The sequence below is a fragment of the Xanthomonas sp. JL1 genome (assembly GCF_038405005.1).
This window is the reverse complement of record NZ_JBBYGR010000042.1, coordinates 1-45039: the sequence shown is the minus strand read 5'-3', so window position 1 is coordinate 45039 and position 45039 is coordinate 1. Positions and strand designations below refer to the sequence as shown.

Here is a 45039-nt window from a genome sequence, read left to right as displayed (position 1 = left end):
CAACCGTGCGGCACATTTCTTCTCGATCAGTTCTCGCACGACCTGCCGCGTCCACAGACCGAAGGCGAAGCCATGCTGGCGAGGGTTCTTGCCATTGACCCAGCCGAACACCTGGCGCTCCTGCGCCGGCGTCAACGTCCGCGGGCGACCGCTGCCCTTACGCGTCATCAATGCGCCAGCGCCGCCCTCCTGTGCTCGCGCCAGCACTTTGTACGCCCAGCCGCGATGCAATCCGAACGACGCGGCCACTTCGGCCGGCGATTCGCCTTCGCCCATCCGTTGCAACGCCATCAGGCGCATTTCTTCCAGCGCCGCCCGCGATACCAAACGTCCGTCTCTCTTCTTCATGGATGGTTGGACAGCATGACGTCAACATCCGCTCCCTAATTTACTGACTTATTAGTAAGAGCGGCTAACAAAACGTAGCGAGCAGTCGTCAGGTGGGTGCGGACGGCGCACTCAGAACCGGAGTGTACGCGTGGTACATGCCGATTACGAGCACCGGCCGCGCCCGCCTGGCGGTGAGCGCAGTCGTTTTGTTCGCTGCTCTGAATCGACCGCAAATAGCGCCGGCACCGAGCCGGCCTATTGATCAAACGCGCTACGCCTGCGCAGCGCCCAGCATCACCGTGGCACGCCCTTCGGCAAGCAATTGCTCGCCATGCGTCAGGCGAAAACTGTATTGCTGGCTGTCCTCGCCCTGCATCAGCACCTGCGCTTCGCAGTCGATCGCCTCCGGCAGCGTTTCCAGATGGGTCACGTGCAACTCCACGCCACGCAGCGCCACCAGCATGCCCGGGCGTACCGGCTTGCCGGATGCGCGGCCCAGCAAACCGCCATGCACGGCCATGGCCTGCGCACCGTATTCGCACAGATGTAGTGCACGCAGGCGCCCGTTGGAACGTAACGGATGCGCATCGCTGCGATGCGCGTGACTACGCAGCACGATGCGCTGCGCATCCCACTCGATCACGTCTTCCCACAGGCACATGCTGCCCTGGTGTGGAATCAGCGTGGCAATCGCGTCACGTCCCTGCATGCGGCTCTCCATTCGCGGTGCGTTCCAGCGCCGGTTCGCGCGATACCAGCAAGGCCAGAATGAAATTGAACAACACGCCCAGCGCCACCGTGCTGCCGATCGCACGCAAGACCGGAATGCTGGACGCGGCCAACAACGCGAACACCAGCAGGGTCATCAGGCTGCACACGATCAATGCGTGCAGCGTGCGGAGCTGGTCGGCGTGATCGTCGCCGGCGTGATCGAAGAACAGCGCGTAATCCAGGCCCAGGCCGGCGGCCAGGATCAGCGCGATCAGATGGAACAAATTGAGCTCCACCCCGGTGCCGCGCAGGATCGCCAGGATCAGCACCGTGGTCAGCGCCATCGGCAGCAACACCCGCACGATGCGGCGCGGACTACGCAGTGCGATCGCCACGGTCACCGCCAGCAACAAGGCGGCCAATACCAGCGCACCGAGCACGCGTCCACGGTAGGCAGCCACCAACGATTCGGAGGCTTCCTTCAGATCCAGCAATTGCGCGCCACTGCCTTGCACGGCAGCCGCCAGGACCGCCGGATCGCGCAGGCCGGTCAACGACACCAGTGCGGTGCTGCGATCGCCACGGCCCAGCAACAAACCACCGACCGAGGTCGCCAGCGGCGAGCCGGTCAGATCCTTCGGCAGCAGCGGTGCGGCGCGCTTGGCGGCGTCCAGATCCTGCAGGAACGGCGCAAACGCATCGCTGCGGAACGGCGTGGTGGCGACAGCAGTCTCGGTGAACGCACGCGCCTGCGCGGCGTCGGGCAACGCCGCCTGCCGCGCATGCTGGGTCTTGGCGCTGGGCAGATAGCGCGCCGCCATGTCGTAACCGAGCAAGTCACCATTGCGCACCAATGCATCCAGGCGCGGGCGCAACTGCTCGCTGGCCTGCAGTGCCGCCTCATCGTTCGCGGCCGGTAGCGCCAGCACGTAACGCACATCCGGCGCACCCAGTTCCTGACGCAGGTGCATGTCCTGCGCCAATGCCTTGGGCGGCACCGGCGTCAGCTTCGACAGATCGTTCTGCCAGAACTGCCCCGGCGCAAGCACGATCACGGCAATGCTGAGCACGGCCATCACCGCCAGGCTGACGATGCGTGGCCGCGGCAAGCGTGCCACGCCACGCCACAGCACGGCCAGCAGGCGCGAATCGGCATAGTCGCGCGGAGCCGGATCGATCAAGGCCGGCAGCATCCAGCGCGTAGTGACCGCGGCGGTGGCAAGGCCGGCGATGGTGAACACCGCCAGCTGCCGCAAACCGTCCACACCGGAAAACAGGAAGGTCACATAGGCAATGCAGGTGGAAACCACGCCGGTGACCAACGTCGGCCACAGATGCCGTGCGTTTTCGCGCGGATCCAGACCGGGGCGCTGATGACTAAACAAGTGAATCGGATAATCCTGTACCACGCCGATCAGGGTGAACCCGAACGCCACGGTGATGCCGTGCACGCCGTCGAACAGCACTGCGACAGCGCCCAAGCCGGCCAGACCGGCGCTGGCCAGGGGCAACACGCCGAGCACCGGAATCTTCCAGCTGCGGTAGGCCACCAGCAGCAACAGCACCAGGCCCACCGTATCCAGCGTGCCGATCCATTGCGCCTCGCCTTGGGTGCGCGCGGTGATTTCCACCGCGAATGCACCCGGCCCGGTCAGCGTCAAGCGCGTGGACGTGCCCTTGCTGACTTTCGCGAAGGCCGCTTGCACGGCGTCGTAGGCCAGCTGCTGGCCGGTGGGGTCGAAGCCGGCCGCGCGCGTCTGCACGATCAACAGCGCCGACGTGCCGGCACGATCGAACCACACGTCATTGCGCGTCTGCGGCATCGCTGCCGGCTGCAGGGTTTCGGCCAGATGCAGGATTTCCATCGTGGGGTCGCGCGGCAGCAACGGCTCCACCATGGCTGCCGCCGGCGAGCCCAGATCCTGCACGCGCGCCTGCAACGCCGCTTCCAACGTGGGCGCATCCAGCGGAGTCTTGTCGAAGCTGTCGCTGAGCAGATAGCGATACGGCAGCAAGCGCTTGGGAATCGCCTCCAACCCGGCGTTACCACCGTTGCCGACCAGCTCGAACAGCTCCGGCTGTGCGGCCAGTGCTTTCTGCAGTTGCTGCGACTGCTCGGCCAAGGTGACGGGGTCGCTATTGGACAACGCCATCAGCAGCAGCCGCGATCCAGGGCCTTCGCCGAGTTCTTCGATCAACAGTTTTTGCGCCGGCGTGCGCGGGGCGGGCATGAATTTGCGTAGATCCCCGGTAACCTTGAGCGTCTCGCTCAACCAGAATCCGGCCACCGCCAGCAATGCCAGCCACAGCAGCGCCAGGCCGATGCGGCGGTTTGCGTTCAACTCAAGCGCCATGGTGTGCGTGTCCTGCTGCAGCGGCCGAACGCACGCCGGCCGCAGGCGCGGCATCGGTCGTTATCGGCAACGTGCGCGTTTCAGCTGCGAATGGTGCGATGTGTTTAGAGACGACCGGCGCACCCATCACGCGCGCGGTCACGCGCCAGAACCGTGGCAGAGCGTTGTCAGCGCGGTGGCATCGGTCACGCCGGCCGCTTCGCGCGCCGCACCGGCCAGCAGCGTGCGCTGCACGTCGCCCTTGGCCGGCACGCTTTCGATACACCGCAGTTCGTCCTTGCGTCCGTACAGACGCAATTGGCGCACCTGCTTGGCCACCGCGGCGTCCTTGGGCTGCAACGTCAGCAGCCAGGCCTGCGGCTGGCCCTGCCCACTGACGCTGTAGTGCTGCTCCAGCAGCGCGCGGTCGCCGGACAACAGCGCGCCGAAGCCGGACTTCAAGCCGGCCAGTTCGGGCACACGGCTCAACGAGAAACGACGCGGCGATTTGCCTTCGCGTTCCAGCACGCCTTCGTCGCCAGTCAGCGTGGTGGTTTCGTGGTACGGCGCGCTGACTTCGCGCACCAGCGTCTGCGCATCCGGGCGACGGTAGTGGCCCTCGACGCGCAACGGCGTCTTCAGCAAGGAAGAGCCCCGCAGTTCGACGAATTCGGTGCTGACCGGTGCGGGGCGCGCCAGGCGCTCCAGCACCTGCCCGACGTCGAGCGTCTCAGGCGGTGCGGCGCATAGCGGTGCGGCGCTGAACAGCAGTATCAGCATCCACGGCAGGGTGCGGCACATCGGCATGGTGGGTGTTCCAGAAATCGTAGAAGTTGAACCAGTTGTACGGCGCGTAGCAAGTGTAATGTTCCAGCCTGGCAGCGTAATCGCGCATGAGTACCGCAAGCATGGGGGCGCGCTGACGATGCGGCACGTCCAGGCCTTCGCTGAAGGTTTCGAACGCCAGCTCGTAATGATTACCACCGTGATACAGGCCGAATGCCAGCACCACCGGCACCTTGAGCGCAGCGGCGATCAGCCACGGCGAGGTCGGGAACATGGCATTGCGGCCGAGGAACATCGCCGGCAGCGCCGGGTCGCCTTCGCGCGGGCGATCGATCAGCAGCGCCACCAGCGCACCGGCGTCGGTGGCTTCCTTGATCGCCATGACGATCGAGGTCGCATCCATGCCGGCGTCGATGATGTTGGCGGCCAGCTGCGGGTTGAGCGCGCCCAGCAGGTCGGTCATGGCGCGGTTGTGCGCCTTGTCCAACACCACCTTGACCTGCACGTCCGGGCGCTCGGTGGCCAGCACGCGCAGCGCATCGAAGCTGCCTAGATGCGAGCCGAAGATCAGCACGCCGCGGCCACGATCCATTTGCGTATGCAGTTGATCCAGGCCGGAGATATCCACGCGGAAGCGCTGCATCTGCCCGCACAGCATGTACACCCGATCGAGGATGGTCGAGGCGAAGGTGTGAATGTGCCGCGCCACATCGCGCAGCGTGGCCGGGCGGCCGAGTACCCGCGCCAGATAGGCACGCGAGGCGGCGCGCTCAGGCGCGCGCACCAGCAGGAAGTACAGCGTGATCGGATATAGCAGCGCGCGTCCCACTACACGCCCGCCGTGCCGTGCGATGCCGCGGATCAGCCACAGCGCAAAGCGCCCACCGCCTTCCGGACGCTGTTTCCAGTGCTTGCTCATGTCCCCGCCTCCGCCACCAGTTCGCCGCTGACCAGCACTACATCGGCACGCTGCACACGGAAGCGCCAACGCGGGCCATCGCCTTCCAGTGTGACCGAGGCGGTCTGGCCGGGCAGCAACGGCTGCACGAACTTCACCTGCGGCAGGCGCGCGGCCGCGCGTGGACCATGCAGTGCTTCCACCGCCTGCAGCACATGGTCGAGCACGACCACGCCAGGCACCACGGGACGACCCGGGAAATGTCCGGGCAGGCAGGGATGATCATGCGGCACAACGAAATCCATAAGCGTGGAACTCAGATCCTGGGGTGAAGCATTGCAGCCACGGCCTTGTGTGCCTGCTCGGTCAATTGTTGGCGATCCGGCGCATCCGGCCCGGTCACAGCGATCGGCGTACCGATCCGCACGCGGATGATGCCGGGGCGCACCCTGAACAGGCCATCGACCGGCAACACCCTGCCGCAGCCGTCCAGCGCCACCGGAACCACCTGCACGCCAGCATCGATAGCAGCCTGCAGTAGCCCGACCTTGAATGGCAATAATGCGCCGGTGCGGCTGCGGGTGCCTTCGGGAAACAGACACAACTGTTTGCCCTGGCGCAACAACGCAGCCACCTGACGTCGCACCAGTGCCCCTGCCCTGCGGCTGTCGCGGTCCAGAAACAGCATGCCGGTAGCGCGCGCATACCAGTTCACGAACGGCACCTTGAGCATTTCTTCCTTGAGTAAGAAGCGCAGCGGCACCGGCAAGGCGTAGAACAGCGCGCAAATGTCGATGATCGACTGGTGGTTGCTCACGAACAGATAGTTCTTGGACCAATCCACCCGCTCGCGCCCTTCCACGATGACCGTGACTCCCGCGCCGCGGAACAGCACTGGCGCCCACATCCAGCTCCCCATGCGCAACATCCGGTCGGCATCGCGCGTGATCGCCATCAATGCCAATGCGTAGACGATCCCGCCAGCGGTAAAGGCCAGCGTGAATGCCAATTGCAACAGGTTGAACACAGCCCACGCCAGGCGCGACGGCATCCTTGCCAACGGCATCTTTGTCTTGTCCCCGAAAGTATGCACGTACGTCGCTACCCCTGGCCACGCACTCAGCGCAGCAGATCGCGCCAGAAGTCCGGCCCGAGCCGCGCCATCTGACGCAAGAAGTCTGGCAGATTACGATAGGGACGCTGTGGAAACCAGCGGCCGCGCAATAGATATTCCCCAATGAAGAAACCGCCAATCACGCCATAGCAGAGCAGATTGGCGAACAACGAGGCGCGCGCATCGCTGATCGGCAGCGGCGAGGCATAGCCCAACTGCGTCAGCACGCCGCTGGGTTCGGCGCACAGGCCGAGCACCAGATTGGCCAGGGTCAGGCCGCACAGCAGCAATGCCCAGGCCAGCGTGAGACGGCGCGTGTAGCGGCGTTGTTCGGGCGTGACCGGCATGCCGGCCTGGCCGTACAGGCCTTCCACAATGCGCGTGATCAGCGGCGTGCGGCCGTGGCGCAGGCTGCGCCCGAAGAACCAGGCGACCCAACCGGTAAACACCACCGGCGGCGCCGCCAGCACCACCATCGCGTACGGCGAATGCCACAGCACGCCCAATCCGGCGAGCAGCAGCAGTGCCAGCGCCCAGGCCCAGGCCCGGCGCGCAACCATCGGTTCGATCAAGACCATCAGCACCAGCAAACCACCGGCGATGGCGGCCACCTCCGGGCGGTGACTGGCATTGGCCCAATGCGCCAACGGCGAATACGCCACCGCCAGCAGAACGCCCATGCCCAGCACCCATGCAGGTGCGTCGGGGGATGGCGCAGTCGGCAGATCAGACGGTCTTGTTGGCTTCGACATGCGCCGACAATGCGCGCAGCGACGCGAAGATGCGACGGTTCTCGTCGTTGTCCGAACGCAGCTGGAAGCCGTAGCGCTTGCTGATCGCCAGCGCCAGTTCCAGCGCATCGATCGAGTCCAACCCCAGCCCGGTGTTGAACAACGGCGCCTCCGGATCGATGTCGGCGGGTTGGACGTCTTCCAGGTTCAGACTTTCGACCAGGAGTTCGGCCAGTTCACGTTCGGCAGCGGTTTGCGAGGACATCCAGGATTTCCACAGGTCAGGGTAGGGCGGCAAGAGTGGGAAGAAGCAACAGCAGCGCGGGCGACCATCGGAGTGCGTGGGCGTCGCGTCGGCCGTAGTGTACGTTGCCGTCACTGCCAATCCGAGCATCTGCCGCGCGGTCTGACCGACGCCTGCACGTGCTGCCGGCGTTGTTCACACATGGATCGGCGGCCCGCGGGCTGTCAGGGCGGCAGAGCAGGTTATCATGACTGCATGACGCTCGCCCGCTGCAGGTTCGTTCCAGGATGACTTCCAACGCTGTTCGCCACACCCCGACCGCCATGCCGGCAGCCGGGCCGGCTCCCGGACCGGAGTGTCCGGATGTCCTGATCGTCGGCGGCGGCCCGGCTGGCTGCACTGCGGCCATCGCGCTTGCCGAGCTCGGCTGGTCCGTTACCCTGCTCGAGAAGGAGCAGCATCCGCGCTTTCATATCGGCGAATCGTTGCTGCCGATGAACATGCCGATTCTCGAACGCCTGGGCGTGCTCGCCGATGTGCGCGCCATCGGCGTGCTCAAGCGTGGCGCGGATTTCCCGAACGACAGCGGCGGCTACAACACGTTTCGTTTTTCGCACGCGCTCGATGCCAAGGCCGATTTCGCCTTCCAGGTGCCGCGTGCGCAATTCGACCAGGTGTTGTTCCAGCGCGCGCGCGCGGCGGGCGTGGATGCACGCGAACAGGTCAGCGTGGAGCAGGTCGCGTTCGACGGCGAACAACCGCTGCTGCAGGCACGCACGGTCGACGGCGGCGTACAGCAGTTCCGCCCGCGCTATCTGCTCGATGCCAGCGGCCGCGATACCTTTCTGGGCACCCGCCTCAAGCTCAAACGCGCCAACGCCAAGCATCAATCGGCCGCGTTGTTCAGCCACTTCCGCGGCGTGACGCGGCGCCCGGGCGAGGATGCCGGCAACATCAGCATCTACCGGCATGCGCATGGCTGGATGTGGCTGATTCCGCTGCCGGAGGACATCATGAGCGTGGGCGCAGTCTGCTACCCCGAGTACATGAAAACCCGTAAGGGCGACAGCGAGGCCTTTTTGATGCGCACGCTGGCGCTCAATCCCGAACTCAACGCGCGCATGCTCGACGCCGAGCGCGTGGCACCGGTACATGCCACCGGCAATTACGCCTACGAATGCACGCGCATGGCAGGGCCGCGCTGGTTGATGCTGGGCGATGCCTACACCTTCGTCGACCCGATGTTTTCCTCCGGCGTGTTTCTGGCCATGCACGGCGCCGAACGCGGCGCAGCCATGGTGGATGCCGCACTACGCGCCCCGCAGTCGGAAGCGAAACTGCAGCGTGCCTTACAACGCGAATTGACCCGCGGCGTGGACGAATTCAAGTGGTTCATCTACCGCTTCACCTCACCCACCATGCGCACCTTGTTCGCGCAGCCGCAAAACACCTGGCAGGTGGAACAGGCGGTGGTGGCAATGTTGGCCGGCGACGTGTTCGACAGCCCCAAAGTCCGCATTCGCCTACGCGCCTTCCGTGCCCTGTACGCACTCACCACTTTGTCGATGCTACCGCGCGCCTGGCAGTCGTGGCGCCACCGCCGGCGCCAGGCCAAGCTCGGCTTCGAGGGCGACACCTTGCAACGCGACACGCAACAACGAGACGCTCAATGACCGCTTCCCAGGCCCAGACCACGCACGCCGTGCGCCATCCCCGCCTGCAGGTCGACTATGTTGACCAGACCGACCCCGGCGTGTTGCTGGCCGACCCGCAGGTGCTGGCCGTGTTCGGCTTCGGCGATGCGGCGCCGCGCCTGCACGACCCGCGCTATCTGCGCGTGCCGTTGCAGCCGTATCAGGCCAGCGTGCTGGAAGTTTGGCGCACCGCTGCGCCGGTGCGCAGCGGCCGCGAGGGCAATATCGCCTGGTCCAGCGACGGTCATTTGCATTTTGGCGTGATCGAGATCGACGAGCAGGACCTCGATATCGAAGAAGCCGCCGCCAAGGCGTATGCGGAAATCACCGCCTTTGTCAGCGGCAGCCAGACGCCGCGGTTGCTGCGTATCTGGAATTACCTGGACGCCATCACCCTGGGCAGCGGCGACCGCGAACGTTACCGCCAGTTTTGCGTGGGCCGTGCACGCGGACTGGGCGCATTCGACACGGCGCAATTGCCGGCCGCCACCGCCGTGGGCCGTTGCGATGACGAGCGCATCATCCAGATTTACTGGTTGGCGGCCGCCAATGCCGGTATGCCGCTGGAAAACCCGCGGCAGGTGAGCGCTTACAACTACCCGCGCCAGTACGGCCCGCAGCCGCCGAGTTTCGCGCGCGCCATGTTGCCGCCGGCCGGCAGCGACATGCCGCTGCTGTTGTCAGGCACCGCGGCCGTGGTGGGCCACGCCTCGATGCACACCGGCCAACTGCTGGCGCAGCTGGAAGAAACCTTCGCCAACTTCGACGCCCTGCTCGGCGCCGCGCGCCTGCACGCGTCGGCGTTACCCGCGCAGTTCGGTGCCGGCACCCGCCTGAAAGTCTATGTGCGCGAACGCGACGACCTGCCCAAGGTCGCCCAGGCACTGGACGCCCGCTTCGGCGACGCGGTGCCACGCCTGCTGCTGCACGCAGTGATCTGCCGCGATGAGCTGGCGGTGGAGATCGATGGGGTGCATGGCTGAAGGATGCTGTACGTGCGGATGCTGCCGCCCGGGACGACCCGCAGGCCGGCGATCCACTGACACGCGCATTGCGGAGTGCGGGACGCGGCATGCGCCAGGCAGAGACGACCATCATTCTGCGGATTTCATGATGGCCCGAGCACTCAATGCGCAACCCAAGGCCGTCTATACGACTGCAACCGATCCGCTTCGCCCATCGACGCTCACGCTGTGCGCTATTGCAATGGGAGTCCGTACATGAGTTGTTAGACTGCAGGCGACTCACCACCGAGCTTCGGCTGATTTGTGACGCCGAAGGGAATGTGAACCGAAGGGGCAACCGCGCTTGCCGACTCCAGATGGCCAGACTGGTCATCGAAGAAGATGTGCGGCTTCAGCACTCCGAGGACCTTGCCCTTCTCAATTCCGCCGAGAAAGAATGCATCGTTTGCCATGACGCCCCAACTTTTAAGAGTTTTAAGTGCGCGCTCGTGGGAGGGGGCATTACGTGCAGTTACGATAGAAACGCGGACTCGATTTTGGTAATCGGGATTCTGCTCCCGGTGCACCTCCTCAACGGACTGAATCTTTGACACCCGAACCAAGAACTCTTTAAGCGGCCCGGGATTGTGAGGCTGCATCACGTTCTTCACTTCGTGGTCGTGGAACGCCGAGAGACCGGAGGCTTGCATCACCGATTCTGATTCGTCCCCCGCGAGGACACCATCGAAGTCGAACGCTATGCGAAGAGTCTTATCATCTTCATCATCGTCAAACTCTGAATCGAGCACTTGCCCGGCGGGATGGCCAAGGCCAATTGCAGCCTCGACATCTGGCTTATGTCCAGACAGGAAGAGTGCGATGTTGAGAGCAGGAATGTACTCGTAGGGCGACCGCCCCTGCATGAAGATCGCTCTTGTCATCCCTAGGCCGTAGTGCTCAATAGTCTTCATCACCCGCAGGCCAGTATCTGGATCGTTGCGGGAGAGAAGCACGACCTCGACCAAAGGATCCGTGGGATCTGGGCTGAGGTCGTTGAGCGCAAGAAGGCGCTTTATGAAGGGGAAAGCTATTCCCTTAGGCAGCGGGGAGCCCAGGTTCTCTTCCTGATACTTCCGATACTGTTCCTCGCCTTGGCTCCTGAACACGGCATCCGAGTGCCGCAAATCGAACACAGCACTCGATGCAACCCCAATGACCAAGCGATCCTTTAGCTCGTATGGCATCAATCCCCCTCAAAGATCCGTCCTACCGCCTAACGCCTGAATTAAACCGAGTTGCAAAGCACTCTTCGGCTCGAAGAGTTGTCAGGCAGTGAGCGGCCGAAAAAGGTTGGATGGTGCAACCATGCTCCCCAGCACTGCCGCCTGGACCGAGTGTGCCACAGCTTGCCAGATGGAGCTTGCCCAACGATGCCCGGTGCGGGTTGCCAGCGAAGCCAAATGCAACACGCGCAGCGCGGCAATGACGTACAAGGGCGACGCAACGAAGTTGCCGCACCCAGCAACGGCGATGACGACTCCCGAAGCCGACCGCATGCAAGCGAACCGACCGAAGCCGGACCCACCAACAGACGTGCTCCCCACGGCCTAACTCTGCGCGCATCCAGCGCTTGACCAGTGAGCCGTCCGCTCTCATCTGGCCGGCGTGAGCGAGCTGCAGACGGGCTTACCCAGCCTCACTCACCCTTGAGCAAGCCCAGCACCACATCGCGCGGCAGTTTGCCGGTTTCGTTGCGTGGCAATGCGGCGACCTTGCGCAGACGGCGCGGCAGGAACACCGGGTCTACGCTGACGCGCAGTGCGGCCAGCACCTGGGCTTCGTCCAGGGAGGGAGCGACCACCAGCGCGGCGATGCGGCCGACCGCCTGGCCGGAGTCGGGCGCGAGTTGCACGATGGTGCCATCGACCACACCGGGAATGGCGAGCAGGCGCCGGGTGAGATCGGCCAGCGATGCGCGTTTTCCGGCAATTTCCAGCAGATCGGCTTGACGGCCGCGTACCTGAAAACGGCCGTCGTCGGCCACGTCCATCATGTCGGCCAGCAGCACCGGTGTGGCCAGATGCGGCGCATGCACCAGCGTGCCTGCGGCCTGCGTTTCCAGGCGCACACCGGGCAAAGGCGTCCATGCCGCTTCCAGCGCCGTGCGACGCACGGCGAACACGCAGGTTTCGGTGGAGCCGAACATCTCGCGCACTTCACCACCGAAACGCGCTTCGGCCGCAGCGGCGATTTCCGGCGCCATCGGTGCAGTGGCCGACACGATGCCGGCCAGCGGCGGCAGTGCCACGCCGGATTCGACCAACGCACGCAGATGCACGGGCGTGGTCACCAAGACACGCGGCGCGGGAATATCGGCCAGCGCACGCGCCACATCGTCCGGGAAGAACGGGCGCTCGGCGTGCACTGCCAGGGTGGTCACCATCGGCAGCAGCACCGACAACTCCATGCCATACATGTGCTGCGGCGGCACCGTGGCGACCACGTGCGGCACAGCGTCGGTGTGCGCCCACAGGCTTTCCAGCGCGACCAGATCCTGGCGCGTGCTGGTCAGGAAACTGCCCCAGGTCTTGGGATTGGGTTGCGGGCTGCCGGTGGTGCCCGAGGTGAAACCGATCGCCACCAGCGCGTCGTCGGCCAACTGTGGAATCGGGCCCGCAGCCTGCGGCAATTCGGCAGGCAGCTGCCAATACCGCGGCGGCGCGAGCTCCAGGTCCAGATCGCCCAGGCAGTACGCATCGGCGTGGCGCGCCTGCACTTCGCCCACTACCGCAGGTGCACGCGACGATGGCAGCAGCGATACCTGCCCGCGCAGCGCGCACGCGTAGAACGCCACCATGAAACGGTAGCGGTCCTCGCACAAATTCACTGCATGGCTACCTTCAGGCAGCTGCTGCGCCAGACCGTGCACATGCGCGATGAAGGTGGCCAGATCGACCGACTGCCCCGCGCGCCAGGCCAGCGGCCGGTCGAGCGCACCAACAGCCATCGGATGGGAAATAGGGGGAGCAGGCAGGCTGGACATGAAAACCGTCGGTCGCAAGAGCACGCTAGCTTGTCCGCCACCCGCGCTGCTGGCAAGTCGGGAAGTTCCCTCTGCGGCAAACCGCGGCGAGCGCGTCTTGTGTCGATGGCTTGCACATGTGTGTAGGCGGCGTGCGCGTTGTGCGGCACGGCAAATCATCTGCTCGCCGGTCGGAGATACTCCACCGGCGTGGCAGCGCCCAGGAAACCTCGGAACAACTGTTTCGCCAGCTTACGATCAGTCGCTGGGGCAGTCTCCATAACTCGCAAGTCATTGATTTGCAGCATGAGCGACCGCCGCGATCAAGCGGAATCCCAGGTTCGCTCGTAACGCCACGCGTTGTTCAGAGGTTCCGCTGCGATGCACCGGCTCGCTGTGGGTGTGATGGCTGTCGTGCGATGTCTCTGCACGGCTACGTTTTCCAGAGTCCTGCGAAATTTCCCCGGATGCGTCTGCGCTTGTGCCAGCCCGGCACGCGCACGCGTGGCTTCGCCAGCCCAGTAGCGTTGAAGAATTCATTTTTTCGCTGTCGCATCGCACCTCGCTGGTGCCACGCGCTGCGCTCGCCTGCACTGCACGCCTTGCACAGCGCTGGGTATGGTCGTGGCCACTAATCGCGAGCTGTTGGTTGTCGCCCGCACTGCACATCGCCACGTACGCATGACCTGTGGCCCAAGCCCGCTGCGGAGGCGAACTGCTAGGCTTGCGCGCTGTCCTTTGCGTCCCGCCGTGTCCGATGCCCAGATTGTTGCCGTTGACCCTTCTGCTGCTGGCCGCCGCTGCGCATGCGCAGTCTGCCGCCCCGCTCACCATCGAACAGGCGATGGCCGACCCGGACTGGATCGGGCCGTCTGTGGACCAGGCCTGGTGGCAATGGGACGGCAAACAGGTGCAATACCTGCTCAAGCGCGCCGGCAGCCCGGTGCGCGACACCTATCGCCAGAGCACTGCCGGCGGCACGGCCGAACGCGTGGCCGACACCGCGCGCGCCGGCCTGGATGCGGCAAACCCGAGCTACGACGCCACCCGTCAGCGCATGCTGTTCGCACGGAACGGGGACATTTTCCTGCGCGATCTGCGCTCCGGTGCGCTGACCCAGCTGACCCGCAGCAACGAGATCGAATCGCGTCCGCAGTTCGCCAGCGACGGCGGTGCGATCTGGCGCGCGGGCAACAACTGGTACCACTGGCGCGCCGATGGGGGCACCGCGCAGGTGGCGGTGGTCAAGGCCGAGCGCGACCCTGACGCCGCCCCCAAACCCGATGTGCTGCGCGAGCACCAACTGGCCACGCTGGCCACCTTGCGCCGCGACAAGGAGCAACGCGACGCGCTGCGCACGCAGGACGACGCCTGGCGCCGCGCCGATGCCACGCGTGCGGCAGCGCCGGTGTATCTGGGCGATGAGGTGGAGATCGTCGATAGCGCGTTGTCGCCGGACGGCCGCCATCTGCTGGTGGTGACCCAGGCCACGAACGCCGAAGAAGGGCAGGCCGGCAAAATGCCCAAATACGTCACCGAATCCGGCTACGAAGAATTTCAGGAAGTGCGCACCCGCGTCGGCCGCAATGCATCGGTGGCGCACGCGCTGTGGCTGGTGGATGTCAGTGCGGGCACGGCCAAGTCACTGTCTTTCGACCCCCTGCCCGGCATTGCCACCGACCCGTTGGCCGCATTGCGCAAGGCCGCCAAGCGCGACGCACTCAAGGGCAACCGCGCGGTACGTGTGGAAAGCAATGGCGACGGCAGCGGGCCGGCAGTGCACTGGAGCGACGACGGCCGCAACGTGGCAGTGGAAATTCGCGCGGTGGACAACAAGGACCGCTGGATCGCCAGCGTCGACCTGGACAACGCGAAGCTGCAGCCGCGTCACCGCCTGAGCGATAGCGCCTGGATCAACTGGGACTTCAACGATTTCGGCTGGCTGCCCGACAACCGCACGCTGTGGCTGCTGTCGGAAGAATCCGGCTATTCGCAGTTGTACACCATGGAAGGCAACAGCAAACCGCGCCAGCGCACCCGCGGCAAATGGGAAGTGTCGATGCCGGTGCCCAGCGCCGATGGCAGCGGCATGTTCTTCCTGTGCAACCAGAAATGGCCGGGCGATTACGAAGTCTGCAAGCTCGACCTGCGCAACGATCAGCTCACCGAAGTCACTGCATTGAACGGCGTGGAAGGCTTCAGCCTGTCGCCGAACGGGCAGCAGTTGCTGGTGAGTTACTCGGGTAGCTATCTGCCGACGCAACTGGCCGTGGTGCCGGCCACCGGTGGCCAGGCCACCGTGCTCACCGACACGCGTACGCCCGCATTCAAGGCGCAGCCGTGGATTGCGCCGCAGTACGTGCAAGTGCCGTCCAAACACGGTGCCGGCACGGTGTGGGGCAAGTATTACGGGCCGACCACTCCCGAGCCGGGCAAGCAGTATCCGATCGTGATGTTCGTGCACGGCGCCGGCTATCTGCAGAACGTCTCCGAGCGCTACACGCCGTATTTCCGCGAGCAGATGTTCCACAACTTGCTGGTGCAGCAGGGCTACATCGTGCTGGATCTGGACTACCGCGCCTCCAGAGGCTACGGCCGCGATTGGCGCACCGCGATCTATCGCAACATGGGCCACACCGAGCTGGAAGATTATCTGGACGGGCTGGACTGGCTGGTCGCCACCAAACAGGGCGACCGCGCGCGCGCCGGCATCTATGGCGGTTCGTACGGCGGCTTCATGACCTACATGGCGCTGTTCCGCAGCCCCGGCACCTTCAAGGCCGGCGCGGCGCTGCGCCCGGTCGGCGACTGGATGCAGTACAACCACGAATACACCTCCAACATCCTCAACACGCCTGAGCTGGATCCGGAGGCCTACAAGACCTCCTCGCCGATCAACTACGCCGAGGGCCTGCGCGACCATCTGCTGATCGCCCACGGCATGATCGACGACAACGTGTTCTTCAAGGACTCGGTCGACATGACCCAGAAGCTGATGGAGCTGCACAAGGACAACTGGCAGCTGGCACTGTACCCCCTGGAACGCCACGGCTTTACGCGTGCCGATTCGTGGCTGGACGAGTACAAGCGCATCCTCAAGCTGTTCAATGCGCAAGTGAAGCCCTGAATCCGGTGGAGCTGCGGGTGGCGGTCCTTCGATGCAAAGGGACGACGCGCGCAGCGCCCGGGCGTTGCGCGTGTCCTTAGAGCGGCGAACAACACGTCGCGAGCAGCCGTCAGGTGGGCGCGGACGGCGCGCTCAGAACCGCAGTGGACGCGTGGTACATGCCGATTCCGAGCACCGGCCGCGCCCGCCTGGCGGTGAGCGCAGTCGGTTTGTTAGCTGCTCTTAGCTGCGCCTGCGCAATCATGGCCAGAGCGCGCAGCAACCAAGCGCGCAATCCAGTTGCTTCGCACTCACCTGTTGCTACGCGAGTGGCTCTAAGCTTGGTGCAGGATCGGTAACGCGCCATCGCCACGCGTGCACCGCTGCATCGGTCCGCCGCATGACCGGTGCGCCGCCGGCATGGCGGCGCTTCCACTCACCACTGGCGCAGGGAAGGGAAACGCGATGGGCCTGTGGGACCGGTTGTTTGGACGCAAGAGCGCTGCGGCAAGCACGCCGCGCACAGAACCGACCGCAGCACCTGCCGCTGCCGTAGACGCGTCGGAGGCGGCGGCAGCCGAGATCGACCCCGCACTGCAGCCGGCGCTGACGGCGTTTCAGCGCAGCGACCACATCGAAGCCTACAACGCCGCGCAAGCGCAGCTACACCTCGGTGCGGACGCGCAGCGCCTGTGTGCCCTGTCGTTGAGCGCCTTGGACCGCTATCGCGAAGCCTATCCGTACTGGCTGGCGCTATGCGCGCTGGAGCCCACCGCCCACAACGCCCTGCAGCTGGCGACCACCTCGGTGATGTGCAACGAGATCGATCGTGGTGCGCAGTGGTTGCTGACGTTCGATGATCTCAACGCGCAGGAGCGATCGACCTCGCCCGCCATCGCGCGCACCAGCTTCCTCACCGCACTCACCCGTGCCGGCCACGGTGCGCACGCGCTGCCGCACCTGGAATGGTTGCGCGAAGCGTATGCCGGCATGTCGATGACCGACAGCCACTTCCTGTACGTGCGCGGGCTGCCGTTTCTCGAAGCCTTTCTTGAGCGCAGCACAGCGCTGTTGCGCGAATGCCTGCCAGCCGACGCAGTGCCTGCGTGGTACGCGCAACTGCAACCTGCGCTGGATCCTCCTGGTCGGGGGATGGTGGCCGCCCACATCGCATCGCTGCAATGAGCGCCATGCAACCAGCATCGGCAAAGCAGCGCGGCGGCTTCGTAACCCCGTTGGCGTGGGTCTCGTTGTTCCTGGGGGTGGTCAGTGCGCTGGCCAATCTGGTGCAGATCGCAATGATCGCGCTGACGCCAGATGCAGCATCGTTAGGACTGCCAGAAGGCATCACCCTGCCCCCCTCGTGGCAGTGGCTGATCGACCACGCGATGTCGCTCTCTGTCGCCGGGATGGTGCTTTCAGCGGCCTTCTCCGGGTTGAGTTGGGCGCTGCTACAGCGGCGCGAGTGGGCAAGAATCGGCTTCGTGGCGGTGTTGTTGGTGACCGGGCTACTTAATTTCGGCGGGCTGGCGTTGATCGGGCCGTTGTTCGACGGCGTACAAACGCTGTTGCCCGCCGATGCGCTGCAAAGCCCGGAGTGGCCACAACTGCAGGCACGTTTGCAGGCCACCCGGCAGATGGCGGTGGTTCTCACCGGCGTGGGTGCACTGGCAATCGGCGGCATACACGCAGCATTGGCGTGGCGGCTATGTACGCCCGCTGTTCGCGCAGAGTTTTCGTCGGTGGCGTCATTTGGGCGCAAGCAAGTGCCCTAACGTAACATCGCCAATCACTTCAACAATCGGCGCAGTGACGACAATGAAACCATCGGAAGCTGATGCGATAGCTCAGGCGATATTGACGCGGGATCCTGCGGAGCAGGAGGCCTTGCGCCTCGAGCGTGCCAGGCAGGCGCAATGGCGGAGTGAGCAGCGTAACGTTGCAGGCCTAGGCCTTACCGGTTTTGTCGCAGGCGCGGTGGTGGCACACGTCCTCGACGACCGATGGGTGGTCGGTGGATTGGTGGGCAATCTTCTCGGCGCCGGAGTGGCGTGGATCTGGATTTCCATGCGCAATCGGCACCTCAAGTCGGTGTCGAGATCAGATCCGTAGACTGACCCAACGTCATCTCCGATGCATCCGGCAGCTCAGAGCAGACGCGTTGAGGAAACATATCATCGACCGCAACGATGCATTGGCTTGAAACAAAGATCCCACCGCCAGTCGTGATGGTGTTGCTAGGCCTTGCTGCGTTTGCCATCACGCGTCTGGTACCAGCGGTTTCATTTTCGCTACCACTGCGCACACCTGTGGCGGTTGTACTGGGGTGTGTCGGCGTCGCGCTCAATGGCGTTCCCAAGCTTGCGTTCAAGCGCGCGGGTACGACTGTCAATCCACTGAGGCCGGCGCTGGCAACCCAACTGATTACTGGCGGCGTCTATCGTTACAGCCGAAATCCAATGTATCTCGGTCACGCCTTCATCCTGCTGGGCTGGACGTTGTATTTGCACCACGCAGCGGCACTCCTGGCAGTCGCGCTGTTTGTGCTTTACGTGACGCGCTTTCAGATCAGGCCGGAGGAACGGCAGTTGAGTGTCCGGTTTCCTGGCGTCTATGCGGAATTCTGCGCGCGTGTTGGACGCTGGCTATGAGCGGGTGGGGAGACGTGCCTGCAGGATGTCGCGAGCAGGTTGATTCATCGGCAGGTCGTCGAAACGCCCAAGCCGGGCTTTTACTGCCTTGGCGACACAGCGGCAATGGCTCTGAAGCGATCAGTCATCGGGTTTCTGCCTGCAAGGCGTCAAGCCGATGCGCAGCCAAGCGCCGCTCGATCACGGCAACGCATCGACTCACATTGCAGGATGCCTGCTATGCCATCGCTTCATCACGATCCAGCGTGACCACCGTCTGCTGCGCGCGATCGAAGCGTTCGCGGGCGGCGCGGATGTCGGCGTGGTGTTCACCCGCCCAGTTGAGTAGCTGCGAGACCGGACCGAGCAGCGCGATGCCCAGCTTGGAGAGCGCATATTCCACGCTCGGCGGTTTGGTGGCGTAGACCTTGCGGGTGATCATGCCGTTGCGCTCAAGGTTGCGCAGGGTCTGGGTGAGCATGCGCTTGGAGATGTCCGGTACCGCGCGCTGGATGGCGCTGAAACGGGACGGGCCGGGGATCAGCGTCAGCAGGATCAGCAGGGTCCACTTGTCACCGATTTGGTCGAGCACATCGCGCACGGGGCACTTGGTGGCATCGAAGGGACCTTCCAGGGACGACGGCGGCGGGAACAGGGCAATCGCATTCACAGGGGTATCTCACGGTAACCAGGGGGAGCAAAATTGCCTCCTTGCGGAGGTCCGAGCGGCGCTGACATCATGCTGGCGGACACAGAGGTCTAGATAGTAGATCAAATCTCTTATAAGAACCTAAAGGAACGCGTCATGACATCTGCTTCACCTTTGATTCTTGTCACCGGCGCCAGCGGTCAGTTGGGTGCGCTGGTTGTCGAAGCGCTGCTCGGGCATGTGCCTGCGGGCCGCATCGTAGCAACGGCTCGGGACACCGCGTCACTGGTTGAGTTCGCAAAACGCGACATCGCGGTGCGTCAGGCGGACTACGCTATCCCGCACAGCCTGCACACGGCCTTCGCTGGCGTGGGCCGGGTGTTGCTGGTGTCGTCCAATGCGGTGGGCCAGCGCGTGCCGCAACACCGCAACGTGATCGAGGCGGCCAAGCGCGCCGGGGTGGAGCTGCTGGCGTATACGAGCATCCTGCATGCCGATACCAGTACGCTGTCGCTGGCCGCCGAGCATGTGGCCACCGAGGCGCTGCTGCGCGACAGCGGCGTGCCGCACGCGTTGCTGCGCAATGGCTGGTACACCGAGAACTACACCGGCTCGATCGCCGCCGAAGTCGCCCACGGCGCGGTGATCGGCAGTTCCGGCGAAGGCAGGATCAGCGCCGCCACGCGCGCCGACTATGCCGCGGCCGCTGCAGCAGTGCTGGCCGCCGATGCCCCGCAGGCCGGCCAGGTCTACGAGCTGGCTGGCGATACCGCTTTCACGATGGCCGAGTACGCCGCCGAAGTGGCGCAGCAGTCGGGCAAGCCGGTGGCCTATCAGGATCTGCCGGAAGCCGATTACGCGGCAGCGCTGGTGCAGATCGGCCTGCCGGCTGGCTTCGCACAGGTGTTGGCGCAGTGCTCGGCGGCCTCGCGCGGCGGCGACCTGTTCGATGACAGCCACACGCTGAGCCGGCTGAGTGGTCGCTCCACCACCCCGCTGCGTGATGCAGTGGCTGCAGCGCTCGCAGCGGGCTGAGTCGCGGCCGGTACCACTGCGCTGGCGCGCCGTTTGGCACGCAGTGCTTCGCTCGTCGTTGAGAAGGTTTGCCGTGACCGTTTGCGATCACGGCGAACTTGATCGTGCGCCACCGCCTGCGACCGACAGCGATGATCAGTCGGCCGGCGTGGCTGCGTGTGTCGCGATCATCGTCAGCACGCTGTGCCAAGTGCATCGGGCGAGGCGATCGGCGGTGGCGCCTTGATAGCAGCCAATCGACGAACGCGCACAGCTCGGTTGGCCTGCGCGTGGCGCTGTGATCGAGCCGATGAAGCACTGGTTTGCTGATAGCGCTGGACGCTCGGGCAGCCTGGACACTGTGCGACGCACTCCCGGCGCCGCATATGGCAACGTGAACGTGCAGCTGCGCTGTCACTACGCGCGGGCTTGCCGAAACACGATGGTGGCGCAGGCCCACACCGCCGCATCCACACACCCTGGCGAATCCTGCGCGTAATGCCGCGCAGCCATCGGCGATGCGCAATGTCGAAAGCGCGAATGGCGGTGCGCGATCTGCGCCATGCCACGACCACGCGTCCCCGCATGCAGTTCGACTGGACCACCTCCGCCGCGCGGCGCGCAGCTGGGCTCGCCTCACACTGGTCGCATAACTGCCATCGCCGCGACAGGGACGTCCGCCGACGTCACCGAACTGACTTCAAATCGAAATATAACTGCTGCCATGGCTGCTACGTCCGGACGACCGGCGCCCTGGCAGGCGCTTGCACGCCGTGCAGCCGCTCTCTGACAGCACCGGATCGACGTAGCCGCCGACGCGTTTCCCCTGCACGAGCCGGACCAATGAAAAAACGCAATCTCGCCACTACGCTGTGCGCACTCAGCGCCAGCGGCAGCACGCTCGCCGCCGAGCTGGAACTATACGTCGACCGCAAGACCAAGCAGATCTTCGCCGAGCCGGCGCCGGGCCGCGACAAGCTGGGCACCTTCGTGCAGGTGGACGAAAACGGCAAGCTGCCGGCATCGGCGATGCCGGCCGCGCCTGCACGACCGCTGCCGCCTGCGCCAGGCGCCGCCACGCCCGCCGACACCGCCATCGCTCAGGCCACGCCGGCTGCTGCTACCCCGGTCGCAGCGCCAGCGCCGGCCAAGTCCGGCGACACTGCCAAGAAGTGGTACGACAAACTCTGCCTGCGCGGCTACACCCAGATTCGCTACAAGCAGGGCATCGGCGGTGATGCACAAGATCTGCGCGCACCCGGCGACCGCTTTATCGGCGACGACCAGAGCCTGGGTATCCGGCGTGCGCGTCTGGTGCTCAGCGGCGATCTCAACGAGCACGTGTCGCTGTATTTCCAGCCGGATTTCGCGAGCACGCCGACCGGTTCGACCACCTCCAACTTCGCGCAGCTGCGCGATGCCTACGCCGATATCTTCTTCAACAAGAAGCGCGAATACCGCGTGCGTGTGGGCCAGTCGAAAATGCCGTACGGCTGGGAAAACCTGCAATCCAGCCAAAACCGCCTCTCGCTGGATCGCGCCGACGCACTCAACTCCGGCCTGCGCGACGAACGCGATATCGGTGCAGTGTTCTTTACAGCCCCACCGTGGCCAAGGGCCGGTTCCAGGACCTGGTCAAGCGGGATCGAAGGGTTCGGGCGATTACGGCGTGATCGGTGCCGGTGTGTACAATGGCCAGGGCGCCAACCGCGCCGAGCGTAACGACAGCATGCACGCGGTGGTGCACGCCACCTACCCGTTCAAGTTCGCCAACGGCCAGTATCTGGAAGTGGGTGCCGACGCCTACGCCGGCCGCTTCGTGCCGACGGCGGCGGCAGTGAACATCGGCGGCCTCAGTTTCACTCCGGCCATCACCGCCCCCACTGGCTACACCGACCAGCGCGTGGCCGCGCACATCATCTACTACCCGCAGCCGTTCGGCCTGCAGGCTGAATGGACGGTGGGCCGTGGCCCGGAACTGGATGTGGCCCAGCGCCGCATCCGCACCCGTTCGCTGAGCGGCGGCTATGTGCAGGCCATGTTCAAGCACGACGTCACCTACGGCACCTTGTTGCCGTACGTGAAATGGCAGAGCTACCGCGGCGGTTCCACGTTCGACACCAATGCCCCGCGCATGCGTCTGGACGAAGTGGAAGCCGGCGTCGAATGGCAGCCGATGGATGCGCTGGAACTGGTGTTCGCCTCTTCGAAGATGAAGCGCACCGACGTCAGCACCGCCCCGTATCCGGTGGTGGAAGGCGATTTGCTGCGGTTGCAGTTGCAGGTCAATGACTGAGCAACGTGAGTAAACGCCGGTGATGGCTGCTGCCATCACTGGCGCTTTCGCATGCGGCCGCATGCGTTCGCGCCGGGATCTGCATGCGCGCTGGCGCCTGCGCAATGCTGCCCGCCCCGCGCGGCGTTACGCGCTCACTGGATCGCGCATGCGTATCAAGGCCACGGTAGAGCGACTTCCTGGCGGGATGATGTTGGTCCCCCTGCTCCTCGGAGCGCTGTGCCACACGCTCTGGCCACAGGCCGGCAGCACATTGGGATCTTTCAGCAACGGCTTGATCAGCGGCACCGTCCCGATCCTGGCGGTGTGGTTCTTCTGCATGGGGGCAACCATCCAGCTGCGCGCATCCGGCCGCGTGCTGCGCCGTTCCGGCAGCCTGGTGCTGACCAAGATCGCGGTGGCCTGGCTGGTCGCCGTCGTGTGCGCGCCGCTGCTCCCCATCGGCGGTATCCCGAGCGGGCCGTTGACCGGTCTGTCGGTCCTGGCGCTGGTCGCGGCGATGGACATGACCAACGGCGGACTCTATGCAGCGTTGATGCAGCAATACGGCAGCAGTGAAGATGCGGGTGCCGTGGTGCTGATGTCGCTGGAATCCGGCCCGCTGATCTCCATGCTGATCCTGGGCGCCAGCGGCCTGGCCACGTTCGAACCACAGCTGTTCGTCGGCGCAGTGCTGCCGCTGTTGCTCGGCTTTGCGCTCGGCAATCTCGATGCGCAATTGCGCCAGTTCTTCGCGCAGGCGACCCAGACGCTGGTGCCTTTCTTCGGCTTCGCGCTGGGCAACACCTTGGATCTGTCGACAATTGTTCACACCGGCGCGAGCGGAGTGCTGCTGGGCGTGGCGGTCATCGTGATCACCGGGCTGCCCTTGCTGCTGGCCGACCGCTGGCTCGGCGGCGGCGACGGCACCGCCGGAGTCGCCGCCTCGAGCACCGCGGGTGCCGCAGTGGCTACCCCAGCGTTGATTGCCGGCATGGCGCCGCAGTTCGCACCGGCCGCGCCGGCGGCCACTGCGCTGGTGGCCAGTGCGGTGATCGTCACCTCGGTGTTGGTGCCGTTGCTGACTGCGTTGCAGGCAGGCCGGAGCCGGCAGCGCATTGGCTAAGGTCGTTGCGCGTGTCATGCGCGGTGCGCCGGGAGGCGTTGGCCTGCAGCGGTGCGCCATGCATGGCGATGGCGCGATAGCACTTCGCGCAAGGGCTGCGCACAGCCGCTGACGATCAGCTGGAACAACGTGCGCAAACGGCACATACCGATTCCGTGCCTGTGCCCCGCCCGTGCAGCGTTTCGCGCAACGCTGCGTCAGCTGCTCTAAGCCGACAGCTCTCCACGCACGATCTGCGCACCTGCACTGAGCGCATGGAGCTTGCCGCGCGCGACATGCCGGGCAAGCGGTGCCATGCCGCAGTTGGTGGCGGGATAAAGCTTGTCGGCATCGACGAAGCGCAGTGCTTTCCGCAGTGTCTCTGCCACTTCCTGCGGCGTTTCGATTGTGGTGCTTGCCACGTCGATAGCGCCGACCATCACCTTCTTGCCGCGTACCAGTTCGATCAAATCGATCGGTACGTGCGAGTTGTGGCATTCCAGCGAGATGATGTCGAGCGAGGACGTCTGCAGCTTGGGAAACGACTCTTCGTACTGGCGCCACTCCGATCCCAGGGTCTGCTTCCAGTCGGTATTGGCCTTGATGCCGTAGCCATAGCAGATGTGGACGGCGGTCTCGCAGGTGAGTCCTTCCACTGCGCGCTCCAGGGTGGCGACCCCCCAGTCGTTGACCTCGTCGAAGAAGACATTGAAGGCGGGCTCGTCGAACTGGATGATGTCCACGCCGGCGGCTTCCAGTTCCCTGGCTTCCTGATTCAGGATCTTGGCAAATTCCCATGCCAGTTTTTCGCGGCTTTTGTAGTGCGCATCGTAGAGCGTGTCGATCATCGTCATCGGGCCCGGCAGTGCCCACTTGATCGGCTGACGGGTTTGCTGACGCAGAAATTTGGCATCGTCCACGAAGACGGACCGCGGGCGGCTCACCGCGCCAACCACCGTCGGCACGCTGGCGTCGTAACGATCGCGAATCCTGACCGTCTCGCGCTTGTCGAAATCGACGCCGCTGAGGTGCTCGATGAAGGTGGTGACGAAATGTTGGCGGGTCTGTTCGCCGTCGCTCACGATGTCGATGCCGGCGTGCTGCTGTTCCTGCAGCGCCAGCAGCAACGCGTCCTGTTTGCCTTCGCTCAATTCGGTGTCCTGCAATTTCCAGGGCGACCAGAGCGTTTCGGGCTGGGCAAGCCAGGACGGCTTGGGCAGGCTACCGGCGGTGGAGGTGGGGAGCAGCTTTGTCATGATGGGGATGTCTTGCGTTCTGGTTGATTAGGAAGCGTGGCTGGACGCCCACTGCGCAAGAAGGTTGCCGTAGGGCCGGATGAAATGCTCTTCGGTGAATTTGCCCTGCGTCACCGCGAGCTGGCTGCGCTCTTCGCGGTCGTAGACGATCTGGGTGGACGAATAATCCTGATGCTTCAGGCTCGGCTGATAGATCGCCCCTGCTGCGGAATTGGCGTTGTAGATTTCTGGCCGGTAAATCTTCTGGAACGTCTCCATCGTGGCGATGGTGCCGATCAGCTCCAGATTGGTGTAGTCGCCGAGCAGGTCGCCGAAGAAGTAAAACGCCAAGGGCGCAACGCTGTTGGGCGGCATGAAATAGCGCACTTGCAGGCCCATCTTTTCGAAATACTGATCGGTCAACGAAAACGCGTCCTGCCGGTATTCGATGCCCAGGATGGGATGCCGGTTTCCGGTGCGGTGGTAGGTCCGGCTGGTGGAGACGCTGATGCAGATGACCGGCGGCTTCTGGAAGCGCGCGGTGTAGGCGGCCGAGTGCACGAAATGCTTGAACAGCTTGCCGTGCAGGTCGCCAAAATCATCCGGGATGTTGAAGCCCGACGCGTCTTGGTTGTGCGCTGGCAGCAGCACGCTGAAATCGTAGTCGCGCACATAGGAAGAAAAGTTATTGCCGGCAATGCCCTCGATGCGCGCACCGGTGTGTTGATCGACGATGGTGGGCTTCAATATCTCGATCAACGGAAAGGCATCGTCCGGCGCGCGCTCACCGATGTTCATTTCGACCGAGATGATGTCCAGCTCCAGCGCATAACGGTCGCGCTTGGCGTTATCCCAATGCGCCAGATCGTTGAAGCGGTTGTTGATCATCGCTAGCGTGTTACGCAAATTGTCCTGACGCCGCTGGCCCCTGGCCAGGTTGGCGAAGTTCGTCGTGTTGCGCGTCGTGGCCGAGGGGCGGTAATCCTCATCGAAGCGCAGGCTCTTGATGGTGAAGTTCAAGTCTTGAGTCATTGCGAGCTGATGCCTGGTGTCTAGGATGGGAATGCGCGTCTGTCGCTGCGCAGGTGGTAATGCCGGCGGCATGCAGACCGGGCAGTTGGATCGGTGCCCGCTCGCCGACGGATCTGCCGGCCTGGCCACCGCGAGCTGGCCCTCAGGCTGCGGCCACGTTCTGTGCGGTGATGGAACGTGCATGCCGCGTCAGTTCGATCAGCGGCAATGCCCGCTGCACTGCCAGACTGGCCCGCTCGGCCAGCGCCTGGCTGTGCACGCGGTAGTCCAGGAAGTCCCGGTCGGTCGCGTAGACGCCCAGCGGCAAGGTGCGTGCCTGGAAAAAACTGAAAAGCGGCCGAAGCTGGTGATCGATCATCAAGGCATGGCGGTCGCTGCCACCGGTTGCGGCGAGCAGCACGGGCGTGTCGACCAAGGCATCCTGATCGATGAAATCGAAGAAATGCTTGAACAGCCCGGTGAAGGAACCGCGGTAGACCGGTGTCGCCACCACCAGCACGTCGGCCTGCTCCACCAGGGCAAGCGCCTGCTCCACGGAGCCGGGCAGGTGTGAGCGCCAGGGCGCGCCAGCGAACTGCGGTGCCAAGGCCCCAATTTCGACCAAATGGCGTTCGCACGGCAGCTGCTCGGCGATCAACGCCAGCAGATGCTCTGCCAGGGCGACAGACTTGGAAGGGCGTTGCATCCCGCCGGAGACTGCAACGACGCGAAGTGGGTGTGGCACTTTGACAGTCATGCGGATCAACCTGAGCAGTTGGGAAGTCGTGCAGTACGCTGGTAACGTTTAGGCCCGAATCGATCGGTCATGTCTGGGTCCGAGTCCGGTCGTCACGGCAGCGCCTGAACAATGTGTCCTGATGCTAGGGCCCACATTCGATGAAGTAAAATGGTGTTATTTCAACAATCCATGAATTCGGATCATTTGAGTGCTTGAGCGTATCCACCTCACCATCGTCCAGCAGGTCGAGCAACAAGGCTCGCTGACCGCCGCCGCAGGCGTGCTGAATCTGACCCAGTCGGCGCTGAGCCACAGCATGAAAAAGCTGGAACAGCAGCTGGGCACCGACATCTGGTTGCGCGAGGGACGCAGCCTGCGCCTGACCCAGGCCGGCCAGTATTTGCTGGCAGTGGCGAGCCGGGTGCTGCCGCAACTGGATCTGGCCGAAGAGCGGCTGGGGCAGTTTGCGCAGGGCGAGCGCGGTGCGCTGCGCATCGGGATGGAGTGTCATCCCTGCTACCAGTGGCTGCTCAAGTTGGTGGCGCCGTACCTGGCCACGTGGCCGGACGTGGATGTGGATGTGAAGCAGAAATTTCAGTTCGGTGGCATTGGCGCGCTGTTCGGCTACGAGATCGATCTGCTGGTCACGCCCGACCCGCTGTTCAAGCCAGGGCTCACATTCGAGCCGGTGTTCGACTACGAGCAGGTGCTGGTCGTGGCCAAGAGCCACGCGCTGGCATCGGCGACCTACGTCAAGCCGCAGCAGCTGACCCGCGAGGTGCTCATCAGCTATCCGGTGGATCTCGAACGTCTGGATATCTACAGCCAGTTCCTGTTGCCGGCCGGCGTCACGCCGCGGCGCCACAAGGCCATCGAAACCACCGATATCATGATGCAGATGGTCGCCAGTGGCCGCGGTGTGGCGGCCATGCCGCGCTGGCTGGTGGAGGAATATGCCGCCCGGATGGACGTGGCGCCGGTGCGGCTGGGCGCGCGCGGCATCCCCAAGCAGATCTATCTGGGCGCACGCGCGACGGACATCGCGATCGATTACCTGCGCGCCTTTATCGAACTGGCGCGCGCGCCAGCCAGTGCCAGCGCCTACACACAAGGACCCAACTGATGAACGCCACTACCGAGCGCACGCCACTTCCACTGCCTGACGGCCATACCAAGGTATTGCTGCACTCGTGCTGCGCGCCGTGCTCTGGCGAGGTCATGGAGGCCATGCTCGCCTCCGGCATCGACTACACCATCTTTTTCTACAACCCCAACATTCATCCGCGCAAGGAATACGAGTTGCGCAAGGACGAAAACGTGCGTTTTGCCGAACAGTTCGGCGTGCCCTTCATCGATGCCGACTACGATCGGGACAACTGGTTCGAGCGGGCGCGCGGGATGGAGAACGAACCTGAGCGCGGCGTGCGTTGCACGATGTGCTTCGACATGCGCTTTGAACGTACCGCGCTGTATGCCCACGAACATGGCTTTCCGGTGATCACCAGTTCGCTGGGCATCTCGCGCTGGAAAAACATGCAGCAAATCAACGACTGCGGTGTCCGCGCAGCGGCCAAGTATCCCGGCCTGATCTACTGGGAGTACAACTGGCGCAAGGGCGGTGGTGCCTCGCGCATGATCGAGATCAGCAAGCGCGAAAACTTCTATCAGCAGGAATACTGCGGCTGCGTGTACTCCCTGCGCGATACCAATCGCCACCGTGTGGACAGCGGTCGCAAGCGCATTCAACTCGGCGTGCAGTTCTATGGCAATGACGCGCAGGACGACTGAGAGCGGCTAACAAAACGTAGCGAGCAGTCGTCAGGTGGGCGCGGACGGCGTGCTCAGAACCGCAGTGTCCGCGTGGTACATGCCGATTCCGAGCATCGGCCGCGGCCGCCTGGCGGTGAGCACAGTCGTTTTGTCAGCTGCTCTAAGCCTTCCGTCAGCTAGCGGCGACCATAGCTGGATTTCAGCTTCCCTTCCCGTTTGATCATCGCGCCGCGCCGATGCCACCCCATCATCATGAAAAGACCGCAAGACCCGTGATTTCCATCGACATGCCCAGCCACACTCGTGCCATCACCGATGCTTATTCGCTGGAGGTCAGCGTCAAGGACATCGGTGCGCTGACCAAAGCGGCGCCGCGGCTCCTGCCTGGCTCCAGCATGTTCATTCCCTACCTGCCAGGCCAACACGACGCTGCGCGGCTGGCCGCAGCACAACTGGTGCGCAGCCTCGGCTTCGAACCCATGCCACATCTTTCCGCGCGTCGTATCGGCGCGCCTGAGGAACTGCAGGCATTCGTCGCGCGCCTGGTCGATGAGGCTGGCGTCACACGCTGCTTCGTGATCGCAGGAGATCCGTCCACTCCGAAGGGACCGTTTGCCGACAGCTTGTCGCTGATCGAGACGGGCGTGTTTGAACGCTCAGGCATTCGTACCATCGGCGTAGCGGGCCACCCGGAGGGACATCCGATCATGCGCACGGCAGAGCAATGGGACGTCCTGGAACGCAAGTGCCGCCGCATCCAAGAGCGCGGTATGGCGCCCCTGATCGTGACGCAGTTCGGGTTCGACGCGGACATGGTGGTGACATGGGTGGAAGCGCTGCGCGCGCGTGGCATCCCCCATCCGGTGCGTGTGGGCGTGCCTGGGCCTGCCAGTGTCGCCGTACTCGCACGCTATGCGGCAAGCTGCGGTGTCGGCGCCTGCGCGTCGGTGCTATCGAACTATGGCATCTCGATTGGCAAGTTATTCGGCAACGCAGGGCCGGATCGCTTTGTTGATCGCCTCGCCAGCCGCCTGACGGACGCGCATGGAGATATCCGCCTGCACGTCTTTCCGTTCGGCGGTATCGGCCAGTCTGTGGCGTGGATGGCGCAGTATCGCTCGCGTGCTTCGTCGCAAGATCGCATGAGTTCCGTGCACGCGGATCAGGCCTGACAGCAAACCTGTCCGTGTGCCAACGCTGGAGCACAACGAACGCGCACTGGGCGCGTTTATGGCAGACATCTCGCACGCGCTGCGCACACCGCTGGCGGTGCTGCGCGCCGAACTGGAAGCGCTGCAGGACAGCGTCGGGCCGATGACACCTAACTCACTGGGGTCGCTGCACCAGCAGGTCGGCCAACTGATCGAAGACCTGTACGACGTGTCGCTGACCGACGTCGGCGCACACCGGTCGATCTGGCGGTGATCCTGCGCACCATGCTGGACGGCATGCGTGCGCGCTTTGTCAGCGCGCAGCTGCAGGTGCAGGCGCAGATCGAGGCCGGCCCGCTGCAGGTGGATGGCGATGAACGCCGCCTGCAGCAGCTGCTCGGCAACCTGCTGGAAAACACGCTGCGCTACACCGACGCCGGCGGCACCGAACAGCTGCGCTGCGTCCGCCGCGGCGCGCTGCTGGAATGGGTGGTCGAAGACAGCGCGCCAGGCGTGGAGGCGGACAAGCACGCGCGCCTGTTGGAACGCTTCCACCGCACCGAGGCCTCGCGCAATCGCGCCAGCGGCGGCAGCGGTCTGGGCCTGGCGATCTGCCGCAACATCGCCGAGGCGCATGGCGGTGCGATCAACGCGCAGGCCTGCGCACTGGGCGGTTGACGCATGGTGCTGCGCCTGCCGGCGCTGACGGCATGAGCAGCCTGCCCCCGATCGGGCACGTGCTGATCGTCGAGGACGAACCGCGCCTGGCCGCGGTGGTGGGCGCGTACCTGCACGCGGGCGGCCATTCGCACGACTGGATCGCCGATGGCGCGCAGGCGCTGGGCGCGTTCCGCGCGAAGAAGCCGGATCTGGTGCTGCTGGACCTGATGCTGCCCAACCGCGACGGTCTGGAAATCTGCCGCGACCTGCGCAAGGAAAGCGCGGTGCCGGTCATCATGGTCACCGCGCGTGTGGAAGAGATCGACCGCCTGCGGGGTGTGGAGATCGGCGCCGACGATTACATCTGCAAGCCATTCAGCCCGCGCGAAGTGGCGGCGCGCGTCCAGGCGGTGTTGCCCCGCCATCGCCACGATCCCTACGGCGCACCGGCACCGGGCCTGCATATCGACGAGGACGCCTGTCGCGCCAGCGTGGACGGCCGCGCCCTGGACCTGACCCAGGTTGCGTTCCGCCTGCTGCGCACCCTCGCCGCCGCCCCGGGGCGTGTGTGCTCGCGCGAGCACCGGATGGGCCGGCTCTCCGCCGACCACCGCAGCGTCACCGACCGCACTGTCGACAGCCACGTCAAGAACCTGCGCCGCAAGCTCGCCGACGGCGAGGACTGGGTCCGCTCGGTGTCTGGCGCGGGGTATCGCGTTGAGCCGTCATTCGGGATTCGGGATTGGAGATTCGTATGAGCCGCAGCCCCACGACTGCAACGGTAGTCGGTCAAGCCGCTTGTACCAATCCCGGACCCCGAATGCCCAATCCCCGCCTCAACGAAACACCACCGTGCGATGTCCGTTGAGCACGATGCGATGTTCGACGTGGCAGCGCACCGCACGCGCCAGCACCTGCGATTCGGTGTCGCTGCCCACGCGGACCAGGTCGCGCGGGGTCATGGCGTGGTCCACACGGGCGACGTCTTGCTCGATGATCGGGCCTTCGTCCAGATCTTCGGTGACGTAATGCGCGGTGGCGCCAATGATCTTGACCCCGCGTGCGTGCGCCTGGTGATACGGCTGCGCGCCCTTGAAACTGGGCAGGAAGCTGTGATGAATATTGATCGCGCGCCCGGCCAGTGCACGGCACACGTGCGGCGACAGGATCTGCATGTAACGCGCCAGCACCACCAGATCGGTCTGCAGCTCGTCGACCAACGTGAGCAACTGCGCTTCCTGTGCGGCGCGCGTGGCGGCGCTCACCGGTAGATGGTGGAAGGCGATGCCGTACGACGCCGCCAACGCGGCGAAGTCGGTGTGGTTGGAGACCACCGCGGCAATCTCCACCGGCAGCTGGCGGCTGTGCATGCGGAACAGCAGATCGTTGAGGCAATGCCCCTGCTTGCTCACCAACACCAGCAGGCGCGCGCGACGACGGGCGTCGTGCAGTTGCCAGTCCATCTGGAATTCATCGGCCAGCGCCGCGAAGCGCTGTTGGAGGGCGGCAATGTCGGTCTTTGCCGGCTTGTGGAAATGCACGCGCAGAAAGAACCGGCCGCTTTCGTCGTCGCCAAATTGCTGTGCGTCGAGAATGTTGCAGGCCAGATCGAACAGCAGCCCGGTCACGCGATAGACGATACCGGTGCGGTCGGGACATGACAGGGTGAGGATGTAGTCGGAGCGCATCGGCGCAATGATAGCCAATGCGTGACATCACCGACGCAGTGCTTGCATCGGTAACTTTTTGGCGCGAACGGACACCAACGCCTGGTATGCAACGCGACAGCGTTCGACCTGAGTTTCGTTGCCGCCTGACTTCCGTGCTGCACGAGGTACTCTTCGCTCAGACGTGGTGCCGTAGTCGATCACGCAGCGCAACCGCATGCGCGATTCCGTACACCTACGCAGCGCGGCGGCAAACGCAGCATCAGCCGCCGGTTGATCTCATCCAGCTGCGCAAGCGACGCATCCACCGATGTCTCCATGGCTTCCTGCGTGGTGATGTGCGCACGCAGATGCGCAGGGTCGGACAGCTCGCCACGCACCAAAAACACATGCTCGCCGACTTCACCCAGCTGGCGGCTGAGCACCACATGATCCACCTGATCGACGCCATGCTGCGTGGCCAGCGGCAGCTCACGCGCAGCCATGCGCTCGCTCGCCTCGTCGAAGGGCTTGCCCAACTCGGCATCCAGCACGCTCACCGCTTCGCGGATCTGTGCGAACAGAGAATGGTCCGGGTGCTCGGGATGGTCCGGGCCTACCGGACCTTGGGCGATGGCCGGAGCGTCGGTCATCGTGAACCACCGGCGCAAGCCAGTGCGCGCGGTGCGTGCGGTCGGACCGAGCGTGATATGCAGGTGTCGCATCGCATCCTCCCTGGAGCGGCGGCTGTCGTGAACCGGCATTTTAGAAAGTCTGCTGCATGTTCAGGTGAGCAAGCGGTGGGCCGCCGTGCTTTGAAGCGAAGTGCCTTGCGCAGGGCTGAGGGCGACCAACACAACGTAGCGAGCAGCTGTCAGATGGGCGCGGACGGTGCTCGGTGCGACATGTCCCGCTCGTACATTGCGATTTCTCCGCGCCGTCCACACGGACCTGACGACTGCTGGCTACGTTGTGTTAGCCGCTGTAAATCCGCTGTGCGGTGATCAGGCCACCTGCCCTGCCCGCCGCGCCGAGACTTCCGCCAGTACCGCCCAGTCTGCATGGCCGTCGCCATGCGCGATGGCCTCGTCCAGGCCGGCGCGCAACACTTCGCCCAACGGCATCGGTACCTGTTTGTCGGCGCCGGCCTGGATGGCCAGGTCCACATCCTTGCGACCGAGCGTGGCAGTGAAGCCTGCCGGCAAGTACGCGCGTTGCATGATCAGGCGGCCATAGCCCTGGTAGGCGGGCGCTGCGAACAAGGTGCTGGTCAGCATGCCCAGAAACTGCGTGGTATCCACGCCGTGACCACGTGCCAGTGCGCTGGCTTCGGCCATGGCACCGATGGCGCTGGCCAGGCAGACGTTGGCGGCCAGCTTCGCCGCATTGGCCTGCTCCGGTGCGCGACCGATATGCCAGGTCTTTTGCCCCAATGCATCGAACATCGGCTGCACGCGTGCCACTGCGACGTCATCGCCGCCGGCCAGAATATTGAGCTTGCCGGCCTCGGCCACATCCACGCGCCCAAGCACCGGCGCGGCCACATAGGCCACACCGCGCTCGGCATGCAGCGCGGTCAACGCATGCGCCAGCGCCACCGAAATGGTGGCCATGTTGACGTGCACGCTGCCCGCCGGCAGCGCGTCCAGCACGCCGCGCTCCAACAGGGTCTGGCGCACTGCGTCGTCGTCGGCCAGCATCGAAAACAACAACGGGCCGTGCGCCGCGCCGCACGGTTGCTCCACCACCGTGGCGCCAGCGTCGCGTAGCGGCTGGGCGCGTTCGGGCGAACGGTTCCAAACGCTCAGTTCGAACCCGCCACGCAGCAGGTTGTGCGCCATCGGCAGGCCCATCGTGCCCAAGCCCAGAAATCCTATCGGCATGCGTTGTCCTTGTTCGGTATGACGTCGGGGGTACGGATCAGTTGGCGAACACGCCGCGCGCGTCGCGCGGTTCGCAGCGCAGGTATTGCGGTGCCGGCGTGACCGACGCGCCCAGTGCCGCGGCGGCATGCCACGGCCAGCGTGGGTCGTACAGGATGCCACGCGCCAGCGCGATCGCATCGGCCTGGCCTTCCTGCACAATCGCTTCGGCCTGCGCTGGCTCGGTGATCAAGCCTACGCCGATCACCGGCCTGCTCACCTGCGCGCGAATCTCCTGCGCGAACGGAATCTGATAGCCCGCCTGCAGCGGAATCTGCTGGCGTGGATCGAGCCCGCCGCTGGAGACATGGATGTAGTGCGCACCGCGTGCATCCAGCGCCTGCGACAAGGCGATGCTCTGCTGCACATCCCACCCGCCTTCGACCCAGTCGGTGGCCGAGATGCGCACGCCAATGGCGATTTTTTCGGAGACTGCCGCACGCACCGCATCGAAGATGCGCAGCGTCAACCGCATGCGATTTTCCAGCGACCCGCCATACGCATCGCTGCGCTGGTTGCTCAAGGGCGACAGGAATTGATGCATCAAATAGCCATGCGCGGCATGCAATTCGATCAACTCCAGGCCCAGGCGCTCGGCACGTTGTGCCGATGCGACGAAGGCGTCAACCACAGCATCGATCCCCGCCTGATCCAGCGCCTGTGGCGCCGGCTGCCCTGCGCGAAACGGCATCGCCGATGCGGACACGGTCTGCCAGCCATGCGCATGATCGGGTGCGATGGCCTCGCTGCCTTTCCACGGCAGATCGGTCGACGCCTTGCGGCCGGCATGCGCCAGCTGGATGCCAATCGGCATCGGCGACCAGCGTCGTACCGATTGCAGTACCTCGGCCAGGGCCTGCTCGGTCGCATCGTCGTACAAACCAAGATCGGCGTAACTGATGCGCCCTTCCGGCACCACCGCAGCCGCTTCGAGAATCAGCAATCCGGCGCCGGATTGCGACAACGTGCCCAGGTGGATGCGATGCCAATCGGTGGCGCAGCCGTCCTGTGCCGAGTACTGGCACATCGGCGCAATGACAATCCGGTTGGCGAGCGCGAGCGGACCGAAGGTGATGGGAGAGAACAACTGGCTCAAAGCGGCATCCACAGCTGACATGGGTGCCTATTGCACTGCGCTGCGCGCGCCGGCACAACCGCTGCGATGGATCGCTGCGTCATGCAGAACGCGCACTGGCGTCATTGACGCGACGTGCACGCAGCAGGTCCGTCGACCCGTGCAGGAACGCCAGCGCCTGCGCGCACGACTGCTCCACCTTCAACGTCAGCAGTTCGTCCGCACGCGTGTGCCCGACGTTGAGCGCGGCAATCGGCAAGCCATTGCGCGCGGCGGTCTGCACGAACCGGAAGCCGGAATACACCATCAGCGACGACCCCACCACCAGCACCGCATCGGCCGCCTGCAGGTGCGCGAATGCGCGCTCCACCCGCTCGCGCGGCACGTTCTCGCCGAAAAACACCACGTCCGGCTTGAGCACGCCACCGCACACCGGGCACGGCGGCACCACGAAATGCTCGAAGGCCACATCGTCCAGATCGGCATCGCCATCGGGCGCTTGCGCGGCCTCACGCGCTGCCCAGCCCGGATTGGCCTGCTCGAGCAACAGTTGAAATTCGGTACGTGGCATGCGGCGTTCGCAGCCCATGCAGCGCACCACATCCAGCCGCCCATGCAGATCGATCACCGCCTGGCTGCCGGCGGCCTGATGCAGGCGATCCACGTTCTGGGTGAGCAGCACTTCCAACTGGCCGCGCGCTTCCAGCGCAGCGAGCGCGTGATGGGTGGCGTTGGGTTGCGCCAGGCCGAACCGCGGCCAACCGACCAGGCTGCGCGCCCAATAGCGCTGCCGCGTGGACAGCTCGCCCATAAAGGCCTGAAACGTCACCGGCTGCGGACGCTTCCAGCCGCCTTGCAGATCCCGATAATCGGGAATGCCCGAATCGGTGCTGCAACCGGCACCGGTGAGCACGAACAGGCGCTGATGGCGCTCGATGAAGTCCTGCAGCGCGTGGTCGTCGTGGGCGGGGACAGCAGTCATCTGGCAATTCCGGAAACGATGGGAGCACTGTGCACCGGCAGCGCGTCGTTCGCCCGCTACGACGCAACGTCGGCGGCCGGATCGGCGCGCGCGCAATAGCACAGCATCACACCGCCGTCGGCGGAGTGACGATGCGCACGTGACGCGCAACGCATCGCACTGGATGCAAGCCTGGAGACGGTACAGCATCACACCAGGGCCGCGCAGCTGATCGCAATCCGCCCGGGCTGCCGGCCGGGGAGTTGCCGACAGCGTTCAATGTGCGGCGCGTCTCTGCTCGACAAACTGCAGCAGATCCTCACAGCAGCAGGCAAACCAGCAGATAGCGCACCGGCAGCATGCGGATGGCAGAAGAACGGACCGACATCCGGTGAGCTCCAGACCAGAAGCGCCGCCATCCTCCGGCCTCACACCAGGGTGAGGGTCAAGCCTTGCGTGCAACGTATGCTTGCCGCATGGCCGCGTCTTCCAAACCCTTGCTGAGGATTGGCGCGCTGACGCTGCAGACCGGCGCCGGCGTGCGTGCGATTCGTCACTACGATGCGCATGGATGGCTGACGTCCTCGCGCAGCGCCAATGGCTATCGGGTCTTCCCTGCAGCGTGCGTTGCACAGGTGCGGGGCAGATTCAGCGGCTGATCGCCACCGGCTTCAGTCTGGACGACAGTCGCGGTTTCCCCGATTGCATGCGCCTGGTGGAAGGCGCGCAGATGTGCCCGGAAACCGCACACACGCATCGCGCGCGCCTGCAATTGATCGAGCGTCAGCTGGCCGACCTGGAGCGGCGGCGTGCGCGTCTGTTGGCAACCTTGGCACAAGGTGCGGCGGCTGCCACGTCTTATGCATCGCAAACCACCCGCAAGCGGGCACGCCAGAAGCGTCGGTCGATCTGCCTCACTCGCCCCGCACAGGATGTGGCGCAAAGCGCCCGTAGGGACGCGCGTCGTCGGCGCGTTGGCGCAGGATGTAGGCCGCCGCAAAAGCGATCGCCAACAGCGTCAGCCACATACCGACCAACGCGCCCCAGCCACCGTGCTGCCAGAACCAGCCGCCGAGCGCGCCGATCGTGCTGGCGCCGGCGTAGTAGGCCAGCAGATACAGCGACGCGGCATGGCTGCGATGCGCGCCACCGAGCCGGCTGACCCACGCGCTGGCCGCCGAATGCGCGATGAAAAACCCGATCGTCAGCAGCACGATGCCAGCCACCACCACCGCCAACACACGCGCCAGGGTCAGCGTCACGCCGAGCACGCACAACACGATGCCGGCGGTGACCACCGGCCCGCGCCCGAACCGGTCCGACGCTGCACCGGCCACCGACGAGCTGACGATACCGAACACATAGGCGCTGAAGATCATGCCGATCTGGCTCTGGCTCAAGCCGAATTCCGGCCCACCCAGGCGGAAGCCGGCGTAGTTGTACAGGCACACGAATACACCCATCAACAGGAACGGCAGCGCGAACAGAAACGGCAGATTGCGGTCGCGCAGATGCCCGGCCCAGGCGCTCAGATGGAAGCGCAGGTTGATGCCGTGCCGGCGCACGAAGTTGCGCGACGGCGGCAGCAACCAGAAGAACGCCAGCGCACACAGCAGATCGAACCCGCTCAACACCGCCAATGCGGTGCGCCAATCGGTGTGGTCGGTCAGCACGCTCATCACGATGCGCCCGCTCATGCCGCCGAAGGCATTCCCGGCCACGTACAGGCCGGTGGCCGCACCCATCTTGTTGGCCGGCAATTCTTCCCCCAGGTACACCATCGCCACCGCCGGCACCCCGCCCAGCGCGATGCCGGACAAGGTGCGTATCACGACCAAGGCGCCCCAGTGCGGCAGGAATGCCGCGATCAGGTTGAGCACCGCCGCGATGGCGATGGACGCGAACATCAGCCCACGCCGACCGAGGTTTTCCGACACTGCGCCAGCGCAAAAGATCGCCAGGGCCAGTGCACCGGTGGCCAGCGACAACGGCAGCGAGGCGGTCGCTGCGTCCACCTGGAAGGCGCGCGCGAATTCGGGCAGCACCGGCTGCACGCTGTACAGCAGCGAGAAGGTGGCAAAGCCGGCCAGGAACAGTGCCAGGCGGATGCGCAGCGCTGCGAGTGCGTCGGCGCCGGCGCCGGCGACGGTACTGGGGGATGGGTGGAGCAGCGGACCCGGACGGCGATCGGAGGAAGGCACAAGCGCGCACTTGAGACGTAGGATGGCGAGTATTCGCCCGCCGCCACCCCCTGTCCAATATATGATTCCGGCAGTTGTCATATCTGGAAAAGATGGATGGAACTGCGCCACCTGCGTTACTTCCTGGCGGTCGCCGAAGAAGGCAACTTCACCCGTGCTGCCGCGCGGGTGGGCATCGGCCAGCCGCCGCTGAGCCAGCAGATCCAGACGCTGGAACGCGAGCTGGGCACGCCGTTGTTTCGGCGCACCCACAGCGGGGCCGAGCTCACCCTGGCCGGCGAGGCATTCCTGGGTGAAGTGCGCCGCGTGCTCGCCGATGTGGAACGCGCTGCCGAAACCGCACGCCGGGTGGCGCGTGGCGAATCCGGGCGGTTGCGCCTGGGCTTCACCGCCTCGGCCGCCTTCAGCCCGGTGGTGCCGCGGTTGATTCGCGATTTCCGCCGCACGTGGCCGCAAGTCGAATTGCTGCTGGACGAGACCAATACCGCCAGCCTGCTGGTGGGGTTGGCCGAAGGCAGGCTGGATGCGGCGTTCGTGCGCTACGGTCTGAGCACGCCAGCGGATCTGCAGTTGCTGCGCTTTACCGACGAGCCGATGAAGATCGCCGTCCCCGCCGCGCACCCCCTGGCCACGCGCAACAGCGCCCCGTTGGCGGCACTGGCCGGCGAGCCTTTCATCCTGTTTCCGCGCAGCTTCGGCTCCAGCCTGTACGACGAAATCCTGGCCGCCTGCCGCGAATCCGGCGTGACCCTGCGCATCACCCAGGAAGCGCCGCAGATGTCGTCGATCATCAATCTGGTGGCCGCCGAACTGGGCGTCTCGGTGGTGCCTGCCTCCACTGCACAGCTGCAGCGCCCCGGCGTGCGCTATCTGGATATCGAAGGCCATATGCCGCTGGCGCGCCTGGCCCTGGCCGTCGCGCCGGCTGCATTGGAGACCACACCATTGGTGCGGCATTTATGGGCGTTGGCGGAGTTGATCTGAGCGTGCTTGGCGGTAGCGGACGAACGCTCAGTGGCGCTTGCTTCCGCTTCGCGCAATGGCGTCATCGCAGCGGTTTGGCACATGGCTGGGTCATTTCGTGCATGCGCATGCTGCTGCACCGGGCAAGGTCAGCGAATCGAGGTCAGTGCAACGCTGCCAAGCGGATGTCGTAACCTGGGATCGGCGTCGGTCACGTGACTGCTTGGGCTACCGGAACGACTGTGCAGGCATCAGGTGGGTGCGGCCGGTACTCGAAATCGGCATCACACGCGTAGAGTGCGGCTCCTGGTCGCCGGGTGCGTCCACCTCACGACCGCTCGCTACGGTTGTCTAGCCGCTCTTACGCGCATGCTGCGGTTCTCTGCGCTGTTCGCCTAGCCTGATGATGGCGCGCTATTTTCAAAAATACGTGCAACATCGGCTTGACCTCAACCGCGATTGAGGTCGTTCAATGCCGGCTTTCCACCAATTTTATTGCCATGCATCTCCGTCATCTGCTGCTGCCCTGCCTAGACCCTGGCCTGACGCTACGTTTCTACCGCGATGTGTTGGCGTTGCCCGTGCATGGCAACGCCGTCCGCATCGGCTGGTCCACGCTGGAATGCGTGCAGGCGCAGCGTCCGGTGGGCAGCGTGCTCTGGCCTTCAACGTGGCACCGTCGCGCTTGCAGGCGGCTGCGCAGTGGATCGGCGCACGCGCCACCCTGCTGAGCGATGCACAAGGCCGCCAACACGTCTGGAACGGCTGGCACGACGATGACACCCACTGCCAGTCGGACGTGGCCGGTGCTCGGTGCGGCATGTAGCACGCGAGCGCTGCAATCCCTGCGTGCCGGCCGCACCCACCTGACGACTGCTCGCTACATTTTGTCAGCTGCCCTTCGCGCCGGCAGGCTCCGGCAAGCGGAAGAAGGCACGTGCCGCTGCCGTGCTGTTGGCAGCGGTCACGGCCACATCTTCGCCACGATCGCGTGCCAGTTCTTCCACGATATGCGACAGGAACATCGGCTCGTTGCGGCGGTCCTTGGGCATCGGCTTGAGCGTGCGCGGCAGCAGGTACGGCGCATCGGTCTCGATCATCAAGCGGTTGGCCGGAATGTTGCGCACCAGCTCGCGCAGATGCGCGCCGCGGCGTTCGTCGCAGAGCCAGCCGGTGATGCCGATGTAGTAATCGCGGTCCAGATACGCAAACAGTTCCTCGCGCGTGCCGGTGAAGCAATGCACCACCGCGGCACCCAGGCGGCCTTCGAAGCTGCGCATGATGGCGAGGAAATCTTCATGCGCGTCGCGCTGGTGCAGGAACAGCGGCTTGCCGTTATCGGCAGCCAACTGCAGCTGGCGTTCGAACGCCTTGTGCTGCGCCGGGCGCGGCGCGAAATCGCGGAAGTAATCCAGCCCGCACTCACCCACGGCCACCACCTGCGAATGCGCCTGCAGCGTCCGCATTTCCGCTTCGCATTCGGCGGTGCATTCCACCGCATGGTGCGGGTGCACACCGGCGGTGGCGTACAGGAATCCGGGGTGTTGCTGCGCCAGTTGCAAGGCCAGTGGCGAATGCTCGCGGCTAGCGCCGGTGATCACCAGCTGCCCCACGCCGGCATCGCGTGCGCGCTGCAGCACCGCATCGCGATCACGGTCGAACGAGTCGTGGGTGAGGTTGGCGCCGATATCGATCAATTGCATGTTGCGTGTGTCGTGTGGGAGTGAGCCGGGTAAGTGTAACGAGCGTGGCGGTTTGCATGCCTGCTTGGGTCGGGTGGCTCGGGTGGCTCGCGCCGTCCCCTCACCCCACCCCCGCTCCGCGGCGCAGGCGCTCCAGGGCACGCGCGCCAGTGCCGCGCAAGCCGTGCCGCCTCGCTCCGTAGTGAGAGGGGCTACCATTTCCTTCTCCCGCCGGGAAAAGGTGGCGCATAGCGCCGCACCATGGCCCGCGCATCAGATGAAAGCGTCCATATGTCGCAAGACGGCCGTACATGAGGACACTTAGCGAACCCAACCGCGGCAACTTCGGCGATCGGTGTGCGATGCTTAGGCACGCCAATGGCGATCCATCCACATGTGCGTTGCGTCTAACGCGTCGTCGAATCTACTCAGGGAGTGCAACATGACAGACCAAGATCAAAATCAACCGTCGCTGGAAGACGTCAAGCTGGCGTTCGATGGGCAGAGCGTGGATTGGTATCTGCAGAAGTTGGTCGGCATTGCCAACACGTCGAACGTGCAGTTTGGCGTCACGCTATTTCTCGAAGGCATCGTCATTTCCGGCCAGTTGGTCAGCGGCAAGCGGTATTTCGAAGCATTCGCGCAGGAGTTCTCTGCTGCCTATCCCGGCCCGGCCGATGAAAAAGAAGAGATCCGTCGCGCGTTCGCCAGCCACGCCAGCATCTACGACTTCGAAGACGATGCGCAGCAGGGCAGCACGCCGCCGCAGTTCATCCACCTGATCGAATCGCGTTGCTTCTCGCCCGGCGGCCAGCCACTGCCCAGCAACCGCGGTGTGCTGTGGCGCGGCAAGGTAAATGCGGTGTCTGGCTTCACCCTTGGGTCGCTGTCGGCAGACTAAGAGCAGCTGAAAAATGACTGCGCAGCCGTCAGGCGGGCGCGGCCGGTGCTCGGAACGGCATGTACCATATGCGTACACTGCGGTTCTGAGCGCGCCGTCCACGCCCACCTGACGAGCGCTCGCGACGTTTTGTTAGCCGCTTTAGCCCGGCAAGTGCCGCCTTGGTGTGCGTTGCGCGTCATCTCACATCGTTGGCGTGCTGCGCGTCGCGCGGCGGTGCGTTTTTGACGTAACGGTCGAACCATTCCAGCATTTCGGCCACCAGGTCTTCATTGGATTCGCGTGCGCTGTACCAGTGCGGTTCGAAGGGCAAGAGCACCAGGCGTGCGGTGCCACCGTTGCCCCGAATGGCCTGAAACAAGCGCGGTGCCTGGGTGGTTTCGGTACCGGGGTTTGCATCGTCCATGCCATGCACGATCAACAACGGTTCGTTGATTTTATCGGCGTGGAAGAATGCCGACGCTTGCGCATAGACGTCCGGCGCTTTCCAGAACGACCGACGTTCGCTCTGGAATCCGAATGGCGTCAAGGTCTTGTTGTAGCTGCCGCTGGTGGCGGCACCGGCGCGAAACAGATCTGTATGCGCCAACAGATTGGCCGTCATCAACGCGCCGTGGCTATGGCCGGTGACGCCGATGCGCTGACGGTCGACCACGCCCAACTCCACGGCCTTGTCCACCGCGGCGGTGGCGTCATCGACCAGTTGCTGCAGGTAGGTGTCGTAGGCGGTCTTGGGGTCGCCCACGATAGGGAAAGCGGCATCGTCGATAATGGCGTAGCCGGCCAATAGCAGCAGCTGGTAGTAATTGAGACGAGTGAAATCGCGCTCGCTGGCGCCGCTGACCTGGCCAGCTTTGGAGGGATCGGCATAGTCGAGCGGGTAGGCGTACAGGATGGCCGGCACGCGCGTGCCTTCCTTGTAGCCGGGCGGTGTGTACAGGGTGAACGACAAGTCCACGCCGTCCTTGCGCTTGTAGCTCACCAAACGCTTCTTGATCTGCCTCACCAGCGGGGTCGGGTCCGCGAAATGCGTCACCGGCGTGGCAGTGGACGCAAAGGCGGCTTCGCCCGCAGCCGGCGCCGGTAGCGGTTCGCCCAAGGTCCGCACATACACGTTAGGCGGGTCGGTCAGCGACTGATGCCAGGTCAGCAGGCGCGACGTCTCGTCGCCTGCAAATCCGAAGAACACCTCGTCCACATGCGCGTCGCTGCGAAACAGCCGCTGGCTCTTGCCGGTGGCAAGCGTGTAGCGATCCAGAAACGGCCGGTCGCCCGCGGGCGAGGCGCCTTGCCCACTCAGGAACAACGCACCTTGCGCCTCGCGCAGCACGGCTTGGCCGTTGGCGAGCACGCGCATTTCGGGCAAGCCGGGATCGGCATACAGATCGTCGGTGGACAGGTCGAACAACACGCGCTCGCCAGCGCCGGGGCGGTCGGCATCCACGAGCGTGGTGCGCCGCCAATGGCGATTCTCGTCGTACTCGTCCAGCAAGGCTTGCCCGCCTTCTGCAAACCACGACAGGCCTGCATACCGCTGCTGCACGCGCGCAAGCGCGCGCGGTTTGGCGGTGAACGGTGCCGCCAGCGTCATCAACGTATCGCGAGCGGGCACGCTGGTTTTCCAGTCGCCGCCGTCCAGCGCCTCGGCCCAGACCAGCGTGGCTGGTTGATTGGCACGCCAGGCGTAGGCGCGTGGACCGGTTGGCACGCCCTGCACCGGCACCCGGTCCGCGACCGGCAGATTGGCAAGCACACGCTCGTTGCCAGTTTCCAGGTCCAACACCGCCACATCGTGGGCAAACCGCGCATAGGTGGTGACGTAGGAATACGGCGGCTTCAACCGTTCTACCAGCACGTGGCGACCATCGGGCGCGCCATCGACGTTGCTGTAGACCGCAGGCGTCCCGAGCTTGCGCTGACTGCCGGTTGCCGCATCTACCGTGAGCAGTTGCGCGGTGGCGTAATAGGTGAACAACGCCTCGTCCTGCGGACTGGACAGCGTATCGCGGGCCTCATAGGTGCTGCTTTCGCCCTTGCCCTGGATGGTTTCCTTGACCTCCGGGCCTGGCGGCACCGCCGCCTTGCGCGGTGCGGGACCCAGATCCTGCGGCACGGTCTTCAACAGCAGGGTGCTGCTGCCGCCCAGCCATTGGATCTCGCCGCCAAGCACAGGATTGAGCTGCACACCGTCGATCTTGCGTACCTGCCCGGTCGCAACGTCTCCCACCCAGAGTTCGACATGGTCGGCCGCCGTATTGTTGAAGGCGAACCGGCGCCCATCCGGCGACCACACCGGCAATGCCGGACAGGCGCCGGCCGGCAAGCTCACGGCCGTCTGCTTGCCGCTGGCGATATCCACCAGGCTGAAGCCCTCCAGGCAGGAACGAATGCCGTATCCGTTGGACATGTCGTGGCGACTATGCGTGCGCGGCTCCACGCGCACGCCGGCCAGCTTGAGATAGGGCTCGGCCACCCGTGCGATCGGCGGATACTGGGTGCGCTGCACCAGCAACAAGGTCCTGCCGGTAGGATCCGGCCGCGGCGATGGATTGAGCGGCGCGCGCATCACGCTCAGCAGCGGCTCTGGCGGCTGCCGGTAACCGCCCTCCGGCGTCCCTGCAAACGCAGGCAACGGCATCAGGATGACGAGCACGAACAACGCTGTCCATCGGTGCGAGGCGATCATCGGCATATCTCGGCGGTTATCCCAGTAGGTTAGCATGCCCGATTGCCCTGCAATCTGCGCCTGCACGCATCCCTGCCGCTGCATCCGCATTGCGGATACAAACTGACCGCGTTATCCCGCTGCTCTGAGCGTACGCGAGAGAACATCACTGATGTAGTCGGCAATCTGCACCGCATGCGTCTCCAGTGCAAAGTGCCCTGTGTCCAGCAGGTGCACTTCGGCCTTTGGCAGATCCCTGCGGTAGGCCTGCGCGCCAGCCGGGATAAAGGCTGGGTCGTGCTGGCCCCACACGGCCAGCAACGGCGGCTGATAAGTCCGAAAATACGCTTGAAATGCGGGGTACGCTGCCACATTGCTGCGGCAATCCAGAATCAGGTCGAGCTGGATCTCTTCGGCACCCGGGCGCGCCATGTACGCGATATCCAACGTGTATCAACGGAACGCGACACTAGGTGGCGCATCGCTCGGCCAGAAGCACCGCCGCGCTCAATTCACCACCTGATTAGCACGCACTTTCAGCGGTGAACATGGTGACATCACGCAGGGCCCGCTCGGACCACGGCTTGCTGGCGGCTGCGGCGGGCAGCAAGCTGGGCACCAGCCGGGTCAGATCGAAACGGCGGTTGAACCGCCACATCGTCTCTGCCAGGTAGCGCTGGGCGTATTTGGCGAATTTGAAGGCGTGATAGGCACCGTCCAGCGAACGCTTTAGGTTGGACAACACCACGTTGACCCAGCGTGCGTTCTCTGCCTCGCAGCGACTTCGACCGCTGCCTTCGATCACCGTGTGCGCGTGCTCGGCTTCCAGTGCTCGAAACGCACCGAGTCCATCACTGTAGACATCTGCTCC

38 protein-coding genes, 7 other RNA genes and 5 pseudogenes are annotated in these 45039 nt (G+C 64.8%); 21 read left to right on the top strand and 29 right to left on the bottom strand.

Going from position 1 to position 45039, the window contains the following annotated elements; all coding sequences use genetic code 11:
- From WJW29_RS09440 to xanC, 10 genes are all read right to left on the bottom strand, one after another.
- A partial coding sequence (locus WJW29_RS09440; RefSeq protein WP_146771508.1) for a helix-turn-helix domain-containing protein occupies nt 1-348 on the bottom strand: 348 nt, incomplete at its 3' end.
- Nucleotides 349-410: 62 nt separating this feature from the next.
- A non-coding RNA gene (locus tag WJW29_RS09435) (sX9 sRNA) lies at nt 411-487 on the bottom strand.
- 114 nt (nt 488-601) lie between these two features.
- On the bottom strand, nt 602-1039 hold the full coding sequence (locus WJW29_RS09430) for a phosphotransferase (RefSeq protein ID WP_011409659.1): 438 nt from the start codon (nt 1037-1039) through the stop codon (nt 602-604).
- Nucleotides 1026-3395, bottom strand: a complete 2370-nt coding sequence (locus tag WJW29_RS09425; protein WP_042465789.1) for an MMPL family transporter — start codon at nt 3393-3395, stop codon at nt 1026-1028. Before WJW29_RS09425 ends, WJW29_RS09430 begins: the two co-directional genes overlap by 14 nt.
- A 138-nt stretch (nt 3396-3533) precedes the next feature.
- On the bottom strand, nt 3534-4181 hold the full coding sequence (locus WJW29_RS09420; protein ID WP_011409661.1) for a LolA-related protein: 648 nt from the start codon (nt 4179-4181) through the stop codon (nt 3534-3536).
- Nucleotides 4105-5079, bottom strand: coding sequence for an acyltransferase (locus WJW29_RS09415; protein WP_011260623.1), 975 nt, complete (start codon nt 5077-5079; stop codon nt 4105-4107). Before WJW29_RS09415 ends, WJW29_RS09420 begins: the two co-directional genes overlap by 77 nt.
- A complete protein-coding gene (locus WJW29_RS09410; protein ID WP_228329590.1) occupies nt 5076-5303 on the bottom strand; it encodes a hypothetical protein in 228 nt (75 codons plus the stop codon). The genes WJW29_RS09415 and WJW29_RS09410 overlap by 4 nt, the downstream gene beginning before the upstream one ends.
- 71 nt (nt 5304-5374) lie before the next feature.
- Complete coding sequence (locus WJW29_RS09405) at nt 5375-6124, bottom strand: lysophospholipid acyltransferase family protein (protein ID WP_011409662.1); 750 nt, start codon at nt 6122-6124, stop codon at nt 5375-5377.
- 53 nt (nt 6125-6177) lie between these two features.
- Complete coding sequence (locus tag WJW29_RS09400; RefSeq protein WP_080493953.1) at nt 6178-6861, bottom strand: ketosynthase; 684 nt, start codon at nt 6859-6861, stop codon at nt 6178-6180.
- Between the two features lie 37 nt (nt 6862-6898).
- Nucleotides 6899-7168, bottom strand: a complete 270-nt coding sequence (gene xanC / locus WJW29_RS09395; protein ID WP_011260626.1) for a xanthomonadin biosynthesis acyl carrier protein XanC — start codon at nt 7166-7168, stop codon at nt 6899-6901.
- A 302-nt stretch (nt 7169-7470) separates the two neighbouring features.
- Here xanC and WJW29_RS09390 point away from each other — a divergent pair, with 302 nt between their 5' ends.
- Together WJW29_RS09390 and WJW29_RS09385 are read left to right on the top strand one after the other, a co-directional pair.
- Nucleotides 7471-8820 (top strand): NAD(P)/FAD-dependent oxidoreductase, encoded by a 1350-nt coding sequence (locus WJW29_RS09390; RefSeq protein WP_011409664.1) that lies wholly within the window; start codon nt 7471-7473, stop codon nt 8818-8820.
- On the top strand, nt 8817-9824 hold the full coding sequence (locus WJW29_RS09385; protein ID WP_011409665.1) for a pteridine-dependent deoxygenase like protein: 1008 nt from the start codon (nt 8817-8819) through the stop codon (nt 9822-9824). The genes WJW29_RS09390 and WJW29_RS09385 overlap by 4 nt, the downstream gene beginning before the upstream one ends.
- Before the next feature lie 245 nt (nt 9825-10069).
- On the opposite strand, the gene WJW29_RS09380 is transcribed toward WJW29_RS09385, so the two are convergent.
- Nucleotides 10070-11029: a 5'-nucleotidase gene (locus WJW29_RS09380; RefSeq protein ID WP_011409666.1), complete on the bottom strand. Its 960-nt coding sequence runs from the start codon at nt 11027-11029 to the stop codon at nt 10070-10072.
- Between the two features lie 452 nt (nt 11030-11481).
- Entirely contained in the window at nt 11482-12828 is a 1347-nt protein-coding gene (locus WJW29_RS09375) for an AMP-binding protein (RefSeq protein WP_041182320.1), read from the bottom strand.
- Between the two features lie 745 nt (nt 12829-13573).
- Here WJW29_RS09375 and WJW29_RS09370 point away from each other — a divergent pair.
- On the top strand, nt 13574-15934 hold the full coding sequence (locus WJW29_RS09370; protein WP_012443849.1) for a S9 family peptidase: 2361 nt from the start codon (nt 13574-13576) through the stop codon (nt 15932-15934).
- A gap of 83 nt (nt 15935-16017) precedes the next feature.
- Here WJW29_RS09370 and WJW29_RS09365 read toward each other — a convergent pair.
- Nucleotides 16018-16094: non-coding RNA, sX9 sRNA (locus WJW29_RS09365), on the bottom strand.
- 239 nt (nt 16095-16333) lie between these two features.
- Here WJW29_RS09365 and WJW29_RS09360 point away from each other — a divergent pair.
- The 3 genes from WJW29_RS09360 to WJW29_RS09350 all read left to right on the top strand — a co-directional run bounded on the left by WJW29_RS09360 (nt 16334) and on the right by WJW29_RS09350 (nt 18564).
- Nucleotides 16334-17098 carry a hypothetical protein gene (locus WJW29_RS09360; RefSeq protein WP_228329591.1) on the top strand — a complete coding sequence of 255 codons (765 nt, stop codon included), beginning with the start codon at nt 16334-16336 and terminating at the stop codon, nt 17096-17098.
- Nucleotides 17095-17688: a hypothetical protein gene (locus WJW29_RS09355; RefSeq protein ID WP_011260633.1), complete on the top strand. Its 594-nt coding sequence runs from the start codon at nt 17095-17097 to the stop codon at nt 17686-17688. The genes WJW29_RS09360 and WJW29_RS09355 overlap by 4 nt, the downstream gene beginning before the upstream one ends.
- 414 nt (nt 17689-18102) lie before the next feature.
- Nucleotides 18103-18564: an isoprenylcysteine carboxylmethyltransferase family protein gene (locus WJW29_RS09350; protein WP_011409668.1), complete on the top strand. Its 462-nt coding sequence runs from the start codon at nt 18103-18105 to the stop codon at nt 18562-18564.
- 217 nt (nt 18565-18781) lie between these two features.
- On the opposite strand, the gene WJW29_RS09345 is transcribed toward WJW29_RS09350, so the two are convergent.
- Complete coding sequence (locus tag WJW29_RS09345) at nt 18782-19213, bottom strand: helix-turn-helix domain-containing protein (protein ID WP_011260634.1); 432 nt, start codon at nt 19211-19213, stop codon at nt 18782-18784.
- Between the two features lie 135 nt (nt 19214-19348).
- On the opposite strand from WJW29_RS09345, the gene WJW29_RS09340 reads away from it, so the two are divergent.
- The 3 genes and pseudogenes from WJW29_RS09340 (at nt 19349) to kdgT (ending at nt 23607) form a co-directional block, all read left to right on the top strand.
- A complete protein-coding gene (locus WJW29_RS09340; protein ID WP_011409669.1) occupies nt 19349-20227 on the top strand; it encodes an SDR family oxidoreductase in 879 nt (292 codons plus the stop codon).
- A gap of 822 nt (nt 20228-21049) precedes the next feature.
- A pseudogene (locus WJW29_RS09335) lies at nt 21050-22502 on the top strand (OprO/OprP family phosphate-selective porin).
- Between the two features lie 148 nt (nt 22503-22650).
- Nucleotides 22651-23607 (top strand): 2-keto-3-deoxygluconate transporter, encoded by a 957-nt coding sequence (gene kdgT / locus WJW29_RS09330; protein ID WP_011260636.1) that lies wholly within the window; start codon nt 22651-22653, stop codon nt 23605-23607.
- Between the two features lie 206 nt (nt 23608-23813).
- Here the strand turns inward: kdgT and WJW29_RS09325 are convergent, their stop codons facing one another.
- From WJW29_RS09325 to msuE, 3 genes are all read right to left on the bottom strand, one after another.
- The gene (locus tag WJW29_RS09325) at nt 23814-24842 is read right to left on the bottom strand and encodes a methionine synthase (protein WP_011260637.1); all 1029 of its coding nucleotides are present in this window, start codon (nt 24840-24842) and stop codon (nt 23814-23816) included.
- Nucleotides 24843-24869: 27 nt separating this feature from the next.
- Nucleotides 24870-25853, bottom strand: a complete 984-nt coding sequence (locus WJW29_RS09320) for a DUF1852 domain-containing protein (protein ID WP_011409672.1) — start codon at nt 25851-25853, stop codon at nt 24870-24872.
- Nucleotides 25854-25995: 142 nt separating this feature from the next.
- A complete protein-coding gene (gene msuE / locus WJW29_RS09315; protein ID WP_011409673.1) occupies nt 25996-26589 on the bottom strand; it encodes an FMN reductase in 594 nt (197 codons plus the stop codon).
- Between the two features lie 190 nt (nt 26590-26779).
- Between msuE and WJW29_RS09310 the strand changes: the two genes are divergently transcribed.
- Both WJW29_RS09310 and WJW29_RS09305 read left to right on the top strand, forming a co-directional pair.
- Nucleotides 26780-27694, top strand: coding sequence for a LysR family transcriptional regulator (locus WJW29_RS09310; protein ID WP_011409674.1), 915 nt, complete (start codon nt 26780-26782; stop codon nt 27692-27694).
- Nucleotides 27694-28359, top strand: coding sequence for an epoxyqueuosine reductase QueH (locus WJW29_RS09305; RefSeq protein ID WP_011260641.1), 666 nt, complete (start codon nt 27694-27696; stop codon nt 28357-28359). The genes WJW29_RS09310 and WJW29_RS09305 overlap by 1 nt, the downstream gene beginning before the upstream one ends.
- Before the next feature lie 4 nt (nt 28360-28363).
- Here WJW29_RS09305 and WJW29_RS09300 read toward each other — a convergent pair.
- Nucleotides 28364-28440, bottom strand: a non-coding RNA gene (locus WJW29_RS09300) — sX9 sRNA.
- Nucleotides 28441-28628: 188 nt separating this feature from the next.
- On the opposite strand from WJW29_RS09300, the gene WJW29_RS09295 reads away from it, so the two are divergent.
- From WJW29_RS09295 to WJW29_RS09285, 3 genes and pseudogenes are all read left to right on the top strand, one after another.
- Nucleotides 28629-29513 carry a methylenetetrahydrofolate reductase gene (locus WJW29_RS09295; protein WP_011409675.1) on the top strand — a complete coding sequence of 295 codons (885 nt, stop codon included), beginning with the start codon at nt 28629-28631 and terminating at the stop codon, nt 29511-29513.
- A 25-nt stretch (nt 29514-29538) separates the two neighbouring features.
- Nucleotides 29539-30170 (top strand): annotated as a pseudogene (locus WJW29_RS09290) (ATP-binding protein); the annotation flags it as partial.
- A 32-nt stretch (nt 30171-30202) separates the two neighbouring features.
- The gene (locus WJW29_RS09285) at nt 30203-30910 is read left to right on the top strand and encodes a response regulator (RefSeq protein ID WP_011409677.1); all 708 of its coding nucleotides are present in this window, start codon (nt 30203-30205) and stop codon (nt 30908-30910) included.
- Between the two features lie 78 nt (nt 30911-30988).
- Here WJW29_RS09285 and purU read toward each other — a convergent pair whose 3' ends face one another.
- From purU to WJW29_RS09270, 3 genes are all read right to left on the bottom strand, one after another.
- Nucleotides 30989-31840: a formyltetrahydrofolate deformylase gene (gene purU, locus WJW29_RS09280; protein ID WP_011409678.1), complete on the bottom strand. Its 852-nt coding sequence runs from the start codon at nt 31838-31840 to the stop codon at nt 30989-30991.
- 179 nt (nt 31841-32019) lie between these two features.
- Nucleotides 32020-32451 carry an XVIPCD domain-containing protein gene (locus WJW29_RS09275; protein WP_042465793.1) on the bottom strand — a complete coding sequence of 144 codons (432 nt, stop codon included), beginning with the start codon at nt 32449-32451 and terminating at the stop codon, nt 32020-32022.
- Nucleotides 32452-32646: 195 nt separating this feature from the next.
- Nucleotides 32647-32720, bottom strand: a non-coding RNA gene (locus WJW29_RS09270) — sX9 sRNA.
- Here WJW29_RS09270 and WJW29_RS09265 point away from each other — a divergent pair.
- Nucleotides 32704-32779, top strand: a non-coding RNA gene (locus WJW29_RS09265) — sX9 sRNA. The genes WJW29_RS09270 and WJW29_RS09265 overlap by 17 nt on opposite strands.
- A gap of 23 nt (nt 32780-32802) precedes the next feature.
- Here the strand turns inward: WJW29_RS09265 and WJW29_RS09260 are convergent.
- From WJW29_RS09260 to WJW29_RS09250, 3 genes are read right to left on the bottom strand one after another with little or no spacing between them, the layout of a single operon-like run.
- Nucleotides 32803-33681 (bottom strand): NAD(P)-dependent oxidoreductase, encoded by an 879-nt coding sequence (locus tag WJW29_RS09260; protein WP_011260646.1) that lies wholly within the window; start codon nt 33679-33681, stop codon nt 32803-32805.
- Between the two features lie 37 nt (nt 33682-33718).
- Complete coding sequence (locus WJW29_RS09255; RefSeq protein ID WP_011260647.1) at nt 33719-34837, bottom strand: NADH:flavin oxidoreductase/NADH oxidase; 1119 nt, start codon at nt 34835-34837, stop codon at nt 33719-33721.
- A gap of 58 nt (nt 34838-34895) precedes the next feature.
- Nucleotides 34896-35777, bottom strand: coding sequence for an NAD-dependent protein deacetylase (locus WJW29_RS09250; RefSeq protein ID WP_011260648.1), 882 nt, complete (start codon nt 35775-35777; stop codon nt 34896-34898).
- A 455-nt stretch (nt 35778-36232) separates the two neighbouring features.
- On the opposite strand from WJW29_RS09250, the pseudogene WJW29_RS09245 reads away from it, so the two are divergent.
- A pseudogene (locus WJW29_RS09245) lies at nt 36233-36606 on the top strand (MerR family transcriptional regulator); the annotation flags it as partial.
- A gap of 64 nt (nt 36607-36670) precedes the next feature.
- On the opposite strand, the gene WJW29_RS09240 reads toward WJW29_RS09245, so the two are convergent.
- Nucleotides 36671-37957 carry an MFS transporter gene (locus WJW29_RS09240; RefSeq protein WP_041182322.1) on the bottom strand — a complete coding sequence of 429 codons (1287 nt, stop codon included), beginning with the start codon at nt 37955-37957 and terminating at the stop codon, nt 36671-36673.
- 96 nt (nt 37958-38053) lie between these two features.
- Here WJW29_RS09240 and WJW29_RS09235 point away from each other — a divergent pair, with 96 nt between their 5' ends.
- The 3 genes and pseudogenes from WJW29_RS09235 to WJW29_RS09225 all read left to right on the top strand — a co-directional run bounded on the left by WJW29_RS09235 (nt 38054) and on the right by WJW29_RS09225 (nt 39816).
- Nucleotides 38054-38941, top strand: coding sequence for a LysR family transcriptional regulator (locus WJW29_RS09235; RefSeq protein ID WP_011260651.1), 888 nt, complete (start codon nt 38054-38056; stop codon nt 38939-38941).
- A 479-nt stretch (nt 38942-39420) separates the two neighbouring features.
- Nucleotides 39421-39674: pseudogene (locus WJW29_RS09230) on the top strand (hypothetical protein); the annotation flags it as partial.
- Between the two features lie 66 nt (nt 39675-39740).
- Nucleotides 39741-39816: non-coding RNA, sX9 sRNA (locus WJW29_RS09225), on the top strand.
- Here WJW29_RS09225 and WJW29_RS09220 read toward each other — a convergent pair.
- Complete coding sequence (locus tag WJW29_RS09220) at nt 39811-40623, bottom strand: TatD family hydrolase (protein WP_011409682.1); 813 nt, start codon at nt 40621-40623, stop codon at nt 39811-39813. The genes WJW29_RS09225 and WJW29_RS09220 overlap by 6 nt on opposite strands.
- Before the next feature lie 421 nt (nt 40624-41044).
- On the opposite strand from WJW29_RS09220, the gene gvpU reads away from it, so the two are divergent.
- Together gvpU and WJW29_RS09210 are read left to right on the top strand one after the other, a co-directional pair.
- Complete coding sequence (gene gvpU / locus WJW29_RS09215) at nt 41045-41503, top strand: gas vesicle accessory protein GvpU (RefSeq protein ID WP_012443823.1); 459 nt, start codon at nt 41045-41047, stop codon at nt 41501-41503.
- Nucleotides 41504-41562: 59 nt separating this feature from the next.
- A non-coding RNA gene (locus WJW29_RS09210) (sX9 sRNA) lies at nt 41563-41641 on the top strand.
- 40 nt (nt 41642-41681) lie between these two features.
- Here the strand turns inward: WJW29_RS09210 and WJW29_RS09205 are convergent.
- The 3 genes and pseudogenes from WJW29_RS09205 to WJW29_RS09195 all read right to left on the bottom strand — a co-directional run.
- Complete coding sequence (locus tag WJW29_RS09205) at nt 41682-44189, bottom strand: prolyl oligopeptidase family serine peptidase (protein ID WP_011260655.1); 2508 nt, start codon at nt 44187-44189, stop codon at nt 41682-41684.
- A 111-nt stretch (nt 44190-44300) separates the two neighbouring features.
- Nucleotides 44301-44621: pseudogene (locus WJW29_RS09200) on the bottom strand (alpha/beta fold hydrolase); the annotation flags it as partial.
- Nucleotides 44622-44691: 70 nt separating this feature from the next.
- The coding region (locus WJW29_RS09195) for a transposase (RefSeq protein WP_146773314.1) at nt 44692-45039 on the bottom strand (348 nt) is incomplete at its 5' end.

Excerpts from the sequence above, each read along its gene's own strand:
- WJW29_RS09430 (WP_011409659.1), bottom strand. The coding sequence starts at position 1,039 with ATGCAGGGACGTGACGCGATTGCCACGCTGATTCCACACCAGGGCAGC.
- WJW29_RS09425 (WP_042465789.1), bottom strand. The coding sequence starts at position 3,395 with ATGGCGCTTGAGTTGAACGCAAACCGCCGCATCGGCCTGGCGCTGCTG.
- WJW29_RS09420 (WP_011409661.1), bottom strand. The coding sequence starts at position 4,181 with ATGCCGATGTGCCGCACCCTGCCGTGGATGCTGATACTGCTGTTCAGC.
- WJW29_RS09415 (WP_011260623.1), bottom strand. The coding sequence starts at position 5,079 with ATGAGCAAGCACTGGAAACAGCGTCCGGAAGGCGGTGGGCGCTTTGCG.
- WJW29_RS09405 (WP_011409662.1), bottom strand. The coding sequence starts at position 6,124 with ATGCCGTTGGCAAGGATGCCGTCGCGCCTGGCGTGGGCTGTGTTCAAC.
- xanC (WP_011260626.1), bottom strand. The coding sequence starts at position 7,168 with ATGTCCTCGCAAACCGCTGCCGAACGTGAACTGGCCGAACTCCTGGTC.
- WJW29_RS09390 (WP_011409664.1), top strand. The coding sequence starts at position 7,471 with ATGCCGGCAGCCGGGCCGGCTCCCGGACCGGAGTGTCCGGATGTCCTG.
- WJW29_RS09385 (WP_011409665.1), top strand. The coding sequence starts at position 8,817 with ATGACCGCTTCCCAGGCCCAGACCACGCACGCCGTGCGCCATCCCCGC.
- WJW29_RS09380 (WP_011409666.1), bottom strand. The coding sequence starts at position 11,029 with ATGCCATACGAGCTAAAGGATCGCTTGGTCATTGGGGTTGCATCGAGT.
- WJW29_RS09375 (WP_041182320.1), bottom strand. The coding sequence starts at position 12,828 with ATGTCCAGCCTGCCTGCTCCCCCTATTTCCCATCCGATGGCTGTTGGT.
- WJW29_RS09360 (WP_228329591.1), top strand. The coding sequence starts at position 16,334 with ATGGCGGCGCTTCCACTCACCACTGGCGCAGGGAAGGGAAACGCGATG.
- WJW29_RS09355 (WP_011260633.1), top strand. The coding sequence starts at position 17,095 with ATGAGCGCCATGCAACCAGCATCGGCAAAGCAGCGCGGCGGCTTCGTA.
- WJW29_RS09350 (WP_011409668.1), top strand. The coding sequence starts at position 18,103 with ATGCATTGGCTTGAAACAAAGATCCCACCGCCAGTCGTGATGGTGTTG.
- WJW29_RS09340 (WP_011409669.1), top strand. The coding sequence starts at position 19,349 with ATGACATCTGCTTCACCTTTGATTCTTGTCACCGGCGCCAGCGGTCAG.
- kdgT (WP_011260636.1), top strand. The coding sequence starts at position 22,651 with ATGCGTATCAAGGCCACGGTAGAGCGACTTCCTGGCGGGATGATGTTG.
- WJW29_RS09325 (WP_011260637.1), bottom strand. The coding sequence starts at position 24,842 with ATGACAAAGCTGCTCCCCACCTCCACCGCCGGTAGCCTGCCCAAGCCG.
- WJW29_RS09320 (WP_011409672.1), bottom strand. The coding sequence starts at position 25,853 with ATGACTCAAGACTTGAACTTCACCATCAAGAGCCTGCGCTTCGATGAG.
- msuE (WP_011409673.1), bottom strand. The coding sequence starts at position 26,589 with ATGACTGTCAAAGTGCCACACCCACTTCGCGTCGTTGCAGTCTCCGGC.
- WJW29_RS09305 (WP_011260641.1), top strand. The coding sequence starts at position 27,694 with ATGAACGCCACTACCGAGCGCACGCCACTTCCACTGCCTGACGGCCAT.
- WJW29_RS09295 (WP_011409675.1), top strand. The coding sequence starts at position 28,629 with ATGCCCAGCCACACTCGTGCCATCACCGATGCTTATTCGCTGGAGGTC.
- WJW29_RS09285 (WP_011409677.1), top strand. The coding sequence starts at position 30,203 with ATGAGCAGCCTGCCCCCGATCGGGCACGTGCTGATCGTCGAGGACGAA.
- purU (WP_011409678.1), bottom strand. The coding sequence starts at position 31,840 with ATGCGCTCCGACTACATCCTCACCCTGTCATGTCCCGACCGCACCGGT.
- WJW29_RS09275 (WP_042465793.1), bottom strand. The coding sequence starts at position 32,451 with ATGACCGACGCTCCGGCCATCGCCCAAGGTCCGGTAGGCCCGGACCAT.
- WJW29_RS09260 (WP_011260646.1), bottom strand. The coding sequence starts at position 33,681 with ATGCCGATAGGATTTCTGGGCTTGGGCACGATGGGCCTGCCGATGGCG.
- WJW29_RS09255 (WP_011260647.1), bottom strand. The coding sequence starts at position 34,837 with ATGTCAGCTGTGGATGCCGCTTTGAGCCAGTTGTTCTCTCCCATCACC.
- WJW29_RS09250 (WP_011260648.1), bottom strand. The coding sequence starts at position 35,777 with ATGACTGCTGTCCCCGCCCACGACGACCACGCGCTGCAGGACTTCATC.
- WJW29_RS09235 (WP_011260651.1), top strand. The coding sequence starts at position 38,054 with ATGGAACTGCGCCACCTGCGTTACTTCCTGGCGGTCGCCGAAGAAGGC.
- WJW29_RS09220 (WP_011409682.1), bottom strand. The coding sequence starts at position 40,623 with ATGCAATTGATCGATATCGGCGCCAACCTCACCCACGACTCGTTCGAC.
- gvpU (WP_012443823.1), top strand. The coding sequence starts at position 41,045 with ATGACAGACCAAGATCAAAATCAACCGTCGCTGGAAGACGTCAAGCTG.
- WJW29_RS09205 (WP_011260655.1), bottom strand. The coding sequence starts at position 44,189 with ATGATCGCCTCGCACCGATGGACAGCGTTGTTCGTGCTCGTCATCCTG.